Origin of the sequence: Streptomyces sp. NPDC014006, from assembly GCF_043088925.1 — a bacterium.
GTDB lineage: Bacteria > Actinomycetota > Actinomycetes > Streptomycetales > Streptomycetaceae > Streptomyces.
The window spans coordinates 229152-286822 of the sequence record NZ_JBICAJ010000011.1; the positions used below are offsets into that span (position 1 = coordinate 229152).

At 70.7% G+C, this 57671-nt stretch carries 45 protein-coding genes, 2 pseudogenes and 1 riboswitch (2 of these 48 cut by a window edge); of the genes and pseudogenes, 14 read left to right on the forward strand and 33 right to left on the reverse strand.

Annotation, left to right across the window (positions count from 1 at the left end; all coding sequences use genetic code 11):
* A protein-coding gene (locus tag ACF1GV_RS32295; protein ID WP_391688030.1) for a DUF5998 family protein crosses the window boundary here: on the reverse strand, positions 1-235 show its 5' portion. The gene continues 362 nt to the left of window position 1, outside the view; 235 of the gene's 597 nt are visible here — the first part of the coding sequence; the start codon lies at positions 233-235; its stop codon lies off the left edge, out of view.
* A 120-nt stretch (positions 236-355) separates the two neighbouring features.
* Positions 356-3292: a GNAT family N-acetyltransferase gene (locus ACF1GV_RS32300; RefSeq protein ID WP_391687825.1), complete on the reverse strand. Its 2937-nt coding sequence runs from the start codon at positions 3290-3292 to the stop codon at positions 356-358.
* 179 nt (positions 3293-3471) lie between these two features.
* On the opposite strand from ACF1GV_RS32300, the gene ACF1GV_RS32305 reads away from it, so the two are divergent.
* The gene (locus tag ACF1GV_RS32305; protein ID WP_030235221.1) at positions 3472-3753 is read left to right on the forward strand and encodes an HPr family phosphocarrier protein; all 282 of its coding nucleotides are present in this window, start codon (positions 3472-3474) and stop codon (positions 3751-3753) included.
* Between the two features lie 193 nt (positions 3754-3946).
* Here ACF1GV_RS32305 and ACF1GV_RS32310 read toward each other — a convergent pair whose 3' ends face one another.
* From ACF1GV_RS32310 to ACF1GV_RS32325, 4 genes are all read right to left on the reverse strand, one after another.
* On the reverse strand, positions 3947-4639 hold the full coding sequence (locus tag ACF1GV_RS32310; RefSeq protein ID WP_363266214.1) for a GntR family transcriptional regulator: 693 nt from the start codon (positions 4637-4639) through the stop codon (positions 3947-3949).
* A 241-nt stretch (positions 4640-4880) separates the two neighbouring features.
* Positions 4881-5624 (reverse strand): M23 family metallopeptidase, encoded by a 744-nt coding sequence (locus ACF1GV_RS32315; RefSeq protein WP_391687829.1) that lies wholly within the window; start codon positions 5622-5624, stop codon positions 4881-4883.
* 12 nt (positions 5625-5636) lie between these two features.
* Positions 5637-5790, reverse strand: a riboswitch (cyclic di-AMP (ydaO/yuaA leader).
* A gap of 233 nt (positions 5791-6023) precedes the next feature.
* A complete protein-coding gene (locus tag ACF1GV_RS32320; protein ID WP_391687832.1) occupies positions 6024-7412 on the reverse strand; it encodes a M16 family metallopeptidase in 1389 nt (462 codons plus the stop codon).
* The gene (locus ACF1GV_RS32325; protein ID WP_391687835.1) at positions 7409-8803 is read right to left on the reverse strand and encodes a M16 family metallopeptidase; all 1395 of its coding nucleotides are present in this window, start codon (positions 8801-8803) and stop codon (positions 7409-7411) included. Before ACF1GV_RS32325 ends, ACF1GV_RS32320 begins: the two co-directional genes overlap by 4 nt.
* A gap of 372 nt (positions 8804-9175) precedes the next feature.
* Here ACF1GV_RS32325 and ACF1GV_RS32330 point away from each other — a divergent pair, with 372 nt between their 5' ends.
* Positions 9176-11626 carry a DNA topoisomerase (ATP-hydrolyzing) subunit A gene (locus ACF1GV_RS32330; protein WP_391687838.1) on the forward strand — a complete coding sequence of 817 codons (2451 nt, stop codon included), beginning with the start codon at positions 9176-9178 and terminating at the stop codon, positions 11624-11626.
* Here the strand turns inward: ACF1GV_RS32330 and ACF1GV_RS32335 are convergent.
* A complete protein-coding gene (locus ACF1GV_RS32335) occupies positions 11623-12774 on the reverse strand; it encodes a CobW family GTP-binding protein (RefSeq protein ID WP_391687840.1) in 1152 nt (383 codons plus the stop codon). The two genes, ACF1GV_RS32330 and ACF1GV_RS32335, sit on opposite strands and share 4 nt — an antisense overlap.
* A 398-nt stretch (positions 12775-13172) precedes the next feature.
* Between ACF1GV_RS32335 and ACF1GV_RS32340 the strand changes: the two are divergent.
* A pseudogene (locus ACF1GV_RS32340) lies at positions 13173-13411 on the forward strand (DUF6082 family protein).
* Between the two features lie 349 nt (positions 13412-13760).
* On the opposite strand, the gene ACF1GV_RS32345 reads toward ACF1GV_RS32340, so the two are convergent.
* A complete protein-coding gene (locus ACF1GV_RS32345) occupies positions 13761-14939 on the reverse strand; it encodes a citrate synthase/methylcitrate synthase (protein ID WP_391687843.1) in 1179 nt (392 codons plus the stop codon).
* Positions 14940-15038: 99 nt separating this feature from the next.
* On the opposite strand from ACF1GV_RS32345, the gene ACF1GV_RS32350 reads away from it, so the two are divergent.
* The 4 genes from ACF1GV_RS32350 to ACF1GV_RS32365 all read left to right on the forward strand — a co-directional run bounded on the left by ACF1GV_RS32350 (position 15039) and on the right by ACF1GV_RS32365 (position 19822).
* Entirely contained in the window at positions 15039-16295 is a 1257-nt protein-coding gene (locus ACF1GV_RS32350) for a citrate synthase (protein WP_391687846.1), read from the forward strand.
* 79 nt (positions 16296-16374) lie between these two features.
* Positions 16375-17331: a sucrase ferredoxin gene (locus ACF1GV_RS32355; RefSeq protein WP_391687849.1), complete on the forward strand. Its 957-nt coding sequence runs from the start codon at positions 16375-16377 to the stop codon at positions 17329-17331.
* Positions 17332-17468: 137 nt separating this feature from the next.
* Entirely contained in the window at positions 17469-19145 is a 1677-nt protein-coding gene (locus tag ACF1GV_RS32360) for an ATP-binding protein (protein ID WP_391687851.1), read from the forward strand.
* A complete protein-coding gene (locus ACF1GV_RS32365) occupies positions 19142-19822 on the forward strand; it encodes a response regulator (protein ID WP_391687854.1) in 681 nt (226 codons plus the stop codon). The genes ACF1GV_RS32360 and ACF1GV_RS32365 overlap by 4 nt, the downstream gene beginning before the upstream one ends.
* A 98-nt stretch (positions 19823-19920) precedes the next feature.
* Here the strand turns inward: ACF1GV_RS32365 and ACF1GV_RS32370 are convergent, their stop codons facing one another.
* The 3 genes from ACF1GV_RS32370 to ACF1GV_RS32380 form a co-directional block, all read right to left on the reverse strand.
* Entirely contained in the window at positions 19921-20991 is a 1071-nt protein-coding gene (locus tag ACF1GV_RS32370; RefSeq protein ID WP_391687857.1) for an ABC transporter substrate-binding protein, read from the reverse strand.
* Positions 20992-21090: 99 nt separating this feature from the next.
* Positions 21091-21954 carry an ABC transporter permease gene (locus ACF1GV_RS32375; RefSeq protein WP_363266228.1) on the reverse strand — a complete coding sequence of 288 codons (864 nt, stop codon included), beginning with the start codon at positions 21952-21954 and terminating at the stop codon, positions 21091-21093.
* Positions 21944-22759 carry an ABC transporter ATP-binding protein gene (locus ACF1GV_RS32380; RefSeq protein ID WP_363266229.1) on the reverse strand — a complete coding sequence of 272 codons (816 nt, stop codon included), beginning with the start codon at positions 22757-22759 and terminating at the stop codon, positions 21944-21946. Before ACF1GV_RS32380 ends, ACF1GV_RS32375 begins: the two co-directional genes overlap by 11 nt.
* 160 nt (positions 22760-22919) lie before the next feature.
* Here ACF1GV_RS32380 and ACF1GV_RS32385 point away from each other — a divergent pair, with 160 nt between their 5' ends.
* Positions 22920-23612, forward strand: a complete 693-nt coding sequence (locus tag ACF1GV_RS32385; RefSeq protein WP_363266230.1) for a response regulator — start codon at positions 22920-22922, stop codon at positions 23610-23612.
* Positions 23613-23699: 87 nt separating this feature from the next.
* Here ACF1GV_RS32385 and ACF1GV_RS32390 read toward each other — a convergent pair whose 3' ends face one another.
* From ACF1GV_RS32390 to ACF1GV_RS32420, 7 genes are all read right to left on the reverse strand, one after another.
* Positions 23700-24242: a GNAT family N-acetyltransferase gene (locus ACF1GV_RS32390; protein WP_391687861.1), complete on the reverse strand. Its 543-nt coding sequence runs from the start codon at positions 24240-24242 to the stop codon at positions 23700-23702.
* 74 nt (positions 24243-24316) lie between these two features.
* Entirely contained in the window at positions 24317-25909 is a 1593-nt protein-coding gene (locus tag ACF1GV_RS32395; RefSeq protein ID WP_391687864.1) for a cation acetate symporter, read from the reverse strand.
* A complete protein-coding gene (locus ACF1GV_RS32400; protein WP_391687867.1) occupies positions 25906-26454 on the reverse strand; it encodes a DUF485 domain-containing protein in 549 nt (182 codons plus the stop codon). The genes ACF1GV_RS32395 and ACF1GV_RS32400 overlap by 4 nt, the downstream gene beginning before the upstream one ends.
* A 59-nt stretch (positions 26455-26513) precedes the next feature.
* Positions 26514-27209 (reverse strand): response regulator, encoded by a 696-nt coding sequence (locus ACF1GV_RS32405; RefSeq protein WP_391687870.1) that lies wholly within the window; start codon positions 27207-27209, stop codon positions 26514-26516.
* Positions 27206-28357: a sensor histidine kinase gene (locus ACF1GV_RS32410; protein ID WP_391687873.1), complete on the reverse strand. Its 1152-nt coding sequence runs from the start codon at positions 28355-28357 to the stop codon at positions 27206-27208. Before ACF1GV_RS32410 ends, ACF1GV_RS32405 begins: the two co-directional genes overlap by 4 nt.
* Positions 28354-28878, reverse strand: coding sequence for a DUF1453 domain-containing protein (locus ACF1GV_RS32415; RefSeq protein ID WP_391687876.1), 525 nt, complete (start codon positions 28876-28878; stop codon positions 28354-28356). The genes ACF1GV_RS32410 and ACF1GV_RS32415 overlap by 4 nt, the downstream gene beginning before the upstream one ends.
* 420 nt (positions 28879-29298) lie before the next feature.
* Complete coding sequence (locus ACF1GV_RS32420; RefSeq protein ID WP_391687879.1) at positions 29299-31422, reverse strand: type IIA DNA topoisomerase subunit B; 2124 nt, start codon at positions 31420-31422, stop codon at positions 29299-29301.
* A 444-nt stretch (positions 31423-31866) separates the two neighbouring features.
* On the opposite strand from ACF1GV_RS32420, the gene ACF1GV_RS32425 reads away from it, so the two are divergent.
* On the forward strand, positions 31867-32097 hold the full coding sequence (locus ACF1GV_RS32425; RefSeq protein WP_363266238.1) for a hypothetical protein: 231 nt from the start codon (positions 31867-31869) through the stop codon (positions 32095-32097).
* Between the two features lie 180 nt (positions 32098-32277).
* Here the strand turns inward: ACF1GV_RS32425 and ACF1GV_RS32430 are convergent, their stop codons facing one another.
* The 7 genes and pseudogenes from ACF1GV_RS32430 to ACF1GV_RS32460 form a co-directional block, all read right to left on the reverse strand.
* A complete protein-coding gene (locus ACF1GV_RS32430; protein WP_391687882.1) occupies positions 32278-33105 on the reverse strand; it encodes a S1 family peptidase in 828 nt (275 codons plus the stop codon).
* Between the two features lie 134 nt (positions 33106-33239).
* The gene (locus tag ACF1GV_RS32435) at positions 33240-34787 is read right to left on the reverse strand and encodes an RNA polymerase sigma factor (RefSeq protein WP_391687884.1); all 1548 of its coding nucleotides are present in this window, start codon (positions 34785-34787) and stop codon (positions 33240-33242) included.
* A gap of 605 nt (positions 34788-35392) precedes the next feature.
* Positions 35393-36277 carry a FadR/GntR family transcriptional regulator gene (locus ACF1GV_RS32440; protein WP_391687887.1) on the reverse strand — a complete coding sequence of 295 codons (885 nt, stop codon included), beginning with the start codon at positions 36275-36277 and terminating at the stop codon, positions 35393-35395.
* A gap of 164 nt (positions 36278-36441) precedes the next feature.
* Entirely contained in the window at positions 36442-38460 is a 2019-nt protein-coding gene (locus tag ACF1GV_RS32445; RefSeq protein WP_391688033.1) for an ATP-binding cassette domain-containing protein, read from the reverse strand.
* A 175-nt stretch (positions 38461-38635) separates the two neighbouring features.
* Positions 38636-39394 (reverse strand): NUDIX domain-containing protein, encoded by a 759-nt coding sequence (locus ACF1GV_RS32450; RefSeq protein WP_391687890.1) that lies wholly within the window; start codon positions 39392-39394, stop codon positions 38636-38638.
* A gap of 453 nt (positions 39395-39847) precedes the next feature.
* Positions 39848-40203: pseudogene (locus ACF1GV_RS32455) on the reverse strand (glycogen debranching protein); the annotation flags it as partial.
* The gene (locus tag ACF1GV_RS32460) at positions 40124-41611 is read right to left on the reverse strand and encodes a DUF4192 domain-containing protein (protein ID WP_391687892.1); all 1488 of its coding nucleotides are present in this window, start codon (positions 41609-41611) and stop codon (positions 40124-40126) included. The pseudogene ACF1GV_RS32455 and the gene ACF1GV_RS32460, both read right to left, overlap by 80 nt.
* A gap of 263 nt (positions 41612-41874) precedes the next feature.
* Between ACF1GV_RS32460 and ACF1GV_RS32465 the strand changes: the two genes are divergently transcribed.
* Entirely contained in the window at positions 41875-44040 is a 2166-nt protein-coding gene (locus tag ACF1GV_RS32465; RefSeq protein ID WP_391687895.1) for a RecQ family ATP-dependent DNA helicase, read from the forward strand.
* Positions 44041-44403: 363 nt separating this feature from the next.
* The gene (locus tag ACF1GV_RS32470; protein WP_391687898.1) at positions 44404-45024 is read left to right on the forward strand and encodes a hypothetical protein; all 621 of its coding nucleotides are present in this window, start codon (positions 44404-44406) and stop codon (positions 45022-45024) included.
* 434 nt (positions 45025-45458) lie between these two features.
* On the opposite strand, the gene ACF1GV_RS32475 is transcribed toward ACF1GV_RS32470, so the two are convergent.
* From ACF1GV_RS32475 to ACF1GV_RS32485, 3 genes are all read right to left on the reverse strand, one after another.
* On the reverse strand, positions 45459-46076 hold the full coding sequence (locus tag ACF1GV_RS32475; protein ID WP_391687901.1) for a hypothetical protein: 618 nt from the start codon (positions 46074-46076) through the stop codon (positions 45459-45461).
* Between the two features lie 68 nt (positions 46077-46144).
* Entirely contained in the window at positions 46145-46846 is a 702-nt protein-coding gene (locus ACF1GV_RS32480; protein ID WP_391687904.1) for a ribonuclease HII, read from the reverse strand.
* Positions 46847-46990: 144 nt separating this feature from the next.
* Complete coding sequence (locus ACF1GV_RS32485) at positions 46991-47614, reverse strand: TetR/AcrR family transcriptional regulator (RefSeq protein ID WP_391687907.1); 624 nt, start codon at positions 47612-47614, stop codon at positions 46991-46993.
* Positions 47615-47798: 184 nt separating this feature from the next.
* Here ACF1GV_RS32485 and ACF1GV_RS32490 point away from each other — a divergent pair, with 184 nt between their 5' ends.
* The gene (locus ACF1GV_RS32490) at positions 47799-49346 is read left to right on the forward strand and encodes an MFS transporter (RefSeq protein WP_391687910.1); all 1548 of its coding nucleotides are present in this window, start codon (positions 47799-47801) and stop codon (positions 49344-49346) included.
* 452 nt (positions 49347-49798) lie between these two features.
* Here the strand turns inward: ACF1GV_RS32490 and ACF1GV_RS32495 are convergent, their stop codons facing one another.
* The 3 genes from ACF1GV_RS32495 to ACF1GV_RS32505 form a co-directional block, all read right to left on the reverse strand.
* Positions 49799-50704: an ADP-ribosylglycohydrolase family protein gene (locus ACF1GV_RS32495; RefSeq protein ID WP_391687913.1), complete on the reverse strand. Its 906-nt coding sequence runs from the start codon at positions 50702-50704 to the stop codon at positions 49799-49801.
* 12 nt (positions 50705-50716) lie between these two features.
* On the reverse strand, positions 50717-51376 hold the full coding sequence (locus tag ACF1GV_RS32500) for a histidine phosphatase family protein (RefSeq protein WP_391687916.1): 660 nt from the start codon (positions 51374-51376) through the stop codon (positions 50717-50719).
* A gap of 84 nt (positions 51377-51460) precedes the next feature.
* Positions 51461-52066, reverse strand: coding sequence for a YdbC family protein (locus ACF1GV_RS32505; RefSeq protein WP_363266253.1), 606 nt, complete (start codon positions 52064-52066; stop codon positions 51461-51463).
* 154 nt (positions 52067-52220) lie between these two features.
* On the opposite strand from ACF1GV_RS32505, the gene ACF1GV_RS32510 reads away from it, so the two are divergent.
* Entirely contained in the window at positions 52221-52754 is a 534-nt protein-coding gene (locus ACF1GV_RS32510; RefSeq protein WP_391687919.1) for a TerD family protein, read from the forward strand.
* A 93-nt stretch (positions 52755-52847) separates the two neighbouring features.
* Here the strand turns inward: ACF1GV_RS32510 and ACF1GV_RS32515 are convergent, their stop codons facing one another.
* Together ACF1GV_RS32515 and nrdR are read right to left on the reverse strand one after the other, a co-directional pair.
* A complete protein-coding gene (locus ACF1GV_RS32515) occupies positions 52848-55742 on the reverse strand; it encodes a vitamin B12-dependent ribonucleotide reductase (protein WP_391687922.1) in 2895 nt (964 codons plus the stop codon).
* A 166-nt stretch (positions 55743-55908) separates the two neighbouring features.
* The gene (nrdR, locus tag ACF1GV_RS32520; protein ID WP_391687925.1) at positions 55909-56484 is read right to left on the reverse strand and encodes a transcriptional regulator NrdR; all 576 of its coding nucleotides are present in this window, start codon (positions 56482-56484) and stop codon (positions 55909-55911) included.
* Between the two features lie 590 nt (positions 56485-57074).
* Between nrdR and lexA the strand changes: the two genes are divergently transcribed.
* Positions 57075-57671, forward strand: partial view of a transcriptional repressor LexA gene (gene lexA / locus ACF1GV_RS32525; protein ID WP_363266257.1) — the 5' portion only. Its footprint extends 183 nt past the window's final position; only the first 597 of its 780 coding nucleotides appear in the window; its start codon is at positions 57075-57077; its stop codon lies off the right edge, out of view.

A 57671-nucleotide genomic window follows, 5' to 3' on the forward strand; every position in this document is an offset into this window, starting at 1 on the left:
GCTCGTCGGTGTGGCTGACGAGGAAGCGCGTGTCGGTGAGGACGAGCACGGTCACGTGCCGCCGCACCTCGTTCTGGTCGAAGGTGGTCTCCTGGTGGACCAGGTACGACCGGATGGGCTCGCCGCCCATGGCGGCCTCCACCGCCTCGGCCACGAGGGCCGGGTAGTAGCCGCTGCGCTCGATCGCCGCACGCAGCCCCTGGGTCGTCGTACTGGTCTTGGCCATGCGCCCCATCCTACGGGGGACCACTGACTGCGAGGGAACCGTCACGGGCTCCCGGCGGCCCCGGCAGGGACCCGCGGGGGCTGTGATGCGCCTGGGCGGGTGCGGCGGGCAGGGCCGGGGCCCGGGTCGTCAGTACGCCGGGAGCGTGCGGGGGCCGAGGTCGTCGCGGGCGGGGGGCGGTGCCAGCCGTACCGAGGCGCCGAGCACGCTCAGGCCGTGCGGGGCGACGACGACGGGTTCGAGGGTGACCGCGACGACCTCGGGGTGATCGTCGACCAGCCGGGAGACCCGCAGCAGCAGTTCCTCCAGGGCGGGCGTGTCCACCGGTGTCGAGCCGCGCCAGCCGAACAGCAGCGGGGCGGTGCGGATCGAGCGGACCAGCGAGGTCGCATCCCGGTCGGTGACCGGTATGAGCCGGTGCGCCATGTCGCCGAGCAGCTGGGAGGCCGCTCCGGCGAGGCCGAAGGAGAGCACGGCTCCGGCGGCCGGGTCGATGACCGCCCGTACGACGGTGTCGACACCGCGCGGCGCCATGCCCTGCACGACCGGGCGCAGCTCCTCCGGCTTGCCGAACAGGTCGGTCAACTCCCGGTAGGCGCGCCGCAGTTGCTCCTCGTCGGCCAGGTCGAGGCGTACGCCGCCGAGGTCGGCGCGGTGCCTGAGGTGCGGGGCGGTGGCCTTGAGGGCGACCGGGTAGCCGAGGGCGCGGGCGGCCTCGGCGGCGTCGTCCGGGGTGGGCGCGGGCAGGGCGCGGCGGACGTGGACGCCGTACCGGCCGAGCAGTTCGCAGGTGTCCTCGGTGGAGAGGGTGAGGCCCTGTCCGCGGGCGAGCAGGGCGTCGATCCGGCGGGCGGCGCCCTTGACGTCGATGTCGTCGTACTCGGGGACCTTGCCGGGGTCGGTGGCCTCGCGCCGCCACTGCGCGTACCGGACGGCCTCGGAGAGAGCCCGGACGGCCCGCTCGGCGGCGGGGTAGGCGGGGATGAGGTGGGTGTCTTCGGGGGTGCCGACGGGAGCTGGGAGTTCGGCAGGGGAAGCGTCCCGGGCGGGCGCGGCCGGCGTGGCGGGCGCGGTGGGCACGCGCGTCGCGCCGGGGCCGGTCGGGGTCTGCGGGTCTTCTGGTCCCGGCGCGCCCGGTGTGCCGCTCCGACTGGGAGCGCCGTTCCGGCCCGGCGTGGGCGGCACGCGGGTGTCCGTCTGCGGTGCCGTGCTCGCCGCGGCGGAGAGCGCCTCAGCGAGGCCGCCCAGCTCGACGTGCACCACCAGCACCGGCTTGCCCGGCACGGCCGCCGCGGCGGAGCGCAGTGCCTGCGCCAGCTCGGCGTCTCCCGGTGAGCCTTCGCCGATCGCCGGGATGGCGGTCACGACGACCGCGTCGCACGTGTCGTCGGCGAGAGTCCGCGCCAGTGCCGCGCGGAAGTCCTCCGCGGAGGCGGCGGTGGTGAGGTCCAGCGGGCGGTGCGGGCGCAGTCCGGCGGCCAGGCACTGGTCGTACGTCAGCACGCCGAGGGACTCGGAGTTGCCGAGGATCGCCACGCGCGGACCGGCGGGCAGCGGCTGGCGGGCGAGCAGCAGTCCGGCGTCGACCAGCTCGGTGATCGTGTCGACGCGGATCACGCCGGCCTGGCGCAGCAGCGCGGACACCGTGGCGGGCGGCAGGCGCGTCGCCCGTACGGCGTGTCCCTGGGGCGCGGATCCGGAGCCCTGGACGACGACCAGCGGCTTGGCGGCCGCGGTGCGCCGGGCGAGGCGGGTGAACTTGCGCGGGTTGCCGATGGACTCCAGGTACATCAGGACGACGTCGGTGTCCGGGTCGTCGTACCAGTACTGCAGGACGTCGTTGCCGGAGACGTCCGCGCGGTTGCCGGAGGAGACGAACGTCGACACGCCCGTGACGCCCGTGACGCCGCCGCCGCGCCGGTGCAGCCGGGACAGCAGGGCGATGCCGATGGCCCCGGACTGGGCGAACAGGCCGATGCGGCCGGGGCGCGGCATCTCGGGCGCCAGGGAGGCGTTCAGCCGGACGGCCGCCGAGGTGTTGATCACGCCGAAGGCGTTCGGGCCGATGATCCGCATGCCGTACGTGCGCGCCTGCCGGACGAGTTCGCGCTGGCGCTCGCGTCCCTCGGGGCCGCTCTCGGCGTATCCGGCGGAGATCACCACGAGTCCCTGCACGCCGTGCTCGCCGCACTCGGTGACGACCTGCGGCACATGGTCGGCGGGTACGGCGACGACGGCGAGGTCGACCGGACCCTCGATCTCCCGCACGGAGCGGTGGACGGGGACGCCGTCGAGTTCGGTGACGTCGGGCCCGAAGGCGCGGTTCACGGCGTGCAGACGGCCGGTGTAGCCGGCCTCGCGGAGGTTGGCGAGGATGCTGCGGCCGACGCCGCCGGGGGTACGACCGGCCCCGACCACGGCGACCGAGCCGGGCATCAGCAGCCGCTGCACGGAGCGGCCCTCGGCGCGCTGTTCGCGCGCGTACTGCACGGCGAGGGAGCGCTCGGTGGGCTCGAGATCGAACTCCAGGCGCACGACGCCGTCCTCGAAGCTGCGCTTCTGGGTGTACCCGGCGTCCGTGAACACCTTGATCATCTTGTTGTTGGCAGGCAACACCTCGGCCGCGAAGCGGCGGATGCCGCGCTCGCGGGCGACGGCGGCGATGTGTTCGAGCAGGGCGGAGGCGACGCCTCGGCCCTGATGGGCGTCCTGGACGAGGAAGGCGACCTCCGCCTCGTCGGCCGGTGCGGACGCGGGCATTCCGTTCACGCCGATCCGGTCGTAGCGTACGGTTGCGATGAACTCGCCGCCGATCGTGGCCGCGAGTCCCACCCTGTCCACAAAGTCGTGGTGTGTGAAGCGGTGGACGTCCTTCGCGGACAGACGCGGGTAGGGCGCGAAGAAGCGGTAGTACTTCGACTCGTCCGACACCTGCTCGTAGAAGCTGACCAAGCGGTCCGCGTCATCGACGGTGATGGGACGGATCCGCGCGGTGCCGCCGTCGCGCAGCACCACGTCGGCCTCCCAGTGGGCGGGGTACTCCTGCCTGTCCGACGCGCTCTGCATGGGGCCCAGAGTACGGCTCGCGTACGACAACGGCGCGGGGCACTCTGTGGAGGACGGATGCCGGGTCGAGGCCGCGGCCCGGTGATCGCGTCCGGAGGGGGTCGCAGACCTCTCCGGGCATGCTTCACCATATGGGAAACTGGTCTAGACAACCCTGAGAAACTGAAGGGCAGCAACACATGGCTGAGCGCCGCGTCAACGTCGGCTGGGCCGAGGGCCTCCATGCCCGCCCCGCCTCCATCTTCGTCCGAGCCGCCACGGCCGCAGGCGTCCCGGTGACGATCGCCAAGGCCGGCGGCACCCCGGTCAACGCGGCCTCCATGCTGGCCGTCCTCGGCCTGGGCGCCCAGGGCGGCGAGGAGATCGTCCTCGCCTCCGACGCCGAGGGCGCGGACGCCGCCCTGGACCGTCTGGCGAAGCTGGTCTCCGAGGGTCTCGAGGAGCTCCCCGAGACCGTCTGAGTCACGCCTGACCGTCCGAGTCACGCATAAAGAAGCCGCGTCGGCCTTTCAGGGCCGGCGCGGCTTCGCTTTTCCCGTCCACCATGAGGCGACGCGGACGGAAATTGACGGCACGAGGTAAAAGGCCAGCCCATGAAAAGGGCATCCCTTTCAGTGGGCGCGCATATCCCTCTCTTTGTATACGGCGCTCGTGTTAATGCCGTAGGCCCGACGTGTTTACGGGGTGTTGCGAACTTCTCACACGCTCGGGTCGGTCGCCGCCGAAGAAGCGCAGCCGATACGCGGCGGTGGAACGCTCGGTGTGCAGGGCGGCGACCGCACGCGCGCGTTCCCCGTCGCCACGCGCCACCGCGTCCGCGATCGCACCGTGCTCGGCCCAGGACCTGACGGGGTCGGCCGACGGCTCCACGGCGTACATCCAGGCGATCTTGTGGCGCAGCTGAGTGAGTGTGGCGGTCAGCGCCTGGCTGCCGCACGCCTGGACGAGCGTCTCGTGGAACCAGCCGCCCAGGGAGCGCAAGTCGTCGCCGGTGCCGTGCCTGGCCCGGTCCTGACCGAGCCGCACCAGGCCGCGCAGCACCTTCAGATGCGCCTCGGTGCGCCGCTGGGCGGCCCGCGCCACACCGAGCGGCTCCAGCAGCATCCGCATCTCCAGCAGGTCGGCCGCTTCCTGCTCGGTGGGCTCGGCCACGCACGCGCCCGCGTGCCGTCGCGTCACGACGAAGCCCTCGGCCTCCAGGGTGCGCAACGCCTCCCGCACGGGCACCCGGGAGACGCCGTACCGGCGCGCGAGGAGTTCCTCGGTGAGCCGGCTGCCGCGCTCATGGACACCGGCGACGATGTCGTCCCGGATCGCCGTGCACACCGAGTGCGCCGGAATACGCATGTCCGACCTCCGCCTTGAGCCCCGTGAAACGCCGACGATGGACGCGTGTTCCGTGACTCTATTCCAAGGGGGCCGAATTTCCGACGGCAGGCCGGATTCCATGGATATTTTTTGGTCACCTCGCCGGGGTTCTCCGGGACGAAGAGGCGGGTATGAAGAGGCGGGGACGAAGAGCCGGAAAACGGAGAAAGCCCCGGCGCGATGCGCCGGGGCTTCCCCGAGTGGGTGCCGTGCTCGGGTGTCAGACGTTCACGCCGTGCGCGCGCAGATAGGCGATCGGGTCCATGTCGGAGCCGTACTCGGGGCTGGTGCGCGCCTCGAAGTGCAGGTGCGGGCCGGTGACGTTGCCGGTCGCGCCGGACAGACCGATCTGCTGGCCGGCGACGACCTGCTGGCCGACCACGACATCGATCGACGACAGGTGCCCGTACTGGGTGTACGTGCCGTCGTGCATGCGGATGACGATCTGGTTGCCGTAGGCGCCGCCCCAGCCGGTCTCGACGACGGTGCCGTAGCCCACCGCGTGCACGGTGGTGCCGGTGGCGGCGTGGAAGTCGATGCCGGTGTGGTGGCCGGAGGACCACAGGGAGCTGCTGGCCTGGTAACCGGTGGAGACGTAGGAGTGCGCGATCGGGGCCACGAAGGTGGTCAGGCGCTTGCGCTCGGCCTCACGGGCGGCGCGCTCCTTGGCCTCGTGGGCGCGCTCGGCGGCGGCCTCGCGCGCGGCCTCCTCGATGGCCTTCTGCTCGGCGGCCTGCTTCTGGGCCTCCGCCTGGGCGTCGATCTGGGCGGCGAGCGAGTCGTCGACGCTGATCACGGGGAGCAGACCGGTCTGCTCGGCGGAGGTGTCGGCGGCGAGGGCGGGGGCCGCGAGGGTGCCGATGACGCCGGTGGTGGTGAGCGCGGCGATTCCGGCGGCCTGCGCGGTGGTGCGCTTCATCCGGCTGGGACGACGGTGCTTCCCGGTGGCGCTGACGAACGCCATGTGGTGGCTTGTCCTTTCCTTCCCTCTCGCCTACCGGGTTAGCTGACGGGTTCGGAGCAGGAAGGTCTCCTACGAGCACCCTCGCGGGCACCCGATTCACCCCAGGGACGTGTGGGTCCCCGGCTCCCCTGGCTCGCGCCGTACGGGGACTCGGCGATGACTGTCCGGTGCCGCGGGTGCGGCGCTATGCCTGACGGACAGCCCGGACGAAGCTACGGTGATCGGCCTTCAATCCTCAAACGAAACAGGAGTTTTGTAGCGCATCCCACAGGCCAGAAAGGCAACCTCCGCCCCAATTCGGGCATATGTGGGATGCGGCGCCTTCAATCACAAACAGACCCGGGGATACGGCAAGGGCCCTGGTGCTCCGTCAGACACCAGGGCCCCGCACGCGTGCGGCTACTCCGCGCTCACCACCGTGACGTCGCCGATCCCGAGGGCCTCGACGGGCTCCTTGATCTGCGCCGCGTCACCGACCAGTACGGTCACCAGACGGTTCACCGGGAAGGCGTTCACGACCGCCGCCGTGGCCTCCACGGTGCCGGTCGCGGCGAGCTGCCGGTACAGCGTCGCCTGGTAGTCGTCGGGCAGATGCTGCTCGACCTGGTCGGCGAGCGTGCCCGCGACGGCGGCCGCGGTCTCGTACTTCAGCGGTGCCACCCCGACGAGGTTCTGCACGGCGACGTCGCGCTCGGCGTCGGTCAGGCCGTCCGCCGCCAGGGTGCGCAGCACCGTGAAGAGGTCGTGCAGCGCCGGACCGGTGTTCGGCGTGTCCACGGAACCGCTGATGGCGAGCATCGCCGCGCCCGTGCCGTCGGGGGCGGAGCGCAGCACCTGGCTGAAGGCGCGCACACCGTAGGTGTAGCCCTTCTCCTCGCGCAGGACGCGGTCCAGGCGGGAGGTGAGGGTGCCGCCCAGGCAGTACGTGCCGAGCACCTGGGCGGGCCACACACGGTCGTGCCGGTCGGGGCCGATCCGGCCGATGAGCAGCTGCGTCTGGACGGCGCCGGGGCGGTCCACGATGACGACGCGGCCGGTGTCGTCAGCGGTCACCGCCGGCACGGGACGCGGCTCGGTGCGCGAACCCGTCCAGGCGCCCACGGTGTCACCGAGGAGGTCGTCGAGGTCGAGACCGGTCAGATCGCCGACGACCACCGCGGTCGCGGTGGCGGGGCGCACATGCCGCTCGTAGAAGGCGCGTACGGCGGCCGCGTCGACGGCTGCGACCGTCTCCTCGGTGCCCTGACGCGGGCGCGACATGCGGGAGTCCGCCGGGAAGAGCTCCTTGGACATCTCCTTGGCGGCGCGGCGGGCCGGGCTGGCCAGCTCGTGCGGGATCTCGTCGAGGCGGTTGCGCACCAGCCGTTCGATCTCGCTGTCGGCGAAGGCGGGCGCCCTGAGGGCGTCGGCGAGCAGGCCGAGGCCCTTGGCCAGCCGGGAGGCGGGCACCTCCAGGCTGAGGCGGACGCCCGGGTGGTCGGCGTGCGCGTCGAGGGTGGCGCCGGCGCGCTCCAGCTCGGCGGCGAACTCCTCGGCGGAATGCTTGTCCGTGCCCTCGGAGAAGGCGCGCGCCATGATCGTGGCGACGCCGTCCAGGCCGGCGGGCTCGGCGTCCAGGGGCGCGGCCAGGAGCACCTCGACGGCGACGACCTGCTGGCCGGGGCGGTGGCAGCGCAGCACCGTCAGGCCGTTGTCGAGCGTGCCGCGCTCGGGGGCCGGAAACGCCCACGGCCTGGCCTCGCCCGCCTGGGGCTGGGGGTGGAAGTCCATCGTGGCGAGCTCGGTCACTTGGCCGTCTCCTCGTTCTTGTCGCCGGCCTCTACGGTCGCTTCCTGCTCAGGGTCCTCGGGCACATCGGCGTCCGGTACGGCCTCCGGGGTCTTCGGCTCGTACACGAGCACCGCGCGGTTGTCGGGGCGCAGCCGGGCCTTGGCGACCTCCTGCACCTCCTCGGGCGTCACCTCGAGCACGCGCTGAACGGCGGTGAGGGCGAGCTGCGGGTCACCGAACAGGACGGCATAGCGGCACAGTTCGTCGGCGCGGCCGGCGACGGTACCGAGCCGGTCCAGCCACTCGCGCTCCAGCTGGGCCTGCGCGCGTTCCATCTCCTCGGCCGTGGGGCCCTCCGCGGCGAACCGGGCGAGCTCCTCGTCGATCGCGGCCTCGATGACCGGCACCTCGACGTCACCGGACGTCTTCACGTCCAGCCAGCCCAGGGAGGGCGCTCCGGCGAGGCGCAGCAGCCCGAAGCCGGCCGCGACAGCCGTACGGTCCCGGCGCACGAGCCGGTTGTACAGGCGGGAGGACTCACCGCCGCCGAGGATCGTCAGCGCGAGGTCCGCCGCGTCGCACGCGCGCGTGCCGTCGTGCGGCAGCCGGTAGGCGCCCATCAGGGCGCGCGCGGGGACCTCCTCGCGGACGACCTCGCGCAGCTGCCGGCCGATGACCTCGGGCAGCGTGCCGTCGCGCGGCTCGGGCTTGCCGTCGTGGGCGGGGATGGAGCCGAAGTACTTCTCGACCCAGGCGAGGGTCTGCTCCGGGTCGATGTCGCCGACGATCGACAGGACCGCGTTGTTCGGCGCGTAGTAGGTGCGGAAGAAGCGGCGGGCGTCCTCGAGGGTGGCCGCGTCCAGGTCCGCCATGGAGCCGATCGGGGTGTGGTGGTAGGGGTGGCCCTCGGGGTAGGCGAGGGCGGTCAGCCGCTCGAAGGCGGTGCCGTAGGGGACGTTGTCGTAGCGCTGGCGGCGCTCGTTCTTGACGACGTCTCGCTGGTTCTCCATGGACTCCTCGTCCAGGGCGGCCAGCAGGGAGCCCATGCGGTCGGCCTCCAGCCAGAGCGCGAGCTCCAGCTGGTGGGTGGGCATGGTCTCGAAGTAGTTGGTGCGCTCGAAGCTGGTGGTGCCGTTCAGCGACCCGCCGGCGCCCTGCACCAGCTCGAAGTGACCGTTGCCCTTGACCTGGGCGGAGCCCTGGAACATCAGGTGCTCGAAAAGGTGAGCCAGACCCGTACGCCCCTTGACCTCGTGGCGCGAGCCGACGTCGTACCAGAGGCACACCGCCGCGACCGGGGTCAGGTGGTCCTCGGAGAGCACCACGCGCAGGCCGTTGGCCAGGCGGTGCTCGGTTGCTGTCAGTCCGCCGGAGCCTGCCTCGGCTGTAGCCGTGTGACCCATGGGCATGTACGTCCCTTCCATCGCGGAAGCGGTCGTGAAACCGCGCGTTTCCTGCCGTCCTGCCACTGTATGCAAGTGTGCGGACCGGCGGCGAAGTTCCCGCACGAGGTACGCCGACAGCGAGATCGCGTAGCCTGCGGACGATCGTCGTGCGCGGGTCGGCACGGCCGGGGATCCGGCGCCCCGACTCGGGCGCTCCCCTACGGCCGCGCGATGCCGGAAGGCCGGGTGTTTGGGCGCCGCTTCACGCAGCCGGAGTCGGGTGCGCGGGCACTGCTTCGTACGCCGGGGCCGGGTCCGCGCCCGGCTTGTCAGTCCCACGGTCCACAATGGTCCGCGTCAGATACCGTTCACGCTTCAGCAAGGAGCCAGGCAGCGATGGCCCGCCGCAGCACGAAGACCCCGCCGCCCGACGACTACGAGGAGAAGATCCTCGACATCGACGTCGTCGACGAGATGCAGGGCTCCTTCCTCGAGTACGCGTACTCGGTCATCTACTCCCGCGCCCTGCCGGACGCCCGGGACGGCCTCAAGCCGGTGCACCGCCGCATCGTCTACCAGATGAACGAGATGGGACTGCGCCCCGAGCGCGGCTACGTCAAGTGCGCCCGCGTCGTCGGCGAGGTCATGGGCAAGCTGCATCCGCACGGCGACGCGTCGATCTACGACGCGCTGGTGCGTATGGCGCAGCCCTTCTCCATGCGCGTGCCGCTGGTCGACGGCCACGGCAACTTCGGCTCGCTCGGCAACGACGACCCGCCGGCCGCCATGCGGTACACCGAGTGCCGGATGGCCGAGGCCACGGGGCTGATGACGGAGTCGATCGACGAGGACACCGTCGACTTCCAGCCCAACTACGACGGCCAGGAGCGCGAGCCGGTCACCCTGCCGGCCGCCTTCCCGAACCTGCTGGTCAACGGCTCGTCCGGGATCGCGGTCGGCATGGCGACGAACATGCCGCCGCACAACCTGCGCGAGGTGATCGCGGCCGCCCGGCACCTGATCAGGCATCCGAACGCCGACCTCGACGCGCTGATGAAGCACGTCCCTGGCCCCGACCTGCCCACGGGCGGCCGGATCGTCGGCCTGTCCGGCATCCGCGACGCGTACGAGACGGGCCGCGGCACGTTCAAGATGCGCGCGACGGTGTCCGTGGAGGACGTCACCGCGCGCCGCAAGGGCCTGATCGTCACAGAGCTGCCTTTCGCGGTCGGTCCCGAGAAGGTCATCGCCAAGATCAAGGACCTGGTCGGCTCGAAGAAGCTCCAGGGCATCGCCGACGTCAAGGACCTCACCGACCGCGAGCACGGGCTGCGCCTGGTCATCGAGATCAAGAACGGCTTCGTGCCGGAGGCGGTCCTCGAGCAGCTGTACAAGCTCACGCCGATGGAGGAGTCCTTCGGCATCAACAACGTCGCCCTGGTCGACGGCCAGCCGCTGACGCTGGGCCTGAAGGAGCTGCTGGAGGTCTATCTCGACCACCGCTTCGAGGTCATCCGCCGCCGCTCGGAGTTCCGCCGGACCAAGAAGCGCGACCGGCTGCACCTGGTGGAGGGCCTGCTGACGGCGCTCGTCGACATCGACGAGGTCATCCGGCTGATCCGCTCCAGCGAGAACTCCGCGCAGGCCAAGCAGCGCCTGATGGAGCGCTTCTCGCTCAGCGAGATCCAGACCCAGTACATCCTCGACACGCCGCTGCGCCGGCTGACCAAGTACGACCGCATCGAGCTGGAGGCGGAGAAGGACCGGCTGAACGCGGAGATCGAGGAGCTGACCCGGATCCTGGATTCGGACGCCGAACTGCGCAAGCTGGTCTCCAACGAACTGGCCGCGGTGGCCAAGAAGTTCGGCACCGACCGGCGTACGGTCCTGCTGGAGTCCGCGGGCTCCCCGACGGCCACGGTGTCGCTGCAGGTCGCCGACGACCCGTGCCGGGTGCTGCTGTCCTCCACCGGACTGCTGGCCCGCACCGCGACCGCCGACCCGTTCGATGACGGCGACGGCCGGCGCAGCAAGCACGACGTGATCGTCTCGGCGGTGCCGGCGACGGCGCGCGGCGAGGTCGGTGTGGTCACGTCCGGGGGCCGGCTGCTGCGGCTCAACGTGGTCGACCTGCCGCAGCTGCCGGACACGGCATCCGCGCCGAACCTCTCGGGCGGGGCCCCGCTGCCGGAGTTCGTCTCGCTGGAGGACAACGAGCAGGTGATCTGCCTGACCACGCTCGACGAGTCCTCCCCCGGTCTGGCGCTCGGCACCGAGCAGGGCGTGGTGAAGCGGGTGGTGCCCGACTACCCGGCCAACAAGGACGAGCTGGAGGTCATCACCCTCAAGGAGGGCGACCGGATCGTCGGCGCGGTCGAGCTGCGTACGGGTGAGGAGGACCTGGTCTTCATCACGGACGACGCCCAGTTGCTGCGTTTCCAGGCGTCCGTGGTCCGTCCGCAGGGCCGGCCGGCGGGCGGCATGACCGGCATCAAGCTCACCGAAGGCGCCAAGGTCATCTCGTTCACGGCGGTGGACCCGGCTGCCGACGCGATCGTCTTCACGGTCGCGGGCTCGCGCGGCACGCTGGACGACTCCGTGCAGACGACGGGCAAGGTGACCCCGTTCGACCAGTATCCGCGCAAGGGCCGGGCCACCGGTGGGGTGCGCTGCCAGCGGTTCCTCAAGGGAGAGGACTGCCTGTCGCTGGCCTGGGCGGGCCCGGCGCCGGCCAGGGCGGCGCAGAAGAACGGCACCCCGGCCGAGTTGCCCGAGCCCGACCCGCGCCGCGACGGCTCGGGCGTGTCCCTGCCGAAGACGGTGGCGGCGGTGGCAGGTCCGGTCTAAACCGAGGGCTCGTCGGTCTCGACCGGGACCTCGCCGGTATGGGCCGGCGGCTCGTCGGTCTGGGCCGGCGGCTCGTCGACGGTGTCGGGTTCGCCACCGGGTTCGCCCTCGGGATCGCGGACGTAGCGAAGGACGCCCCACATGCCGTGCTCGTCGGCGTGTGGGGCGCCGTTCTTGCACGCGTCGAGCTGCCCCTCGAGTGCGTCCGCGTCGATGCCCGCGCCGATGAGGACGAGCTGCGTGAGCCGGGCGTCCGCCGCGGGCCAGGGCTCGGGGTAGAAGCGCAGGAACCGCCCGACGGCGTGCACGGCGTACCGGTTGTGCCGGTCGTACGGTCCGAAGTCGACGTAGCCCTTGATCCGGTACAGCCCCTCGGGGCGGCTGTCGAGGAACTCCATCAGCCGCCGGGGCTCCAGCGGCAGATCGGACGTGAAGGAGAGGCTGTCGTAGCCGGTGTGCAGATGCCCGGCGTGGCCGCCGGTCTCGTCGTCGTCATGCTGGTGCAGGTCGTCGAAGGACAGTTGCCCGATGCGCTCCTCGCTGGGGCGGCAGTCGAAGAGGAACTCCGGGTCGATCCGGCCGTAGGTGGCGGGTACGACAGCGGCCCGGTCGGTGAGGGAACGGACGAGCCCGAGGACGCGCTCACCGTCGGCGGTCCGGTCGAGCTTGTTCACGACGACGAGGTCGGCGAGAGCGAGGTGCCGGTCGATCTCGGGGTGCCGGGCGCGGGTGTCGTCGAACTCCGCCGCGTCCACCACCTCGACGAGGCCGCCGTAGACGACCCGGGGGTTCTCGCTGGCCAGCAGCATGCGGACGAGTTCCTGCGGCTCGGCGAGGCCGCTGGCCTCGATCACGACGACGTCGATACCCAGGGACGGCTGGACGAGCCGGTCAAGATATTGATCAAGTTCACTGGCGTCGACGGCGCAGCACAGACAGCCGTTGCCGAGCGAGACGGTGGAGTCGCCGAGCGCGCCGGCCACCGCCATGGCGTCGATCTCGATGGCACCGAAGTCGTTGACGATCGCGCCGATACGGCTGCCGCCGCTGCGGTGCAGCAGGTGGTTGAGCAGGGTGGTCTTGCCGGAGCCGAGGAATCCGGCGAGCACGACGACCGGGATCTGCCGCGGACTCGGGCTGTGCCCCACGTACGACCTCTCTCACGCCTGTGCGTACACCGGCTCACGGGACGGCGTACGTCTGTGGATTGAATGCCGCCCCAGGATACGAGCCGTAAGAATCACGGCGAAGTGAACGCTTGTCAGCAGCACTTGCGGGGCAGACGTGGAGAAGGTGCCGGATTGTGCGACCCTCGCTTCCCTCCGTGCGCCTCCTCTCCGCCTCCCCGCCGATCAGAGCCGCTCGGCACCCTGGATGCGGCAAGCGCCGCCCATCGCTCGCCGGTCCCCATCAGTCGCCCCACATCGACGACCGGCGGACGGTCGCCTGATTCGGGGGTTGACATGGCCACACGGAAATTCACGGCAAGGACATCCCGGCGGAGAAGCGCCGCGAGTTCCTGTACGCCAACGCCTGGTACGCCTACCTGTACCACAGCCACCGGGCGGGCTCCTGGACCGGGAGGAGCTGTACCGGCACATGGGGGAGCTGCTGCAGAGCCAGGTCTTCCGCGACTACTGGGAAGCCTCCCGGCACATGCGCGCCACTCTGAACGAGTCGTCGGAGGAGGCACAGCTCGGTCTCATGATCGACGGCTTGGTCCAGGAACTCGACGACGCGGAAACCGACGAGTGGTGGGTGGTCGGCAACCCGCCGACCGGTTGACACGGCGGAGTGACTTTTGACCGTCCGGCCACACAGAGCACAACAGCACCACTGGCGTGATCCCCAGCACCGTGCCTCCGCTGCCCGCGGACGCCTCCCGCGCCGACTACGAACGCATCGTCATCGTCAGCCGGGAGACGCTGATCCGCGCCAAGGCGGACATCCCCGACGCCTGACGTCACCCCGCGGCGGCACGTCCACCCTTGACCCGCCCCCTCGCGCCTCCGGCCGGATGCCGGCCGCACCCGAGCCGGACGAGACATCCGGCGAGCAGCCCGGTACCCCGCTCCTGCTCGACGCCCCATCGATGAGGCCTGGCGCCCGGAACGGCACCAGGCCTCACGCCTGCTCAGAAGGCTGAGGGAACGGCCACCGGCGCGGGCGGCCCGACATACCGCGCCACGGGGCGGATGATCTTCGGATCCTCCGCCTGTTCGAGGATGTTGGCGCTCCAGCCCACCACCCGTGCCGCGGCGAAGGTGGGGGTGAACATCTCGCGGGGCAGACCGCACAGTTCCATGACGACCCCCGCGTAGAACTCGACGTTCGTGTGCAGTTCGCGTCCGGGCTTCAGTTCAGCGAGGAGCGCCTCGACCTGGCGTTCCACCTGGACGGCGAAGTCCACGCGCGGGCCGCCGAAGCGCTGGGCGATCTCGCGGAGCATCCGGGAACGGGGGTCCTCGGTGCGGTAGACCGCGTGGCCGAAGCCCATGATCCGCTCACCGGCCAGGACCCGCTCACGGATCCAGTCGTCGATGCGGTCGGGGCTGCCGATCGCGTCCAGGGTGTCCAGCGCCCGGCTGGGCGCGCCACCATGCAGCGGTCCGGACAGCGCTCCCACGGCACCGACGAGACACGCGGCCACATCCGCGCCGGTCGACGCGATGACACGGCCGGTGAACGTTGACGCATTGAAGCCGTGATCAATGGTTGAGATCAAGTACTGCTCGATGGCCCGGGCCCGCTCCGCGTCGGGCTCGGAACCGGTCACCATGTACAGGTAGTTCGCGGCGTACGACAGGTCCTCCCGGGGCTCCACCGGCTCCAGCCCGCACCCCAGCCGGTACAGGGCGGCCAGCAGCGTCGGTACGGCCGCGACGGCCACGAGCGTGTCCTCCCGCCGCCGGGCGCTGTCGATGTCGTAGACCGGGCTGAATCCCTTGGCTGCGCCGAGCAGCGACAGCGCGGTGCGCATCCCGGCGAGCGGCCCGGAGGCGGAACCCGCCGCCGCGATGGCGGGCAGCACCGCGCGCACCTCGTCGGGGAGCCGGCGCAGCGAAGCCGTCCGCGCGGCGAAGGCGGCGCCCCGCTCGGCGTCCGGCAGGTCACCGAGGACGAGCAGGTGCCAGACGTCCTCGAAGGAGCGCGTCCCGGCGAGCTCGACTGCCGAGTACTGGCGGTAGTGGTAGAAGCCCTCGCGGCCGCGGACGTCACCGATGCCGGTATCGGTCACGACGACTCCGGCCAGCCCGCGGGGCGCCTCGATCAACGGGGAGACGGGGCTCATCGCGGATCCATTGACGGACATGTTTCCCTCCTTGGCATTGATTCGACTGTCTATGCTTGACTCGATTCCTGTCAATGTTGATTCGCTCAATGTATCGAGGAGGCGGCTACGGTGACCTCCATGCGTGACCATGAACCCCACCCCGGCCACCCGGGACGGCGGCTGACCACCAAGGAGGCCGCCGAACTGCTGGGCGTGAAGCCCGAGACCGTGTACGCGTACGTGAGTCGCGGTCAGCTCAGCAGCCGCCGCGTGTCCGGCGGGCGGGGCAGCAGCTTCGACGCCGCGGAGGTCGAGGCACTGGCCCGGCGCAACAGGCGTGAGAGCGCGGGCGGTCCGGGCCCCGGTGGCGAGCTGTCCGTCCGTACCCGCATCACCCTCATCGAGCAGGACCGCTACTACTTCCGCGGCGTGGACGCGACCGAACTGGCCGCCCGGTACTCCTACGAGGAGATCGCCGAGTGGCTGTGGACCGGCCGGCTGCGTCCCGGTGTCACGTTCACCGCCCCGGAGGCGTCCGTGGCGGCGGCCCGCCGCGCCGTGCGCTCCCTGCCCGAACACTCCGGTCCCGCCGACCGGTTGCGGGTCGCCGCGATCGCCGCCGCGGCCGAGGATCCGCTGCGCTTCGACCTCTCCGAGGAAGCCGTGCTCGGGACCGCCCGCACCCTCATCCCGACCCTCGTCGCCGCTCTCGCCCCCGCGCACCGCTCCGACCGCCGGACCGGCCCCCTGGCCCACCGCCTGTGGGCCGCGCTCACCGGCCGGGAACCCGACGAGGCCTCCCTGCGCGTGCTGGACGCCGCGCTCTGCCTCCTCGTGGACCACGATCTGGCCGCCTCCACACTCGCCGTCCGCGTCGCCGCCTCGGCCCGCGCGCACGCCTACGCGGCCGTCTCCGCGGGCCTCGGCGTCATCGAGGGGCCGCTGCACGGCGCGGCCAGCGGACTCGCCCACCGCCTGCTTCAGGAAGTGCTGGACGAGGGCAACGCCGGTCCGGTGATCGCGGAGGAACTGCGCGCGGGACGCCGTATCCCCGGGCTGGGCCACCGGCTCTACCCCGGTGAGGACCCACGCGCGCGTGCCCTGTTCGCCCTGCTGGCGCAGGTCCCGCAGGCCGAGCCCGCCCTGGCCGCCGCCCGCGACATCGTGGCCACCACCGCCCGCCACGCCCCCCTGCACGCCAACGTCGACCTGGCCCTGGCCGTGTTCACCGTCTCGCACGGAATGCCGCCCACGGCCGGTGAGACGATCTTCGCGGTGGCCCGTACCGCCGGCTGGATCGCGCACGCGCTGGAGGAGTACGCGGAGCGCCCGCTGCGAATGCGTCCGAGCGGGCAGTACGTGGGGCCGAAACCGCCACAGCCGTTGCCGGAGTGAGCCCGCGGGTACTCGTGCGGACCAGGACACGGACGCGGCCGGAAGTCACGCCATGCGAAGTCAGGTTAGGCTCACCTCTGTGAGTACGTGCGCGACCGCCTCGCGGGCCCTCGACGAGCCCGTTTCCGGAACCGCGGCCACCGCGACGACCTGGCTGCTGCTGGAACAGCCCGGCCCGTGGGGCGCCAAGGCGCTCGTTTCCAGCCACCTGGATCCGGCACTGGGCCGCGCCCTGGAAGCCGCCGCCGAGGGCACCGGCGTACGGATCGCGCTGATCCGGCGCCCCGGCCGCCACGCCGACTTCGGCACCCCGGACGTACGGCACGTGTACGCCGCCCACACCGTCCCCGGGAAGGTATGGCTGCACGGCGCCGCGCTCACCGATCCCCGCCGCCTCCTCGATCTCGACCTCGCCGCGCTCGGCCGGGGCGACCACACCGGCTTCGACACCGTTCTCGACGGCCGCCCGCACACGGACGGACCGCTGGCGCTGGTGTGCACCAACGGCAAGCGCGACCGGTGCTGCGCGATGCTCGGCCGGCCCCTCGCCGCCGAGCTCACGGCCTCGGGCGTGACGGGCGTGTGGGAGGTCACCCATCTGGGTGGACATCGCTTCTCGCCGACGGTGCTCGTGCTGCCGTACGGCTACGCCTACGGCCGGGCGCAGGCGCACGCCGTCAAGGAGGTGCTGCACGGCGCCCAGCAGGGCCGGATCGTGGTCGAGGGATGCCGGGGCGCGTCGGCCTGGGAGCGCCCGGGCCAGGCGGCCGAGCTGGCCGTGCGCGGCGTCGCGGGCGAGTACGCCGCGGAGGCGCTGCGCGTCATATGCACGGACGGCGCGGCTCCCCGCTGGGAAGTGCTCGTCGCCCACGTCGACGGCCGCCGCTGGCGGGTCACCGTCGATCAGGGCGAGGCGCTGCCGCCGCGCCCGGAGAGCTGCGGGGCCGCAGTGCTGGGCACGCCCGCACGGATGGACGTCGTGGCCGTCGAGGAAGTGACCGCGGCCCCCTCGACGAGTCCTGCACACAGCCGCTGACGGGTTGATCATGTCGAGGCGTCGTCCTTGACCCATCCAGGGACGGGCCTCCGATCAAGATCCGGTCAAGCACGGGTCAAGAGATCCGGGCCACACCCCCTACGGCTCAGCCGTCACCGGCACGTACCGTCATGGGTATGAGCCCCACTCCCCCCGCACGCCGTCTGCGCCTCGGTCTGCCGCGGCGGGTGTTCTCGCAGGTGCTGCTGATGCAGGTGGCGATCGCCGCAGGCGTCGCGGTCCTGGCGACCGGGCTGTTCCTCGCGCCGCTCAGCCACCAGCTGGACGACCAGGCGATGCGCCGCGCCCTCGCCATCGCGGAGACCACCGCGCAGCAGCCGCAGATCGCGAAGGACCTGCAGACCACCGCGCCCAGCGTCCACGGACCGGTGCAGCAGGAGGCGGAGCGCATCCGCAAGGCCACGCAGGCCGAGTACGTCGTGATCATGAACGAGGACGGCACCCGCTGGTCGCACACCGACCCGAAGCAGATCGGCCGCCACGTCTCCACCGACCCCCGCGACGCGCTCGAAGGCAACGAGGTCATGGAGATCGACAACGGCACGCTGGGCCGCTCCGCCCGCGGCAAGGTGCCGCTGCGCGACCCGAGCGGGCACATCGTCGGGGCGGTGTCCGTCGGTATCGCGTACGACAGCGTGCGGGCGCGGCTGATCAGCGCGATCCCCGGGTTGCTCGCGTACGCCGGCGGGGCCCTGGCCGTGGGCGCCCTGGCCGCCTGGCTCATCTCACGGCGGGTCCAGCGGCAGACCCGCGATCTGGCGTTCTCCGACATCTCCGGGCTGCTCGCCGAGCGTGAGGCGATGCTGCACGGTATCCGGGAGGGCGTCGTCGCCCTGGATCGCGGCGGTCGGGTCCGGCTGCTCAACGACGAGGCGCAGCGCCTGCTGGGCATCGGCGAGGAGGCGGTGGGGCGCTCCCCCGACGAGGCGCTCGGCGAGGGCCGTACGGCCGACGTGCTGGCCGGCCGGGTCACCGGCACCGATCTGCTCACCGTGCGCGGGCACCGGGTCCTGGTGGCCAACCGGATGCCCACGGACGACGGCGGCGCCGTGGCCACCCTGCGCGACCGGACCGAGCTGGAGCAGCTGGGCCGTGAACTGGACTCCACGCGCGGTCTGATCGACGCGCTGCGCGCCCAGGACCACGAGCACGCCAACCGCATGCACACCCTGCTCGGCCTGCTCGAGCTGGAGATGTACGACGACGCCGTCGAGTTCGTCGGGGAGGTCGTCGGCGACCACCGGGCGACCGCGGAGCAGGTCACGGAGAAGATCCAGGACCCGCTGCTCGCCGCGCTGCTGGTGGGGAAGGCGACCGTGGCGGCCGAGCGCGGCGTCGCCCTGTGGATCTCGGACCGCACCCGGCTGCCGGACCGGCTGGTGGACCCGCGCGGGCTGGTGACGATCGTGGGGAACCTGGTCGACAACGCGCTCGACGCCGTCGCGGGCACGCCGCACGCGCGCGTGGAGGTCGAACTGCGCGCCGAAGGCCGTACCGCGGTGCTCCGCGTACGGGACACCGGGCCCGGCGTTCCGGAGGAGCAGCGGGAGCTGGTGTTCACGGACGGCTGGTCCACCAAGAAGCCGCCGGCACACGGCAAGCGCGGGATCGGCCTGTCGCTGGTACGCCGGCTCGCCGAACGGCAGGGCGGCAGGGCGAGCGTGGCCGAGGCGGAGGGCGGGGGCGCGCAGTTCACGATCGTGCTGCCGGAGGCCCTGGCCGAGCCCGACCTGGAACTGCAGCCCGCCCTGGCCGGGCCGGCGGACACAGCCGTCGAGGAGGAGGCGCGATGATCGAGGTCCTGGTCGTGGACGACGACGCCCGGGTCGCCCAGGTCAACGCCGCCTACGTGGCGAAGGTGCCCGGCTTCCACGTCGCGGGTGAGGCGCACAGCGCGGCGGAGGCGCTGCGGCAGGTGGAGGAGCTGCCCCACCTGGACCTCGTCCTCATGGACCACTACCTGCCGGACGAGACGGGCCTGGAGGTCGTCTCAACGATGCGGCGGCGCGGCCACCAGACGGACGTGATCATGGTGACGGCGGCGCGGGACATCGCGACGGTGCAGGCGGCGATGCGGCAGGGCGCGCTGCAGTACCTGGTCAAGCCGTTCGCCTTCGCGGGCCTGCGCGCCAAGCTGGAGGCGTACGCGGCGCTGCGCCGCAGGCTGGACGGCGGCGGCGAGGCCGAGCAGGCGGACGTGGACCGGATCTTCGGCGCGCTGTCCGCTTCGTCGGAGCCGGGGCTGCCCAAGGGCCACTCCCCCACCACCGCGGAACTGGTCCGGCAGGCGCTGATGAACGCCGACGGGCCGCTGTCGGCCCAGGAGATCGCCGAGCGGACCGGACTGAGCCGGCAGACCGCGCAGCGCTATCTGAAGCTCCTGGAGCGCACCGGGCGCGCGCGGCTGACGCTGAAGTACGGCGACGCGGGCCGCCCGGAACACCGTTACGTGTGGGCGACCCGCGCCTGAGGCACGGCCGTGGGGCGGTGGAAGGGGCCGTGCCCGTCCAGGAGTACGGACCGCGGCCCCCGGACTTCTCGATCCCCGGGTGGTGCTCCTGCCGGTTGTCAGCCGGCCGCCTTCTCGACGAACTCGGTCGTGTAGGTCTTGCTGAGGTCGACCTTGGCGTTCTTGATGGTGGGGTTGAACGCCTTGAGAACCTTCTCGACGGTCTCGGGGCCGTTCGCCGGCATCAACCCGTCCTTGGTGAACATCGGCAGCGTGCTCTTGATGGCGGCGGCGTACAGGACCTTGTTGCCCTGCGAGTAGTCGGCGGGCATCTTGTCGGCGATCTCGGAGGCGCTGTGCGTGGACATCCACTTGAGCGTCTTGACGAATGCATTGGCCAACTTCTGGACGGTGTCCTTGTGGCTGTTCACCCAGTTCGTCTGCATGTACAGACTGGACGACGGGTACGGACCGCCGAGCGCCGACTGCGAGCCCTCGGGCGTGCGCATGTCCAGCAGCACCTTCCCGGCGTTCTTGTCGAGGATGGTCGCGACCGTGGGGTCGGTCGTCATGCCGCCGTCGATCGCGCCCTGCTGGAGGGCGGAGATGAACGTCGGTCCGGCGCCGACCGCGACCGGGGTGAACTCGCTGACCTTCACCCCGTTGGTGACCGCCAGGTACTTGGTGAGGAAGTCGGTCGAGGAGCCGAGCCCGGTGACGCCGAGCTTCTTGCCCTTGAAGTCCTTGGGCGAGGTGATGTCCTTCTCCGCCTTGGTGGAGACGACCTCCACCTCGCCGGGCGCGTGCGAGAACTGCACGACGGACTCGACGGCCTTGCCCTTCACCTGGAGGTCCAGCGTGTGGTCGTAGAAGCCGACGGCCCCCTGGACCTGACCGGAGACGAGCGCGGTCTCGGCCTGCACACCGGCCGGCTCGCTCAGCAGCTCCACGTCCAGGCCCTCGGCGTCGAAGTAGCCGAGGCGCTGGGTGAGCATCGCGGGCAGGTAGATGACCTTGTCCAGGCCGCCGACCATGATCTTGACCTTGACGCCCTTGCCGTCACCCTTGCTGCCCGCATCGGCGGAGGTGCCGGCCGCGTCGTTGGCGCAGGCGGTGAGCGAGGTGAGGGCGAGCAGGCCGGCGGTGGCCAGCGAGGCGTATCTGGCGGTCTGGCGAGGGGTCTTGCGCATGAGGGTTCACGTCCTTGGAAGAGGGCCGGGCGGGCGGCGGGGGTGAAAGAGGCGGCGGGAGGAGAGGGCGCGGGACAGGACGGGGCGAAGAGACCGGCGTCAGCTGTCGGAGCGGGACGGCTTCCAGCGGAAGATGCGTCGCTCGGCGAAGGTCAGCAGCCCCTCGGCCAGGAGGGCGACGACGGCCAGGATCACCATCGCCGCGTACACACCGGCGGCGTTGAAGGTGCCCTGCGACTGCGCGACGAGCAGGCCGATGCCCTTGGTCGCGCCGATGTACTCGCCGACGATGGCGCCGATGAGGGCGAAGCCGAAGCTGACATGGAGGCTGGTGAAGATCCAGGACGTCGCAGACGGGATGACCACCTGGAGGGTCACCCGCCGGTTGCTCGCGCCGAGGATCCGCGCGTTGGCCACGAGGTTGCGGTCGACCTCGCGGGCGCCCTGGAAGGCGTTGAAGAACACCGGGAAGAAGACCAGGACGACGGCGGACGCCACCTTCGAAACGGGGCCGAGGCCGAACCAGATCACGAAGATCGGGGCCAGGACGATCCTGGGTATCGAGTTGAGCACCTTGATGTATGGACCAAGGACATCGGCGAGGAAGGCGATCCGCCCGAGCGCGATACCGAGAACCACACCGGCGATGACACCGACGACCCATCCGACGAGCGCCTCGTAGAGCGTGGCCCAGATCTGCTCGCCGAGGGAGCCGAGCGCCGTCCCGTGCATGACCCAGGTGGAGATCTGGTCCCAGATCTGCGAGGGCATCGAGAAGTTGAACGGATCGATGACCTTGGCGCGCGAGAGCATCTCCCACAGACCGAGCACGGCGACCAGCAGCAGGACACGCACGGACGTGACGACGACCTTGCGTCTGCGGGCGGCACGCGCGCGTGAGTGCGCACGGTCCGGGATCTTGGCCGTGTCGACGACCGGCGTGCTGAGCACCTCAGGCGACATGAGCGGCACCCCTCTCGCGGGTGATGCGCACCTCTTCGCCGAGGCACTCCCAGATCTCCCGGTAGATCTCCAGGAAGCGCGGCTCCAGGCGCACCTGCTCGACCTTGCGGGGCCTCGGCAGGTCGATGTCGAAGACCTGCTTGACGGTGGCGGGACCGGCCGTCATCACGACGACCCGGTCGGCCAGGGCGATGGACTCCTCCAGGTCGTGGGTGACGAAGACGACGGAGGCACGCGTGCCCTCCCACAGCTCCAGCAGCTCGTCCGACATCAGCGCCCGGGTCTGCACGTCGAGCGCCGAGAAGGGCTCGTCCATGAGCAGGATCTCGGGGTCGTTGACGAACGTCGCGGCGAGGGCGACCCGCTTGCGCTGGCCTCCGGAGAGCTGGTGCGGATAGCGGTCCTCGAAGGCGGAGAGCCCGACCCGGGCCAGCCAGGCGCGTGCCTTCTCCTTCGCCTCGGCCTTCGGTACGCCGCGGAAGCGGGGGCCCGCCATGACGTTGGACAGCACCGTGCGCCACGGGAAGGTGGCGTCCTGCTGGAAGACGAAGCCGACCTTGTCGCCGACGCCGCGCACCGGCTCACCGGCGACCAGAACCTCGCCCTCGCTGGGCTCCTCCAGGCCGCTGACCAGCGTCAACGTCGTCGACTTGCCGCAACCTGTGGGGCCGACGACGGCCACGAACTCGCCTTGGTGCACGGTCAGGTCGAGGTCCCTGACGGCCGTGTGCAGACCACCGGACGGCGTCCGGAAGGTTTTGCCTGCGCCCCGCAGTTCGATGGCGGGGCTGGTGTCTGTGCTCATGGGCCGGACCGTAGATGTGGCCCGGGCCACAGCAGCAGTCTTGTGAGCACATGCGCTTCTTTTGCTTGCAACAGCCTGTTGTGCTCATTTTGCTCGCGCTACAACAACGGAACCGAAACACGGGCGTCACGCCCGCCTGGCCTTGACAGAAAGAGGCCCGATGATTGACGTCCTGGTGGTGGACGACGACTTCCGCGTCGCCGAGATCAACGCCAAGTACGTGGGAAAGGTTCCCGGCTTCCGGGTGGCCGCCCGCGCCCACAGCGCTGCCCAGGCTCTGGCCGCCGTCGAGCGCGGCGGGATCGACCTGGTGCTGCTCGACCACTACCTGCCCGACCAGACGGGCCTGCAACTCGTGCACCGGATGCGTCAGCAGGGCCATGGGACCGACGTCATCATGATCACGGCCGCCGGTGATGTCACGACCGTGCAGACCGCGATGCGTCTCGGCGCGCTGCACTACCTGGTGAAACCGTTCACCTTCGCCGCCCTGCGCACCCGCCTGGACTCCTACGCCGCGCTGCGCCGCACCGTGGACCGGGTCGGCGGCCGCGGCGTCGCCGGCCAGGAGCAGGTCGACCGCATCTTCGGCGCCCTGCGGACGGCCCCGGTGCCGTCGTCGCCGGGGTTGCCGAGCGGCCATTCGGAGCCCACCACGGACCTGATCTGCTCGGTGCTGCACCGCTCCGATCAGCCCCTGTCGGCCCACGAGGTCGCCACCCGCACCGGCCTGAGCCGCTCGACCGCCCAGCGCTACCTGCGCCACCTCGAACAGGCCGGCCGTCTGCGGCTGTCCCTGAAGTACGGCGACACGGGCCGTCCCGAGCACCGGTACGCGTGGGTCGCGCCCTGAGCCCTGAGGGTCCCTCTCGCGCCCAACCGACCTGCCCCACGGCGGCCTCACGGTCGTGGCGTAGGTCGGCTACGGGCGCATGGCCACCTATGCCTGCACGCTCGGCTTCCACTCGTGGACCAGGAGCCCGAGCAGCACCTCGTCCAGGAACTCGCCCATCACCCAGGCCGAGGAGCGCAGCACGCCCTCGCGGACGAAGCCGTTGTGCTCGGCGGAGCGCAGCATCGCGGCGTTGTCCGCCAGTGTTTCGATCTGCAGCCGATGCAGACCTCGTACGACGAAGCCGTAGTGGCACAGCACCGCGACCACGTCGGTGCCGTAGCCCTTTCCGCGGGCGGACGGCAGCAGTCCCAGCCCGATGTGCGCGGACCGGCTGTGGTTGTCGATGCCCCACAGATTCGCGGTACCGATCAGCGTGCCGCCCTCCAGCTCCACCACGGAGAACGGAACGTGCCCCTGCTCCTTGTCGTCCACCACGAGACGCGAGTCCTCCGAGCCGGGCGTCATCGGCCGCCACGGCCGGCCTTCGGCCCGCGCGGCGTTGGCCACGTCGTCGTAGAGCTCGGTCCGCAGGATCGGGATGTCTTCCGCGTGCCGGGCCCTGAGTCCGACCTTGCTGCCTGTAAGCATGCAAGCTTCCTATACGACCGGGTTGACCGGCGGCAAACCAATAAGGCACCCCGACGGCCGCCGAAGTAGCGAGCCTAGGCGGCTCCCGCGCCCGTGAGCGAACGCACCTCGGTCTCCGCGTACTTGGCCTCGTCCGTGGCCTCCGTGGAGGTGACGGTGCCCAGCCAGCCGGCGAGGAAGCCCAGCGGGATGGACACCAGGCCGGGGTTCTCCAACGGGAAGAACTGGAAGTCGACGCCCGGGAAGAGGGAGTTGGGCCCGCCGGAGACCACCGGGGACAGGATGACGAGCAGCAGGGCCGGGAGCAGGCCTCCGTAGACGGCCCACACCGCGCCGCGCGTGGTGAAGCCGCGCCAGAACAGCGAGTAGAGCAGCACCGGCAGGTTCGCGGACGCGGCGACGGCGAAGGCCAGCCCGACCAGGAAGGCCACGTTGAGGTCGCGGGCCAGTAGTCCCAGGGCGATCGCGACCACGCCGATGCCGACGGCCGCGGCCCGGGCGACGGCAACCTCACTGCGCTGCTTGCTCGTACGGCGGCGCAGCGAGGCGTACAGGTCGTGGGCGACGGAGGCGGACGAGGCCAGCGTGATACCGGCGACCACGGCGAGGATCGTCGCGAAGGCCACGGCGGTGACGACCGCGAACAGCACCGTGCCTCCCGTGGAGTCGAGGCCGCCACCGAGGTCGAGCGCCAGCAGCGGCACCGCCGTGTTCCCGGCCGCGTTGGACTGCCGTACCGCCTGCGGGCCGACGATCGCGGCGGCGCCGAAGCCGAGGACGATCGTCATCAGGTAGAAACCGCCGATGAGGCCGATCGACCAGACCACCGAGCGACGGGCGGCCCGGGCCGTGGGCACGGTGTAGAAGCGGGCCAGGATGTGCGGCAGCCCGGCTGTGCCCAGCACCAGCGCCAGGCCCAGGCTGATGAAGTCCAACCGGGCGGTCCAGTTCGCGCCGTAGCGCAGTCCGGGGGCCAGGAACGCGTCTCCGTGCCCGCTGCGGTCGGCCGCCGTGAGCAGCAGCCGGTCGAAGTCGCCGTGGAAGCGGACGAGGACGAGCACGGTCAGCGCGACCGTGCCGCCGAGCAGCATCACGGCCTTGACGATCTGGATCCATGTGGTGGCCCGCATCCCTCCCAAGGACACGTAGATCACCATCAGTGCGCCCACGCCGATGACGGCCCAGGACTGCGCCGCCCCGCTCGAACGCCCCAGGAGCAGGGCGACCAGGCTGCCCGCGCCCACCATCTGCGCCACCAGGTAGAGAACGGACACGGTGACCGAGGAAGTTCCCGCCGCGATCCGCACGGGCCGCTCCCGCATGCGGGCGGCGACCACGTCCGCGAGGGTGAACCGCCCGCAGTTGCGCACCAGTTCGGCGACCAGGAAGAGCACCACCAGCCATGCCACGAGAAACCCGACCGAGTACAAAAGGCCGTCGTAGCCGTACAGCGCGATGAGTCCGGAGATACCGAGGAAAGAAGCGGCCGACATGTAGTCGCCCGCGATGGCAAAACCATTTTCCATCGGCGAGAAGAGCCGTCCCCCGGCGTAGAACTCCTCGGCCGAACCGTGCCGGTGACGGCTCACCCAGGTCGTGATCGCCAGCGTGACGGCGACGAACACGCTGAACAGCGCCAGCGCGAGCGTGTGGTGGTTTCCGGTCATACGGCACCGCCTCGGGCACCGCGCGTCATCTCCTGGGTGTCCCAGCGCAGATCGAGTGCGGCCCGGTCCCGGCGCAGCCGGGCGTGGCGCGCGTAGGCCCAGGTGAGCAGGAACGTGGTGAGGAACTGACCGAGCCCGGCGAGCATCGCCACGTTCACCGCACCCGCCACCCGGCGCGCCATGAAACCGGGCGCGGCCGTCGCCGCCACGACGTACCCCACGTACCAGAGAAGGAAGCCGACGACCGCCGGAATCACGAACCTTCGGTACCGGCTGCGGACCTCCTGGAAGGCCGCGCTGCGCTGCACTTCGAGGTAGACGTCGGCCGCGGCCACCTGCGTCGGCTCCCGGCGCGCGGCCGGAACGGTGACGGCCGACGCCGCGCCGGCGACCGACTCGCCCCATCCCGAGGCGAGCGCGTCGTACCAGGGGTCGTCATGCCGGGCGCTCTCCGGAGCGCCGACACCGAAGGGGGCAGGGCGTTGCTCGTGCGCGGTGGAACCTTCTGAACCGCCCCCGCTTGGACGACGTTTGCTTGACTGCATGCCCAAGGATGGACAGAACGGGAAGATCCCCAACTCTTTTCCCCGCCCTCTTCACCCCATCAGGTGACCTCCCCGGCCGGCGGCCGTGCCAGCCCCTTCGCATACGCGTATCGCACGGCCTGCGCCCGGTCCTTGAGCCCGGTCTTGGCGAAGAGGTTGTTGATGTGGGTCTTCACGGTCGCGGTGGACACGTGCAGTCTCCGGGCGATCTCCTGGTTGCTGAGCCCCTCCGCGATGAGCAGCAGCACCTCCGTCTCCCGCACCGTGAGTCCGTCGGGTGCCGCCTCGGCGGGCATCTGCTGCCGGGATTCGGGCTCCGACAGCCTCTCCAGCAGGCGCCGTTGGATGCTCGGGGACAGCCCGGCATCACCGGACAGCACGCTGTGCACGGCCCGCACGATCTCGTCCCCGCCCGCGTCCTTGGTCAGATACCCGCGTGCTCCCGCGCGCAGCGCCGGGAACAGGGAGTCGTCGTCGGCGTACGTCGTCAGGACGACGACCTGGGTGCGCGGATGCTCCGCTCGAATCCGCCGGGTGGCCTCCACCCCGTCGCACCGAGGCATGCGCAGGTCCATCAACACAACGTCGGGGTCCAGTTCCGCGACGAGTCTCACCGCCTCGTCCCCGTCCCCGGCCGCGCCGACGACCTCGACTCCGGGCAACAGGCCCAGCAGCATCACGATGCCTTCGCGGACGACGGTCTGGTCGTCGGCGACCACGACACGGGCGGACACCGTCCCCTCCCCCTCGGTCATACCGGCACCTTCAACGTCACCACGAAGCCCTTCTCACCCGGCCCGGCGTCGAGCGACCCGCCCAGCAGCTCGGCTCGCTCGCGCATCCCCAGCAGACCGTACCCGGCGCCCGACCCGGTCAGCTCCCCCGGTCCGCCGCCCGAATCCCTCACCTGCAGCGCCACTTCATGCTCGGTGTAGTCCAGCCGCACCTCGACCTTGGCCCCGGGCGCGTGCTTGCGGACGTTCGTCAGGGCCTCCTGGGCGACCCTGCGCACGGCCTGCGAGGCCTCCGCCGGCAGCGGCCGGCTCTCACCCGAGACAGTGACCTCCGCGCCGTCGGTCTGCCCGACCAGCTCTCTCAGAAAGTCCTCCACCGGGGTCAGTTCTCCGCGCAGAGCGGAGAGCGCCTGCCGGGTCTCGGCGAGGCCTTCCCGGGCCATGCCCCGGGCCGCCACGACGCGTTCGAGGATCTGCTCGCGGTCCGCGCCGCGTTCGACGAGCAGCCGGGCCGCCTCAAGATGCACGAGCTGGGCGGAGAGGCTGTGGGCGAGGACGTCGTGGATCTCCCGGGCGATCCTGGCCCGCTCCGCCAGGGCCGCCGACTCCGCCTCGGCCGCCCGGGCGGCTCGTTCCTGGGCGAGCAGCCGCTGGGCGCTGCCGCGGGCCTCGGCGTCCAGCCGCAGGGCGCATCCGCCGAGAGCCAGACCGACCGTCGTCACGACCGTGGTCAGCCACGCATCGTCGTTGACGGTGGCGTACGCCTGGAAGGACAGCCAGGTGACGGGGAGCGCCGCCGCGAGTGGCAGCCGTTCCAGCGCGGCGACACCGCAGCCGCACCAGATGACCAGAGCCGGCACCTTGAACTCGGCGGCCTGCGCGCCGACCGCGAGAGCCACGAGCAGCAGGCACAGGACGATGGACGGGACGAGCCGGTGGGCGAGAGTGGTCCGGTAGAAGGCCCACCCGGCAGCGATGGCCGCGAAGACGACCCCTGCGGCGGCCGCGATGCCCCACCCGTGGACATGGCCGCCGGTGAAGGAACTCCACAGCAGCGCCCCGATCGCGACGAGCCGGACCGCCCAGGTGAGCAGGCGCCGGGCCCGTGAGATGCCCTCACTGCCGAGGGCCTCCCGGGAGGGCCAGCGCGTCCAGGCGTTCTCCGTCACACGCGTTCCTTCCGTGCCTGCCGGATCATGGCGTCACCGTACGCCGCAGCGGGGCCGGTCACCGGGAACAGGGACTGAGCCCGCACGACCAGGATCCCGGAGCGGACGAGCAGGGTGCACGCGAGGCCGAGCAGGAGAGCGGTGCTGTTCTGGTGTATCCCCAGCAGCAGACCGAGGCCGATGAGACCCAGACGCAGGGCGACGCCGGCGGCCCAGGCTGCCCCGCTGGCCTTGGTGCTCCTGCTCCAGACGGCGCCGTCGGTCTCCACCCACATACGGGTCGTCCAGGCCCAGCCGGCGCCGGTCGCGGCGGCTATGAGGAGTTCGGCGGCGAGCAGCATCACGGACCCGGCACGGTGATGGGCGTCCAGCAGACCCGGCGAGCGCAGCGCCATGGCCGCGAGGATGACGGGAACCAGCCACCAGCGGCGGTCGGCGCTGACGCGGCGGGCGCTGAACTGGCGCACGATCACCAGCGCGGCGACGGCGACCATCACCAGCACATTGACGAGCCCGGACATGCAAGCCTCCGTGAGCGGAACGGGGACCGGCAGCGGGTGCCGCCGACGCCTATGAAGCTACGGAAAAGCGCAGGTCGGGCGGATCGGAGCGGGGGTGGAAACCGGGTGGAATCACAGAGGGTGCTCCCTCCACCCACGGGTGGAGAGCGCCTGGTGGCGGAGAATTCCTGGTGGCGGTGAGCGCCTCGTTACGGTGAGCGCCTCGTTACGGTGAGCGCCTCGTGGCGCAGGGCGGCTCGGGCGGGTGCGGGGGCGGCGTCGTGTTGCCCGCGGTCGCTCCTCCACAGCGCGCCCCGTCAGCACGCGGGTTCTGCCAGGACGAAATCCCCTGCCAGGGCGGGGCACGCCCCGGGGCCCCTGGCCGGACGCATGAGCTGCGTCCGGCCAGGGGCCCCGGGCCAGCGCGGTCCAGCGCAGCGGCTACGCGTCGATGCGGGAGCGGTCCAGCGTCGCCGCCGAACTGGAGATGAACTCCTTGCGTGGCGCCACGTCGTTGCCCATCAGCAGGTCGAACACCTGCTCCGCCGCCTCCAGATCGGTGAGGTTGATCCGGCGCAGGGTGCGGCGGCGCGGGTCCATCGTCGTCTCGGCCAGCTGGTCGGCGTCCATCTCGCCCAGACCCTTGTAGCGCTGGATGGAGTCCTTGTAGCGGACGCCCTTGCTCTGGAACTCCATCAGCTTGTCCCGCAGCTCACGGTCCGAGTACGTGTACACGTACTTGTCCTGGCCCTTCTTCGGCTGGACCAGCTCGATGCGATGCAGCGGTGGCACCGCCGCGAAGACCCGGCCCGCCTCGACCATCGGCCGCATGTAACGGTGGAACAAGGTCAGCAGCAGCGTGCGGATGTGGGAGCCGTCGACGTCGGCGTCGGTCATCATGATGATCTTGCCGTAGCGGGCCGCGTCGAGATCGAAGGTGCGCCCGGAGCCTGCTCCTATGACCTGGATGATCGCGCCGCACTCGGCGTTCTTCAGCATGTCGGTCACGGAGGACTTCTGAACGTTGAGGATCTTGCCGCGGATCGGCAGCAGCGCCTGGAACTCGGAGTTACGGGCGAGCTTGGCCGTGCCGAGCGCGGAGTCGCCCTCGACGATGAACAGCTCGCTCCGCTCGACGTCGTCGCTGCGGCAGTCGGCCAGCTTGGCCGGCAGCGAGGAGGACTCCAGGGCCGTCTTGCGACGCTGGGCGTCCTTGTGCTGGCGCGCGGCGATACGCGTGCGTGCCGCGGCGACGGCCTTCTCCATGACCACCCGGGCCTGGGCGGCGGCGTCACGCTTCGTGGAGGTGAGGAACGCCTTGAGTTCCTTGGTGATCACGTTGTTCACGATGCGGCGGGCCGCCGAAGTGCCGAGGACCTCCTTGGTCTGGCCCTCGAACTGCGGTTCCGCGAGCCGGACGGTGACGACGGCGGTGAGGCCTTCCAGGGCGTCGTCCTTGACGATGTCGTCTTCGGCGACGCGCAGGAGCTTCTTGGCGCGCAGCACCTCGTTCATCGTCTTGGCGATCGCCTGCTCGAAGCCGGCGACGTGGGTGCCGCCCTTGGGGGTGGCGATGATGTTGACGAAGGACCTGAGCATCGTGTCGTAGCCGGTGCCCCAGCGCATCGCCACGTCCACGCCCAGCTCACGGGTGACCTCGGTGGGCGTCATCTGGCCGTGCTCGTCCAGGACCGGGACGGTCTCCTTGAACGTGCCCTGCCCGCTGAAGCGGAGCACGTCGCAGATCGGCTTGTCGCTGGCCAGGTACTCGCAGAACTCGCTGATGCCGCCGTCGAAGCGGAACGACTCCTCGCCCTTGCTGCCACCCTCACCGAGGCCGTATTCGTCACGGACGACGATGGTCAGGCCGGGTACGAGGAAGGCGGTCTGGCGGGCGCGCTGGTGCAGCGTCTCCAGGGAGAGCTTGGCGTCCTTGAGGAAGATCTGGCGGTCGGCCCAGTACCGCACGCGCGTGCCGGTGCGGGTCCTGGGGATCTTCTTGACCTTGCGCAGTCCGCTCTTGGCCTCGAACTTCGCGTCCGAGCCCTCGCCGGTGAAGGCGCCGGGGACGCCGCGGCGGAAGCTGATGGCGTGCGTGTGGCCGCTACGGTCCACCTCGACGTCCAGCCGGGCGGAAAGGGCGTTCACGACGGAGGCCCCGACGCCATGCAGACCGCCGGAGGCCGCGTAGGAGCCACCGCCGAACTTTCCTCCGGCGTGCAGCTTGGTCATGACGACTTCGACACCGGACAGGCCTGTCTTGGGCTCGACGTCGACCGGAATGCCGCGGCCGTTGTCCCGCACCTCGACGGAGGCGTCGTCGTGCAGGATCACCTCGATGTGGTCGCAGTAGCCACCGAGGGCCTCGTCGACGGAGTTGTCGATGATCTCCCACAGGCAATGCATCAGGCCACGGCTGTCGGTGGACCCGATGTACATACCTGGACGCTTGCGCACGGCCTCGAGCCCCTCGAGGACGAGCAGGTGCCGCGCGGTGTAGTTGGATCCGTCCCGCTCTGCTCCTGCCAGCAGCGCTGTGGACGACACGGACGTCTCGGCGGTCACGCGGTTCGCTCCTCGCTGAATTTCAGATGGGGCCCTGATGGGTAAGGGGCCGGCTTCGGTCACCGGTGAGAGGGTACCGAGGCCTGGTAGAGCCGTTGTAACGCCACCCTCGTGCTCGGTTCACCCTAGTGCAGGATCGTAAGCTTGTTCGATCCCTCGATGGGGTGAAGTGCACATCACGTTCCCTGGGAGGCATGAACCGTTTAGGCTCCGGGCACGTCCTCATGAACAAACCGGCAATCCCGCCGGGAGGGCGGAACCATGACCGACAGAGCGAAACCGTAGGACACGACAGATACGCAATACGGCACATTCGCCGCCAACCCGGCAGCAGCCAACCCTCTCGGAGATTTTTTTCGAGGAAAAGCCGCGAGCGGGAACGTTTTGGGGCTGGTTGGATGTTGACCCTGGTACGACAGCTCGTCGAGCTAGAGAAGAGGCGACGTGACTACTGTTCTGACTTCCGCGAGCCCGCTGACGGCCGCTGATCGCTGCGACCGCTGCGGCGCCCAGGCATACCTGCGCGTCGTCCTGCTGAGTGGCGGAGAACTGCTCTTCTGCGCCCACCACGGTCGCAAGTTCGAGCCGGAACTCAAGAAGATCGCCGCTGAGATACAGGACGAGACCGAGCGACTGACCGCCGTTCCGGCATCCGCCTCCGAAGAAGAGCACTGACTCTGCGCGACCACGACGAGCCAGCACCGGCACAGGCCGGCGCACGGGCGGTCGTCCCCCAAGGGGGCGGCCGCCTGTGCTCGTCGAGGTACAGGAGAGGGACAGGGGTCGGCAGGCCCCCTCAAGCCGGCCAGGGGCCGTGAGGCGCCACCCAGGGACCCTCAGGCTCCCCCGGGCCCATCACCCACGGCTGAGCGTCCGTACGACGCCGGACACGCGCGTGTAGACGCCCGGGCTCCCGGCCCGTCCGCAGCCACTCCCCCATGACACCAGCCCGATCAGCCGCCCCTCGGCGACCAATGGGCCTCCGCTGTCCCCCTGGCAGGCGTCTCTGCCACCGGACCGCTCACCGGCACACACCATGCTTTCGGCGTCGTACCTTCCGTCACCGCTTCCTGGATAGGCCTGCTCACACAGCGCGTCCGACAGGACACGCACGGGAGCGGCCCGCAGACTCGCGGCGTAGTCTCCCGCCCCTGTGACATCGCCCCAGCCGTAGACCAGCGCGCGCGTGCCGGGCGCGTACGCCGGGTCGCCGTCGGCGGCCATGCCGATGACGGCACTGCTGGGCAGCGACCGGGACAGGGTGAGCACCGCGAAGTCACCGGTGTTGCTGCCGGCGTCGTAGCCCGGGTTGACCCAGGTCTCGCGGACCGGGATCTCACTGCCCTGGTCCGACAACAGATTTGTGCGCCCGGCGATGACCTTGAAGTCCCGCAGCCGCTCAGGCGGCCCGCCCAGGACGTCCTCGCCGAGGCAATGAGCGGCGGTGAGCACGGCGGTGCGGCCGATCGCCACTCCCCCGCAGAACTGCCCTGCCCGCGTACCCCCGAACCGGTCACGACTGGACAACGCCACCGTCCAGGGACTCTGCGCGACATCGACAGGGAAGCCCCCGACCACCACGCTGTCGGCGGACGCGGGGGCGGTGGACATCAGCGGTATGGCCCCTGCGGCGGCCGCCAGGACCAGCGGCCGGATCAGCGCGCGGGCAATGGAACCACGCATGCACACTCCTCACTCCGGGTTCGTCATGGAACACCCAGAGTGATCCAGCTCCGGGCGCCCCGCACCCGCTGGACCATGGAGAAGGCCCGGCCCCCTCGCGGGAGACCGGGCCTTCTGCGTCGTACGACCGCGACCTAGTCGAGGTAGTCGCGCAGCACCTGGGAACGGGACGGGTGGCGCAGCTTCGACATGGTCTTGGACTCGATCTGGCGGATGCGCTCACGCGTCACGCCGTAGACCTTGCCGATCTCGTCGAGGGTCTTCGGCTGACCGTCGGTGAGACCGAACCGCATGGAGACGACGCCGGCCTCGCGCTCGGACAGGGTGTCCAGGACGGAGTGCAGCTGCTCCTGCAGGAGCGTGAAGCTGACGGCGTCGGCGGGGACCACGGCCTCGGAGTCCTCGATGAGGTCGCCGAACTCGCTGTCGCCGTCCTCACCCAGCGGGGTGTGCAGGGAGATGGGCTCGCGGCCGTACTTCTGGACCTCGATGACCTTCTCCGGGGTCATGTCGAGTTCCTTGGCCAGCTCCTCCGGGGTGGGCTCGCGGCCCAGGTCCTGGAGCATCTGGCGCTGCACGCGCGCGAGCTTGTTGATGACCTCGACCATGTGCACCGGGATACGAATGGTGCGGGCCTGGTCGGCCATCGCGCGGGTGATCGCCTGACGGATCCACCAGGTGGCGTACGTGGAGAACTTGTAGCCCTTGGTGTAGTCGAACTTCTCGACCGCGCGGATCAGACCGAGGTTGCCCTCCTGGATGAGGTCCAGGAAGAGCATGCCGCGGCCGGTGTAGCGCTTGGCCAGGGAGACCACCAGGCGGAGGTTGGCCTCCAGCAGGTGGTTCTTGGCGCGGCGGCCGTCCTCGGCGATGATCTCCAGCTCGCGCTTGAGCTTCGGGGCCAGTTTGTCGGAGTTCGCCAGCTTGTCCTCGGCGAACAGACCCGCCTCGATGCGCTTGGCGAGTTCTACCTCCTGCTCGGCGTTGAGCAGGGGGACCTTGCCGATCTGCTTGAGGTAGTCCTTGACCGGGTCGGCGGTGGCACCGGCCGCGGCGACCTGCTGCGCGGGGGCGTCGTCCTCGTCCTCGTCGGAGAGGACGAAGCCGGCACTCTCGGTGCCCTCGGGCTCGTCGCCGACCTTGGCTTCCTCGAGGACCTCTTCCTCGACCAGCTCGGCGTCGTCCTTCTTGGCAGCCGTCTTCTTGGCCGCCGTCTTCTTGGCGGGGACGGCCTTCTTGGCCGCCGCCTTCTTGGCGGGGGCGGCCTTCTTCGCCGCGGCCTTCTTCTCGGTCGAGGCTTCCTCGACCGGATCAGCCGCGGGGTCGACCGGCGCCTCCGGGGCAGCCGCGGTCGTCGCGGTGGCCTTGCGGGTGGTCACCGTCTTCGCCGCGACCGTCCTGCTGGCGGTGCGCTTGGCCGGGGTCTTCGCTGCGACGCTCTTTCGGGTGCGCTTTGGCTCTGCGGCACTGACCATCAGCGTCACACCCTCTTCCTCGAGGATCTGGTTGAGGCTGCGCAGTACGTTCTTCCACTGAGTGGCCGGGATCTGGTCAGCTTCGAAGGCCCGACGCACATCGTCGCCGGCGATCTGCCCCTCAGCCTTTCCCCGCTCGATGAGCGCCATGACAGAGACGGATTCGGCAATCTCCGGCGGGAGCGTACGGGATGTGCTGGCCGACACGAACAACCTCTCGGAACGTTGGAAAACGGCTTCCGGCCCCGTCCACTGCGGACAGGAGCCGACCACCGGCTTGGGGATGGGCCGACGGCGCGGGCGGGCGCCGGGAAGATGCACAGCGCCATGAACGGCGTCCGTATTCCCTCCGCGGCTGTCACCTCTTAGGTCATCGCGTTGTTTCCACGAGCGTTACGCCCAATCTTCGTGGCCCGAGTCACACCCCGTAAGCACTCAAAAGCGGTCAGACACGGGCACACATGGTCACTTGTACCCGTGGACGGGGCGCCGAATCCCCGTTCGACTCGGGTTCACGGTCCCGTCACCGACACCGCCGGGCTCCGTCACCGACCACAGGCACCGCCCGGCAGCCACAGGCACCACCGAGATCGACCGGTGACTACGGGCCCCGCCAGAGGGTGGAAACGGCGGCCACAGAGGATGGAATCAGCGGCCACGTCACCTTCGTCCCGCCGCCGGACCAAGCGCGCCCGGCCACCGGTCCCCGCGGCATGGTGCGCAGCCCACGGGGACCGGTGTGGCGGCGGACGGCCGGTGGATACCGCAGGAGGGGGGCGGCATCCCCCGGCCGGGCCGTCCGCGGAACGGGGTCAGTGTTCGCGCGGCGCGGGAACCACGCGCTCCACCTCGGGGTGGACGGTGAGCAGTTGCCGCATGGCCATCTCGGCCGCGGAGCCGTCCGCGGCGGCGAGGGCGTCGACGATCCTGCCGTGCAGCGCCAGGGACGCGTCGTTCGGCCGGTCACAGCCGGCGATCGGGCCGCCGGAAACCTGAAGGGCCGCGGAGACGATCCCGGAGAGGTGCTCGAGCATGCGGTTGCCCGCGAGCTGGATGAGCAGGGTGTGGTACTCGGCATCGGCACGGGCGAAGGTCAGCGCGTCGCCCTGCGCCAGGGCGTGCCCCATGATCTCGACCATGTCGGCCAGCCGCTGCTGGATGTCCTCACGCCCGTGCCCCGCGGCCAGGCGTGCGGCCAGCGGCTCGATCGTCCACCGCAGCTCGTGCAGCTCACGACGCTGGTCGTCACGCTGCGGCCCGAACGCACGCCACTCGATGATGTCCGGATCGAGAAGGTTCCAGTCGCTGACGGGGCGCACGCGCGTGCCCACGTTCGGGCGGGCGCTGACCAGTCCCTTGGCCTCCAGCACGCGGAGCGACTCGCGCACGACGGTGCGGGAGACCTCGAAGCGCTGGCCGATCTCCTCGGGTACCAGCGGGCGGTCGGCACCCAGGTCACCGGAGACGATCATCTGTCCCAGCTGCTGGACGAGTTGGCCGTGCAGCCCGCGGCCGCGGTTGCCCGCGGGCCGCCGGCCCACCCGGCCGAGCTCGGGCTCCGCTCCTTCCCAGACGGGTGCGCCGACGCGGTCGGCGGGGGCCTCGGCGTAGGGGTAGCGGTCGAGTTCGCCCGGGCCGGCGAGGCCGGAGTCTGCGGAACGGGCGGCGGTCATCATGGTGTGCGCAAGGGTACTCACGGATTCCTTTCTCGGCGCTGCCCCCAACTCCCTTGAGGGCTTTGGTGAAAAGCACACGAAAGGGTGATCGCTCACCGCATCGCAATTGACGCCTTATCGGAAAGAAATGGGCTTCCCTCGGGAGAGTTGCACACAACCCGTGCAGGGGCAGGCACGGACGGTCGTCAGCGGACCCGGCTGCGCAGGTTGGTGAGCACATATGCGCAGAGCAGAGCCGTGAGGGACAACATCAGCGCGCCCCCGACAGGTTGCGCGATCAAGCGAACAGCGGCGAGCAGATAGCGCTCTCCGCCGAAGGGCCACTGCAGCAGAAGCACCTCACGCATACGTGCGGACAGCCCGGCGGCCTCTCGCACGGACGCTCCCGCGACGGCCTGGTGTACGAGGGGTACGACAGCGACCGGCACGGCGACCACGGCGGCCAGCCCTGCCGTCGTGGACCGGAAGACACCGGCGGCCAGGACACCGGCCCACGCGCATCCGACGACCAGACCGGCCCAACTCGCGGACATCACAAGCCAGTCCCCGGGAACTTCCGTGAGCTCCCGCCCGTAGAACAGGTACAGCGCTTCCGCATCGCAGCCCACGGAGAGAAAGGCCAGCATCAGCGCCGTGGCCGCGGAGACCAGGAGCTTGGCCGTGAGCAGCCCCAGCCGGCGTGGCACGGTGCCGCGGTCCGCCGCCAGAGCGGGGTGGCGGAACTCGTCACCGAACGCGAGCGCGCCCAGCAACCCGGCACCGAGCGCCGCGGGCGGCCAGGGCAGCTCCCGCGGCCAGGCGGCGAGCAGCCGGTGCTGCGGAGTGTGCCCGATGCGAGCCAGGACCACGGCGGTGAGAGCGGAGACGATCAGCACAGCGGCGCAGGTGACGAAACCCGTGCTGATCCCCGTGGCGCGCCGCACCTCGTAGCGGAGGGGGCGCAGGGGGCTGGGCGCGGGGCGGACGGAGATGGGCGGTGGGAGGGGAGGGAGGGGGGCACGAACCGCAGAGACGTCCTGACCGCCGCGGTCACCACTGCCGCGCCCGCCGTCAGCGTCCGGCTCCTCTTCGGCGTGCGGCGGCTCTTCTGCTGCCGCGGGAAGGCCTGTCGCCCCGTCATTCGATGCGACTGCGGCCGGTGAGACGTCGATTGCCTCGTGGGTCGCCTGGGGTCCGATGACCGGCCCGTCGCCGTTTCCACCCGGCGCCTCGCCCTCCGCGGCGGGCAGAGCATCCCGATCCCCATCTCCCTCGCTGCCGTACGCCCGCTCAAGCTCCCCGAGATCAGCGCCGTTCGCGGCCTCACCCCGCAGTTCGGCGGCCGCGCCGGCGCCCATGTCGCCGACCTCGTCGGCGAGTTGGTGGACGAGGATGCCGTACCGGTAGGCGATCTCTCCGACCTCGGCGCAGGTGCTGCCGTACACGGAGAGGCGGTTTCCGGCCTCGGGCACTACCTCCACGGAGCGCCGGGCGGTACGGGCCTCCTTGGCGAGCAGGGCTGCCAGGCGGGGCGCGTGTGGGCTGCGCACGGCCACCCGGGGCCGCAGCCGGGTCCGGGAGAAGTCCGCGGCCTCCTGGTCGGCGACGACCTTGCCCTCCTCCAGGGTGACGACCCGGTCGGCGGTGCGGGCGGCCTCCTTGGGGTCGGTCGTGGTGAGCAGAACCGTGCCGCCCTGGGCGGTGTGCGCACGCAGCATCCCATGCAGCCAGCGGCTCTCACGGGCGGAGAGCCCGTCGGTGGGATCGTCGAGGACGAGGGTGTGCGGGTCGGCGAGGAGGGCACAGGCCAGTCCGAGCCGGCGGTCCATGCCGCGCGAGAGAGTACCGAGGCGCTCCTCACGCAGGCTGACGAGCCCGACGGCTTCGAGGACTTCGTCGGCCCGACGCGCCGGGACTCCGGCCGCCGCGCACAGCATGCGCAGATGACCACGGACCGTGCGGGCGGGATGTCCGGGGACATCACCCAGCACCACTCCCACCTCGCGGGACGGATGGGCGATGCGGTGCAGCGGGCGACCTCTGAAGTGGGTGATGCCACGGCCCTGTTCGAGTTCGAGCATCAGTCTCAGCACCGTGGACTTGCCGGCACCGGCTGCGCCCAGCAGCGTGGTGACGCGGCCCGCGTGGGCCTCGAAGGAGACGTCGTCGACGGCGGGGGGAAGGTCCTTGCGCGGATTGCTGGTCAGTCCGAAGGCCTGGATCACCGCAGCAAGATAGCGCGCCATTTCGGGTTTTTCGGGCATCCCGGGCACGTTCGGCGCTGGTCCCCGCCGTACGGCACCCCGTAGGTCCTGGAGCACCCGTGTGGCCCTGCAGCCGGAACGGCCCGGGGAGCAGCGCGGGATTCCGGGAGCAGCACATTGCCCCTGACGGGGACTGTCAGACTTCGGGGCGCAGCATCGGCGGGTTGAGCAGGGTGGCGCCGCCCGCGCGGAAGAGCTGAGCGGGACGGCCGCCCTGCCGGGTGGTGGTGCCGCCCGTGGGGACCAGGAATCCCGGGGTGCCGGTCACCTTGCGGTGGAAGTTGCGCGGGTCGAGAGCGACGCCCCACACCGCCTCATACACGCGGCGCAGCTCGCCGACCGTGAACTCGGGCGGGCAGAACGCCGTGGCCAGCGAGGAGTACTCGATCTTGGAGCGGGCGCGCTCGACGCCGTCCGCGAGGATCTGCGCATGGTCGAAGGCGAGGGGGGCGACCGCTTCCCCGTCACGCCCGTAACCGTCCTGCTGCAGCAACTCCTCCACGGGGGCCCACCGCGCGTTGCTGGCGTCACCGCCCGCCCGCGGCGCGGGCAGATCGGGGGCCAGCGCCAGGTGCGCGACGCTGACGACGCGCATGCGCGGGTCGCGCTTGGGGTCGCCGTAGGTCGCCAGCTGCTCCAGGTGCGCGCCGTTGTCCTGGACGGGTACCGAGGGGTCGTGGACGCGCAGTCCCGTCTCCTCGGCCAGCTCGCGCGCTGCGGCCTGCGCCAGATCCTCATCGGCCCGTACGAAACCGCCGGGCAGTGCCCAGCGTCCCTTGAACGGCGCCTCGCCCCTGCGCACCGCCAGCGCGCACAGGGCATGGCGGCGCACGGTCAGCACGACCAGGTCCACGGTGACGGCGAAGGGCGGAAAGGCTGACGGGTCGTAGGGCATGCGGCGATCATAGTCGTCTGCCTGACGATAAACACGTTCTTCGTCGGCCGCTTCGCCCGCTGATCCACTTCCTCTCGCCGTGCGGTGCACCGTGCGTCCGGTTCCTTTCGCCGTGCGGTGCACCGTGCGTCCGGTTCCTTTCGCCGTGCGGTGCACAGTGCGTCCGCCGCCTTCCGTTCCGGGTCCGTCTGTGCCCGGATTCCGGCTACCGATCTGCGGGCGCAAAGCGAACCCGGGATCAGGTCGGAGCGGCCGGTCACACCCGGACTGACCGGCTCAAGTCCGAGGCAGACCGGATCACGATCGAAACAGCGCGGGTCATGGTGGACAGCGGATCACGGTCGAAGCGACGTGGATCACGGCCGACAGCCGATCATGTCGAAACATCACGGATCACGGATCACGGTCGACAGCGGATCGCGACCGAGACGGACAGGGCGAGCGCCGGGATGGTCAGGAGCCCAGCTGAAGTCTGTCGGCAGACTCCTCGACCATGGCCAGGCCCAGTCTGCTGACCCGTACGGAAAACGGGGCGTCGGCGACTCTCAGGCCGTCAGAACAAGCTCGCCCACCGGCGCGCTCGGCATGGGGCGAAGGGTCACTGTGCCGGCGGCGTCGGGGCGGATTCCGGCGAGCGTGGTCAGCAGCAACACCCCTGCGGCGGCCGCGGTCGCGGCGGGGCGGCAGGCGGCTGGATGCGGGAGCGGGAGCCTGCCCTCGGCGCGCCGCTCACCGCCGTACATCTCGGGCAGCCGGTACCCGAAGGCCGCCGACGCCGCGCGGAGTCCGCGCAGCAGGGAGGACGCCTGCGGCACGCGGGCGTCCGGTTCCGGGGCGTCGTCGCCGCTCGCCGGTGCCGGACCTCGGCGGCACCTTCACCCCGGTACCGGTGACAGGCTGGACGGCGTCCACATCGGCGGGATCGCCAGCGCAAAGGCTGGGTGCCGCGGAGGGCTCGTCGGCGCACGGTCGGTCCGTGCCGTCTCGGCTCTCTGCCACGCCGCCGGGACGCTCTGCTGACGTCGCGGCACCTGTGCGTTCGTCCCGCGCCGCGCGCAGGCAGCGCCGCACCGACTCGGGGTCCAGCCCTTCGTTGACGGCCTGGTGGAGGAGGCGCGCGAAGACGTACGCGGGGTCCGCGGCGAGCGCCATGGCGAGGGCTTCGCGGGCTTCGATCTCGTCACCTGTCGACCAGGCGACCCATCCGGCGAGCGTGAGGGGCGCCGCGGCGTGCTCGCCGTAGGGGCCGACGCATCGACGGGCGAGTGCGCGCCACAGGCGGAGTGCGGGACCTGCTTCGTCGCCCTCCATCCACTCGGCCAGCCGGTCGCGGGTGGTGCGGTCCTGCAGGCCGAGAATCAGGGCCGCGGCTTCGTCGTGGTCCAGCAGTTCGTCGTCACGACGGTCCGCTGCGGCGGCGTCGGACAGCGGTGGCGCTTCAGCCAAGCGCCGCATGACCGGTTCGGCCGAGGTGACCGTCTCCTCGGCGACCTCGCGGCCCGCGCCGTCGAGGATCCGGGGGACCAGCGCCATGCTGGCGGTGTCCAGGGCCACCTCCTGTTCGAGGGCGGCGGACGTCTCCCAGGGCAACAGGCGTGCCCGTAGCTCGCGCAGTGTGCCGCGCACCCGCACGCCCGCGTAGGCGGCCGCGGCTGCCAGTACGGAGGTGCCGGGCAGTCCCATCGGGGTGCCTTCGGAGGGGCAGCAGGCCTCGCGCTCGCAGATGTACGACCAGTAGCGGCCGTCCGAGATGCACAACGCCTCGATGACCGGTACGTCGAGCGATCCGCACTCGGTGCGGAGTTTGTGGGCGAGCGGCTGCAACCGCTCCATGACCTGCCGGCCCGTCTCGCCGGGCGCAGGCTCCTGGCAGAGGTAGGCGACGATCTGCTCCGGCGGAGCGCCCCGCCGACGGCTTCCGGTGATGAGTCCTCGGGTCAGCTCACGGGCGACCGCAGGCCAGTCCTCGGTGTTGCGGGGGATGCCGAGCCGGACCCGGCCGCCGAACCGGCCGCGTCCGCCGTGGTCGTGCAGGGCGACCAGGACGATGCTGTCCTCGGGGCGGTAGCCGAGCAGGTAGGGCAGGGCGTCGGCCAGCTCGGCAGGGGTGCGCAGGGTCACCTGGTGTGCGGGGAGGTCGTCGGGTCCGAAGGGGCCGACAAGGTGGCGGAACGCGTCGTTTTCGAAGGATCCTGTGGTTTCGCTGTGGTTCGTCATGCGGAGACGATCTCGCGGATTTCAATGTTCCGGATGGGGCTGTGGATAAGTCCGGTCAGGGACGCGTCAACGCGGCGTCCGACCACCGTGGCCGGGCCCTCGCCGAAGGACCGGCCGAGGGCCTCCCGAGGGCCTGCGGAGCGAGCCGTCGGCCGTCACGCAAGGCTCACTTGCGCGAGCCGTCACTCGCCACCGGAGCCCCAGCCGAGCGAGCCGGCGGACGCCGTACCCGGATTGTCAGTGGCGTCCTGTTGTATGGACACATGGAGCACACGAGCAACGCGGATCTCCGGGCGGCCGCCGACGCGGTCCTCGCCCGTCTCGTCGGGGACCCGACCGGCGCGGCGCGACTGCGCGAGGACCAGTGGCGGGCGATCGAGGCGCTCGTCGCGGACAGACGCCGTGCCCTGGTCGTGCAGCGCACGGGCTGGGGAAAGTCCGCGGTCTACTTCGTGGCGACCTCGCTCTTGCGGGCCCGGGGCAGCGGGCCCACGGTCATCGTCTCCCCCCTGCTCGCGTTGATGCGCAACCAGGTGGACGCGGCGGCCCGGGCCGGCATCCACGCCCGCACGATCAATTCGGCCAACACCGAGGAGTGGGCGACCGTACAGGACGAGATCGCCGCCGGTGAGGTGGACGTGCTGCTGGTCAGCCCCGAGCGGCTGAACAACCCCGACTTCCGCGACCAGGTTCTGCCCGCGCTCGCGGCCGCCACCGGCCTTCTCGTGGTGGACGAGGCCCACTGCATCTCCGACTGGGGGCACGACTTCCGGCCGGACTACCGGCGGCTGCGGACCATGCTCGCGGACCTGCCCGCGGGAGTGCCGGTGCTCGCGACCACGGCCACCGCCAACGCCCGGGTGACCGCCGATGTCGCCGAACAGCTCGGCACCGGCGACACCTCCGACGCCCTGGTGCTGCGCGGCCCACTGGACCGGGACAGCCTGACGCTGGGCGTGCTGCGGCTGCCGGACGCCGCGCACCGGATCGCGTGGCTCGCCGACCATCTCGACGAGCTGCCGGGTTCCGGCATCATCTACACGCTCACGGTGGCCGCCGCCGAGGAGGTCACCGCCTTCCTGCGACAGCGCGGTCACACCGTCGCGTCGTACACCGGGCGGACCGAGAACGCGGAGCGGCAGCAGGCCGAGGACGACCTGCTCGGCAACAAGGTGAAGGCTCTGGTCGCCACCTCCGCGCTCGGCATGGGGTTCGACAAGCCCGACCTCGGCTTCGTCGTCCACCTCGGTTCGCCCTCCTCGCCGATCGCCTACTACCAGCAGGTCGGCCGCGCCGGCCGCGGTGTGGAGCACGCCGAGGTGCTGCTCCTGCCGGGCAGGGAGGACGAGGCCATCTGGGAGTACTTCGCCTCGCTCGCCTTCCCCTCGGAGGACCTGGTGCGACGCACGCTCGACGTCCTCGGGCGAGCCGCGGGGCCCCTGTCCCTGCCGGCGCTGGAGCCTTTGGTGGAGCTGCGCCGGTCCCGGTTGGAGACGATGCTCAAGGTCCTCGACGTGGACGGGGCGGTGAAGCGGGTCAAGGGCGGCTGGATCGCGACCGGGCAGCCGTGGACGTACGACGCGGAGCGCTATGCCTGGGTCGCGCGGCAGCGCAAGGCGGAACAGCAGGCGATGCGGGAGTACGCGTCAACGACGGGCTGCCGCATGGAGTTCCTGCAGCGGCAACTGGACGACGAGGGAGCCAAGCCGTGCGGCCGCTGCGACAACTGCGCGGGATCCCGTTTCACGGCCGACACCTCGGCGTCCGCGGTGGACGCGGCGCGCGTCGACCTGGGCCGGGCCGGTGTCGAGGTCGAGCCGCGGCGCATGTGGCCGACGGGCCTGCCGGCCATCGGCATCGAACTCAAGGGCCGCATTCCGGCCGGGGAACAGGCGGGTGCAGGGCGGGCGTTGGGGCGTCTGTCGGACATCGGCTGGGGCAACCGGCTGCGGCCGTTGCTGGCACCGCAGACGCCCGACGGGCCGGTTCCGGACGATGTGGCGAAGGCCGTGATCGGCGTGCTGGCCGACTGGGCCAAGGGGCCCGGCGGCTGGGCCTCGGGAGCGGAGGAGAACCCTCCCCGCCCGGTCGGTGTCGTCACGCTCTCCTCGCGCAGCCGACCGCAGTTGATCGCTTCCCTCGGCACGCGGATCGCGGAGGTCGGGCGCCTGCCTTTCCTGGGATCGGTCGAGTACGCACCCGATGCCTCTCCGGTCGCGCGCAGTAACAGCGCCCAGCGCGTCAAGGCGCTCACGGGCACCCTCACGGTGGGGCCGGAACTGGCCGCCGCCCTGAAAGAGGCCCAGGGCCCGGTCCTCCTCGTCGACGACTTCACCGAAACGGGCTGGACATTGGCGGTCGCCGCACGGCTGCTCCGACGGGCCGGGGCGCCCGGGGTGCTGCCGCTCGTCCTGGCGGTGCAGGGCTGAGCCACCGGCTCGGCGCGGAGACGCGAGCCGGCGCGCAGCAGCGGCCCGCCCACCGCGCCGAGCCGCCGGTTGCTCGGCCCTGCCGCGGTCGTCTCTCACTCTCCGTGGTGCCTTCCGCCCGCGCCGTGGCGGTGCATCAGCGGCCGGGAACGGGGGAAGAAATACAACGCCGAGATATAAGCCTCACACCAGCTCATACCGGTCTGTGGCCCCAATTGCTCGTTGCCGCATCCAAGTTCGACAGGAAGAATTGAAGTCCGCTCCCCGCGCGGCCCGCCCGTGGTCCGGCAGAGCTCTGCTGCGGTGTGGGCTCCCCCGAATCCGACTCGCCCGCAGTATGGGCGCGTAGCCGAAGGGAGGAACGTGACCTTCGGATTCGCTCCGTCCTCGGCGGCGTCCTTGTCGACGTCCGCGTCCGCCGCGTCCGCCAGCCGCTTGCTCGAACCCGCCGAGTGGGCCGCCGCGGGAATCCCTCTGCTGCGCAACCCCAGGGAAGTCGTCAGCGGACTGCACGCCCGGCACCAGCCTGGGCCGTCGACCGCGATCGTGGCCGTTCTCGACCCCGACGAGCGGCTGCGGGCGAGCGCGTCGTTCACCCGCCGCCCGGCGCCGGCCGACGGTTGGCTGTTCCGCAACGTACTCCTGTCCCAGCTGCGCCGGGTGATCCCGCACGACCTGCGGCGCCGTACTCCGGTGCGCACCGCGGTGCTGCTGTACTGCCGTGAGGGCGACGCACGTTGGACGGAGGAGGACGGCGCGTGGATGTGGGGCCTGCGTGACGCCTGCACCTTGCACGGGCTGCGCTGCGGGGCCTACATCACCCTGACGCGCGACGGCTGGCAGGTCCTCGGCGAAGGCCGCGGCGGCCGCCGCCCCCACGCCTCCTCCGCACCGGAACCCTTTGCAACGGCCGAGGCGCCGCCTCAGCTGCCCCGCACGGGCGGCGTCGCGTCGGAGATCCTGCGCCGGGCAGCGGCCCGCTGACGCGACGGGCTCACCGGGACCGTGCGGGCTCACCGACTCACGGCACTGGCCGCGCTGAGGGAAGCCACCGAAAACTCACCGAAGCCGTCGGCCGCGGCAGGCCCATGACCCACCCTCGCGCCCGGCTTTACGGGCCATGCCTCACACGGGCCGAGCCCGCACCTACTGCCCCGCCGGGCTCCTGCGCCGAGCCCAGCGGGAGCGGATGCAAACCGGCTCTGTGCCGTACAACAGCCCGGACGCGGAAACAGTCCGGCCACTCGAGCGGCCGCAGCCGCTGTCACCCAGCGGGTACGGCGCATCTCCAGGGCGGCGCGGCCCACACGGGGCCTGGCAACCGTGGCCCGCAATGACCCGGTAACCGTCGATCACCGGCCCGTCCGGTCGGCCCGTGACGGGCCGCGGACGGTGCGGCCGAGGCCGTCGGCGGGCCGTCAGACTCCCGCGCCCAGCACAGCGTTGATCTTCTGCGGGTCGCCGCAGACGATCAGCAGGGCGCCGGCCTTGCCGTGAGCGAGGGACAGTGCGGTCGCGGCAGCGGCGTCGGTTCCACCGTTGAGCGCGACGACGACCACGGGCCGGGAGGCAGCACGGCCGACCACGGCGGCGTCGGCATAGAAGACGTCGTCGCGCGCATCGTGCTGCGCCCAGTAGGACGTCTCGCCGAACGACAGCTCGTGGGTGGCCCACGGGTGCTGCTCGCCGGTGGTGATCACCAGCACGTCACCAGGGGCGCGGCCGGAGTCGAGGAGCAGGTCCAGTGCCTCCTCGGCGGCGTCGAGGGCACCCTCGACCGAAGCCGGGATCAGCTGGATCTGCGCAGCCGCCGGGGCGGCGGCTGCCGGTGTCGGCTGGGCCGGAACCGCTTCGCGGGGCGTGCGCTGCACCGGAGGCGTGGGCCGGAGGGGGCCGGGACGGCCGGGGCGGGCCGGAGCCGCGGGGCGGGGACCGGGTACGGGACGAGGGGTCGGCGCGGTGCGGCCACTGGCCGGAGTGGCGCGGGGACCCTGGGCACTCTCGTGAATCTGAGGCTCCTCGGGAATGAGAGGCATGGGCTGATATTTATCAAACGTTGGTGCGACTCATGTGAACGGGTGGCACATGAGTGCGAGCGAAACGGTCAGAAATCGAAGCCGAGCTGGCCCTCGATCTCCGGAACGCTTCCGTCCGCCCAGCTGCGGGCCTTCTTGAGATGCCGCCACTGGGGCAGCGCATCAAGATACGCCCACGACAACCGGTGGTGGGGGGTGGGTCCCCACTCGGCCAGTGCGGCCTTGTGCACGGGCGAGGGGTACCCGGCGTTGTCCGCAAAACCGAAGTGTGCATGCTCGACGCCCAGTTCGGCCATCATTTTGTCGCGCTGGACCTTGGCGATGACCGAGGCCGCCGCGACCGCCACGCACGAACGGTCCCCCTTGATCACCGTCCGGACCTGCCACGGTGTGCCGAGGTAGTCGTGCTTCCCGTCGAGGATCACCGCGTCGGGACGGACGGGCAGGGCCTCCAGGGCCCGTCCCGCGGCAAGCCGCAGCGCGGCTGTCATCCCCAGGTCGTCGATCTCCTCGGGGGTGGCGTGCCCGAGGGCGTACGCCGTCACCCACTTCAGCAGCGCCTGCGAGAGCTCGTTGCGTCGCTTGAGGGTGAGCAGTTTGGAGTCGGTGAGCCCCTCGGGGGGCCGGCGCAGCCCGGTGACCGCAGCGCAGACGGTGACGGGACCGGCCCAGGCGCCGCGCCCCACCTCGTCGACACCGGCGATGACCTTTGCTCCGGTCGTGGCGCGCAGGGAGCGCTCGACGGTGTGAGTAGGTGCTTCGTACGGCATGGCGTCCTTAGCGTACGCCGCCGTGATCCTTGAGCGACACCCCGGTCCCCCTCCCGACGACAAGCCTTTCCTCACCCGGCAACAAGCCCCTCCCCCTCCCGACGGCAAGCCCCTGTGACCTGACGACGCACCCGCGGCCCGCCCTCAGTCGCCGCCCGGTCGCAGCAGCGGAAGCATCAACTGGTCGACCATCTCTTCGATGTCCTGGTCGCCCCATTCGCTGGCGCACATCTTGGCGCGGTACATCATCATGGCCGGAATGGCGTCCAGGACATAGCCGTTCGCGGCGCCGGCCCGTACCTCGCCCCGTTCGATGCCCCGCTCGATGATCTCGCGCAGCAGCTCCAGCATCGGCTGGACCACTCCGTCGACGATGACCGTGTGGAAGCGCTCGGCCTGCATCGGATCGCATTCGTGAATCACGGACCGCAGGGCGAGTCCGGGGAGCGAGAACATGGCGTCGCGGGAGCGCCGGCACAGCGCCAGCAGATCCTCCCGCACGCTGCCGAGGTCCGGGGCGCCGTCCAGCGCCGGCAGTCCGGCCTGCAGTGCGTCGGCGACCAGGTCCTCCTTGGACGGCCAGCGGCGGTAGACCGCCGCCTTGCCGGTCTGGGCGCCGGCGGCGACGCCCTCCATGGTGAGGCCTTTCCAGCCGACCGTGCTGAGCTGCTCCAGCGCGGCGTCGAGGATCGCGCGTTCGAGCACGGCGCCGCGCCGGCGGGGAGCGGCCGCCCGTGCGGGGGTGGCCGTCCAGCGCGAGGTAACCATCCGAGTGTCTCCAGCGGGCAGAGAGGGCGGGGTGTCGTGGGGCAACGGGGCTTGCGGCACGGCAGGGGCGGGGGACACGCCGAGCAGCCGACCACAAAGTGAACGCTTGCGTTCTCTATGGGGGCTCACTACCGTGGACGCGACAGTGAACGCCATCGTTCACTAAGGCTCTTGTGGGGGACCCATGGCCACTACCTCTCAACTCGTCCAGGACCAGAAACCAGGTGCGGCTCGCCGGGAGGGGCATCCCGGCATCGCACTCGCCGTCATCGCGGCCTGCCAACTCATGGTGGTACTCGACGCGACGATTGTGAATATCGCCCTTCCGCACATTCAAGACGCGCTCAAGTTCAGCACTACCGACCTCACCTGGGTGGTCAGCGCGTACACGCTCACCTTCGGCGGTCTTCTGCTGCTCGGGGCGCGGGCCGGAGACATCCTCGGCCGGCGCCGCGTCTTCATGACCGGCATCCTGCTGTTCACCTTCGCCTCCCTGCTGGGCGGACTGGCCCAGGAGCCCTGGCAGCTGCTGGCCGCCCGGGCATTGCAGGGCATGGGCGGCGCGATCGCATCGCCGACGGCGCTGGCGCTGATCACCACGACGTTCCCCGAGGGCCCGGAGCGCAACCGGGCCTTCGGTGTCTTCGCCGCTGTCTCCGCGGGCGGCGGTGCGATCGGACTGCTGGCCGGCGGCATGCTCACCGAATGGCTGGACTGGCGGTGGGTGCTGTTCGTCAATGTGCCGATCGGGCTGCTGATCGCCGCGCTCGCACCGTTGTACATCACCGAGTCCGAGCGACACCCGGGGCGCTTCGACATCGCCGGGGCACTGACCTCGACGGCCGGTATGGCATCCCTGGTGTACGGCTTCATCCGCGCCGCGGAGGAGGGCTGGCGGGACAGCCTGACCCTCGGCTCCTTCGCCGCCGCGATCGTACTCCTGGTCACCTTCGTGTTCACCGAGAGGCGGGCCAAGGAGCCGATCACCCCGCTGCGGATGTTCGCCGACCGCAATCGCTCCGGCACCTACGTGATCATGCTCAGCCTGGCCGCGGCGATGTTCGGGATGTTCTTCTACATCGTGCTGTTCGTGCAGAACGTGCTCGGCTACAGCCCGATCAAGGCAGGTCTCGCCTTCTTGCCCGTGACGGTCGCGATCGCCATCGGCGCGGGTCTGTCCCAGCGGTTCCTGCCCGTGCTCGGCCCGAAGCCGTTCCTGCTCACCGGCTCGGCGCTGGTGGCGGTCGGGCTGGCCTGGCAGGCCATGATCGACCCGGACAGTACCTACGTCGGTGGCGTGCTCGGCCCGATGCTGATCTTCGGCTTCGGCATGGGCCTGAACTTCGTGACGGTGACGGTCACGGCCGTCTCCGGTGTCGCCCAGCACGAGGCGGGCGCGGCGTCCGGCTTGCTGAACGCGACGCAGCAGGTGGGCGGTTCGCTCGGGCTGTCCATCCTGACCACCGTGTTCGGCTCGGCGAGCAGGGACGAGGCGCGGAAGCAGGTGCCCGATTTCCTCGCCGACGCAACGGCACAGCAGAAGGCGGAGTTCGCCAGGACGCACCAGCTGCCGGCCCCCTGGGGGCACGAGGTGCTTGCCCACGGCATTTCCTCGGCGTTCGTCCCCGCCGCGGCCATGGCGGCCCTCGCCCTGGTCACCGCGTGGGTGGTGATCCGGGTCCGCAAGAGCGATCTGGAGGCGCTGGCGGGCACGGCCGGACCGATGGCCTGATCCGGAGGGGCCCACACAGGACGGCGGATGGTCGCAGCGCGCCCGGGAGACCGACGACGGCAACGCCGGTCCGGCCATCCGCACCCCTTCGGCCGGCCACCGTCCTTGCCGTCCGGGCGGCCACCACTGCCGGAGCGACGGCAACCGCAGGACAGCCAACCGCAAGGCGGCCACCACGGCCCACCCCAGAATCAAGACCAGCATCCGCATGACCACCCCCGATCCGTCGGTGCCGCCCACTCGAGCGGCACATATCGCCGCGCCGCAAAGGCAGCGTCGCAATACCAGCGACTGACGGGACAACGCGCGGCGATTACGCAGAGTTCCCGTCCGGCACGGAGAGTTTCCCTGCGTACGTGAGCGGCGGCCCGGCAACGGGAGCACCCAGGCGCACGCCGGCCGGACAACCCTGGCGGGACAGCGCCCGACCTCTCAGGCCGACAACCAACCGTTCAACCGGACACCGGTACCCAGCCCGGCAGCGCCTCCGTCCGCTCCACCCAGGCCGCCGGCGGTCCGCCCGCCTTCCCGGCGGCCAGCACGCCACCCACGATGGCGCAGGTGGTGTCCACGTCGCCGCCCACCTGAGCGGTGGTCCAGAAGGCCTCCTCGAAGTCGCCGAGGGACCGCGCGGCCGACCAGAGCGCGAAGGGAACCGTGTCGTGGGCGCTCGTGCGCCGACCACAGCCGAGCACCGCGGCGACGGTCGCGGCGTCGCCGTAGTCGAGCATGTCCCGTGCGCGCCGCAGGCCCTGTCCGACAGCGCTCTTGGGTACGAGCGCGACAACTGCGTCCAGCAGTGCCTCGGGGCCGGGCGGACCGCCCGGAGCGGCGGCCAGTGCGGCAGCCGCGGCCACGGCCATGGCGCCGACCACGGCCTCGCGGTGCTGGTGCGTCGGGTACGCGGAGATCTCCGCCTGGTGGGTGGCCTGCTCGGGATCGTCGGCGTACCAGGCGCCCAGCGGCGCGATCCGCATCGCGGCGCCGTTGCCCCAGGAGCCCTGTCCCTTGAAGAGCGCAGCGGACAGCTCACGCCAGTCGCCGCCCTCGCGGATCAGCCGCAGCAGACGATTGACGGCTGGGCCGTATCCGCGGTCGAAGTCGTGGTGCTCGGCGAAGGAACGGGCCAGGGCGTCCTGGTCGATGCGCTGCTGGGAGGCGAGGACGGCGACCACGGAGCAGGCCATCTCCGTGTCGTCGGTCCACTGCCACGGGCCCGGCGGCAGTTCGCGGCTCTTGAGCAGCGGATAGTTCGCGGGAACGAAGAACTGGGAACCCAGCGCGTCCCCCACCGCCAGTCCGCGCAGGCTGTTCAGGGCACGGACGAGGCGCCCGTCGAAAGAGGAATCAGCGGTCATCGCCCTGCCACTCTATCCGGTGATCCCGTACGGTTCCGGATCTCGCCAGCGGTCGAACGGCCGATCGAGCGCGTACTTGCCGTCGTCCCCGAGGACGAGCATCCGCGTCTCGCCGTTCCCCGGGTTGGAAAGCGACTCGAACTCCGCGACGGTCCAGTGGAACCAGCGCATACAGAACAGGCGCATGGCCAGGCCGTGGGTCACGATCAGCACGTTCGGCGGGTGGTCCGGGGCTTCGAAGCTGCGGAACAGGCTCTCCAGGAAGCCGCCGACCCGGTCGTACACGTCGGCGCCGCTCTCCCCTTGGGCGAAGCGGTAGAAGAAGTGGCCGTAGGCGTCCCGGTAGGCCTTCTGGAGGCGGACGTCGTCGCAGTCCTGCCAGTTCCCCCAGTCCTGCTCGCGCAGGCGGGGCTCCTCCCGTACCCGTATGAGCTCCGGATCGAGGTGGAAGGCGCGCAGCGTCTCGTGCGTACGGCGGTAGGGGGACACGTAGACGCTGACCTGCTCCTGGCCGAAGAGTTCGCGCAGTCGCTTGCCGGTCTTCCCGGCCTGCTGCCAGCCCCGCTCGGTGAGAGCGAGGGCGTGGTCGGGCTCGCGTTCATACACGGTGTCATCAACGTTGCCGGTTGACTCACCGTGCCGGACAAGGACGATGCGCCGTGGTCGTGCCATGCCGAAACCCTAGATCGGGTGTCGGCCGACCGGGTAATCGGACCGGGCTCATACGGCGTAGGTCACATCCGAGCGGGCGCCGGGTCACACGGTCCAGGTGGGTTCCAGGTCCACGATCTCACCCGACAGAGAGGCGATGTCCGCTTCGGTCTGGGCGCGCAGGGCCAGGCGTTCCACCCTCTCGGTGCGGTACTTGCCGTGCTCGGCGGCCGAGCGCCACATCGACAGCACCAGGAACTCGTGCCCCGGAGCCTCTGCGAACAGCCCGCGGATCATGCCGGGTGAGCCGGCCATCGCCGGGTTCCAGACCTTCTCCTGCATCAGCGTGAAGTGCTCGACGCGTTCCTCGTTGACCCGGCACAGAGCGGCCCGGATCAGGTCGGCGTCGGTGAAGCGCGGCTCGAATCCGGTCTTCACGTCGAAGCGGTAGTCGAACAGCCGGACCTGCGCGTCCTTGAAGGTGCCGGCCTGCGCGGCCGCCAGCCGGTCATGGGAGCGGGCCATGAAGGAGTCGTAGAAGGCGCGGCTCTCCCAGAAGGCGAAGAGGTTCGCGACCTCGGGGCGTTTCCGGCTCCAGCCACCCCCCTGCCCTCTGAAGCCCGGCTCCCCCAGAAGCCCCGCCCATTTCCGCTGCCCCCGCTCGAAACCGCGGCGGTCCACCACGGTGCAGCGAATCCACTTGACCAGCACCGCGCCATCGTAAGGCCAGGAAACGTGGCAGGGGTCACTGTCCGGCCGACTCTGCCCGTACGAGGAGGCACGCGTGCGTGGCAGGATGGACAACCGTCCCTGCCCAGTGGGCAGTTCGGGGCGAGGGTGGTCGGGCAGTCGGGAAGGGGAGTCCGTGAACGGCCTCAGCAAGGGAATCCGCAAGGTCGAGGTCGCACTCAAGTGGGATCCGAGTCCGGCGGGGCAGCCACCGGCCGACCTGGACCTGGTCGCCGCGACGTACACGGCGGACGAGCCGTACGGCGATCCGGACTATGTCGTCCACTTCGACAGCCGCTCTCCGGACGGCACGATCTATCTCAACCGCGACAGCAGGGACGGCAGGGGCTTCGGCTGGGACGAGGTCATGACGCTCGAGCTGGACCGGCTCGACGGCCGGTACACGCGCGTGGTCGTCGGTGCGGTCATCCAACAGCGGTCGGCGCACCGGACGTTCATCGGGGTGCTCAATCCGGGTCTGCGGATCCGCGAGGGATACACGGATCTGTTCGAGGGCGACTTCGGCGAGGTGCTCGGGGCCACGGCGGCGACGGTCGCGGAGTTCGTCCGCGACACCTCCGGCGAGTGGGGGTTCCGTCCGGGCGTCCACGGCTTCGAGGAGGACCCGGCGGACTTCGCGAGGGTGATGGGGCGGATCCGGCCGTCCTGAAAGCGAGGCCGCGAAGCACCGCGGGGCGGTGGAACCGTCTCTCCGGTTCCACCGCCCCGCGCTCAGTCGATGCGCGCCGTGCCGGCGCTCACCTCAGCTGCAGCCGCTGGTCGAGCCGCAGCCCTCGCAGATGTAGCAGGAACCGGCCCGCTGCATCTTCGTACCGCAGGAGAAGCACAGCGGAGCGTCGGCCTGGATGCCCAGCTGCATCTCCACCAGTTCCGCGTTGGTGTGAGCCTGCTGCGGGGCGGCCTTGGTCGCACCGGCGTCCGACTGCGGCGTGGCCACGGCCTTCAGCTCCTGGGCGCGCGGCGCCGACTGGGCCAGGCCCTCGACGTCGACCTCGTCGTCGGACGGCTCGTAGGAGCCGGTCTCCAGGTGGCGCTGACGCTCTTCGGCGGAGTGGATGCCGAGGGCGGAGCGGGTCTCGAAGGGCAGGAAGTCCAGCGCCAGGCGGCGGAAGATGTAGTCGACGATCGACTGCGCCATCCGCACGTCCGGGTCGTCGGTCATACCGGCCGGCTCGAAGCGCATGTTGGTGAACTTCGAGACGTACGTCTCGAGCGGCACGCCGTACTGCAGACCGACGGAGACGGCGATGGAGAAGGCGTCCATCATGCCCGCGAGGGTCGAGCCCTGCTTGGACATCTTCAGGAAGACCTCACCGAGACCGTCGTCCGGGTAGGAGTTGGCGGTCATGTAACCCTCGGCGCCGCCGACCGTGAAGGACGTGGTGATCCCGGGGCGGCCCTTGGGCAGGCGCTTGCGGACGGGGCGGTACTCGATGACCTTCTCGACCGTCTCGCGGATGGTCGCCTCGGCCTTCTCCGTGACCTCTGCCTTCTCCTTGTCCTTGGTCTTGGCGGAGAGCGGCTGGCCGACCTTGCAGTTGTCGCGGTAGATCGCGAGCGCCTTGACGCCGAGCTTCCAGGCCTCGAAGTAGATCTCCTCGACCTCCTCGACGCTCGCCGTCTCCGGCATGTTGACCGTCTTGGAGATGGCGCCGGAGATCCACGGCTGGATCGCGGCCATCATGCGGACGTGGCCCATCGGGGAGATGGCGCGCTCGCCCATGGCGCAGTCGAACACCTCGTAGTGCTCCGGCTTGAGGCCGGGGGCGTCGATCACATTGCCGTTCTCGGCGATGTGGGCGACGATCGCCTCGATCTGCTCCTCCTGGTAGCCCAGGCGGCGCAGGGCCTGCGGGACGGTGCCGTTGACGATCTGCATCGAGCCGCCGCCGACCAGCTTCTTGAACTTCACAAGCGCCAGGTCGGGCTCGACACCGGTGGTGTCGCAGGACATCGCCAGACCGATGGTGCCGGTCGGGGCGAGGACAGACGCCTGGGCGTTACGGAAACCGTTCTTCTCGCCGAGGCGGACGACGTCCTGCCAGGCCTCCGTGGCGGCGGCCCACACCGGGGTGTCCAGGTCGTCCATGCGGACGGCCTTGCCGTTGGCGTCGGCGTGCTGCTTCATGACGCGCTTGTGGGCGTCGGCGTTGCGGGCGTAGCCGTCGTACGGGCCGACTACCGCGGCCAGCTCGGCGGAGCGCCGGTAGGCCGTACCGGTCATCAGGGAGGTGATGGAGCCGGCGAGGGCGCGGCCGCCGTCGGAGTCGTAGGCGTGGCCGGTGGCCATCAGCAGGGCGCCGAGGTTGGCGTAGCCGATGCCGAGCTGGCGGAACGCGCGCGTGTTCTCGCCGATCTTCTGGGTCGGGAAGTCCGCGAAGCAGATCGAGATGTCCATCGCGGTGATGACCAGCTCGACGACCTTCTGGAAGCGCTCGGTCTCGAAGGACTGGTTGCCCTTGCCGTCGTCCTTCAGGAACTTCATCAGGTTCAGCGAGGCCAGGTTGCAGGACGTGTTGTCCAGATGCATGTACTCGCTGCACGGGTTCGACGCGGTGATCCGGCCGGACTCGGGGCAGGTGTGCCAGGTGTTGATGGTGTCGTCGTACTGGATACCGGGGTCGGCACAGGCCCAGGCGGCCTCGGCGATCTTGCGGAAGAGCGCCTTGGCGTCGACCTCCTCGATGACCTCGCCGGTCATCCGGGCGCGCAGGCCGAACTTGCCGCCCTTCTCGACGGCCGTCATGAACTCGTCGTTCACGCGGACGGAGTTGTTGGCGTTCTGGTACTGGACGGACGTGATGTCGTCGCCGCCCAGGTCCATGTCGAAGCCCGCGTCGCGCAGGACGCGGATCTTCTCCTCTTCCTTGACCTTGGTCTCGATGAAGTCCTCGATGTCGGGGTGATCGACGTCGAGCACGACCATCTTGGCGGCGCGGCGGGTGGCACCACCGGACTTGATGGTGCCGGCGGAGGCGTCGGCGCCGCGCATGAAGGAGACGGGACCGGAGGCGTTGCCGCCGGAGGACAGCAGCTCCTTGGAGGAGCGGATGCGGGAGAGGTTCAGGCCGGCGCCCGAGCCGCCCTTGAAGATCATGCCCTCTTCCTTGTACCAGTCGAGGATCGACTCCATGGAGTCGTCGACGGACAGGATGAAGCAGGCGGAGACCTGCTGGGGCTGCTTGGTGCCGACGTTGAACCAGACGGGGCTGTTGAAGCTGAAGATCTGGTGCAGCAGGGCGTAGGCCAGCTCGTGCTCGAAGATCTCGGCGTCGGCGGGCGAGGCGAAGTACTGGTGGTCCTCGCCGGCCTTGCGGTAGGTCTTCACGATACGGTCGATCAGCTGCTTGAGGCTGGTCTCGCGCTGCGGAGTGCCGACGGCACCGCGGAAGTACTTGCTGGTGACGATGTTGACCGCGTTCACCGACCAGAAGTCGGGGAACTCGACGCCACGCTGCTCGAAGTTGACCGAGCCGTCGCGCCAGTTGGTCATGACGACGTCACGGCGCTCCCAGGTCACCTCGTCGTACGGGTGCAGCCCGGGGGTGGTGTGGATGCGCTCGATACGCAGCCCCTTGGTGCCCTTGGCGCCCTTTGCTCGGGAACCTCGTGCCGGACCGCTCGCCGTCTCTGTCATGCCGCCTCCCTGTACGGGCGAAAACGCCCTGAAGTGCCCCGATGTTCCCGTGGCACGGTGTTCTGTCTGGTGTCGCGGGCACCCTCTCGCTGCCGCCCGCAACAGGTCTTCGTGTCGCCGCCGCCGACCGGATCCGGAAGGTTTGCTCCCGTGTCCGGCCCGTCGCTCAGTCGGCGGCGCTCGCGGGTTCGGGGACCTGGACCGCCCCCGATGACCCTCGTTCGTTTTCCTGGCTCCCCGCGCCGGCGCCTGCGCCTGCGTCGCCTTCGCGGTCCTCGTCGACCGCGGCGGGGCGTCCGGTCTGTTCCCTGAGCTCCGCGATGGCGGCCTCGAAGTCCTCGAGCGATTCGAACGCACGGTAGACCGAGGCGAACCGCAAATAGGCGACGAGGTCGAGCTCCTGCAACGGGCCGAGTATGGCCAGCCCCACGTCGTGGGTGGTCAGCTCGGCACTCCCGGTGGCCCGCACGGCCTCCTCGACCCGCTGGCCGAGCTGGGCGAGCGCGTCCTCGGTGACAGGCCGTCCCTGGCATGCCTTGCGCACACCGTTGATGACCTTGGTGCGGCTGAAGGGCTCGGTGACTCCGGACCGCTTGACCACCATCAGTGAGCACGTCTCCACCGTCGTGAAACGACGGGAGCAGTCAGGGCACTGACGGCGCCTGCGGATCGACGTGCCGTCGTCGGTCGTACGGCTGTCGACCACGCGGCTGTCGGGGTGCCTGCAGAAGGGGCAGTGCATGAACTCCCAACCCTCCTCACAGCAGACTCAATAGCCTCGCTGGGCCTCATGAGCCCCGCGAAGCAGCCCCAAGCATAGGCGATCGCCGAGCGCTCGGAGACCAGGGGGACCACAACTTGTGGGCTGCGGTAGCCATCCAACCACTAGATGTGGGGCTTGGCGCATACATCCACACCACGCGTGCGTGTCGCGCCTGTAAGGCACTCTTGCCGCGCCGGAACGCGGCCGAGCGCGACACGCGGGGCCGACAGAGGTACGGCACTGCGCGTCCGGCCGTATCGTTCCGGCAGATCACGGAGATACCGTGGGCGCCGCACGGAGATCGGGTGGGACTCCCGCACAGGGCGGGGCCGGTTCGTGGTGCCCGGGAAGCCGGGTGGCAGACTGGAGCGACGCATCACAGGGTCGGCACCCGGCGGTGAAGAGTACAGCAATGGGCGCTTTTGCCCGCCAAGGACCACGTCAGCCATACACCCGGACACACGATCGCGTCACGCGAATCACGGTTTTTCACTCGAACGTGTGTTTGGCGCAACCTTTCGAAAGCAACTACCGTTGTGCTGGCAGGGAGACCACCGAGAGGGGCCGACGTGACCACCACCGCAGACAGCGCCACCATCACCGCCCAGGACCGCTCCCAGGGCCGACTCGAGCCGGTGCATGTGATGAACGAAGCCGTGAACCCCGAGGGGCCCAAGCGCTCCCTGCCGGGGCGACCTCCAGGCATCCGGGCCGACAGCTCGGGGCTCACCGATCGCCAGCGCCGGGTGATCGAGGTCATCCGGGATTCCGTGCAGCGCCGGGGCTATCCGCCATCGATGCGGGAGATCGGCCAGGCGGTCGGCCTGTCCAGTACGTCCTCCGTCGCCCACCAGCTGATGGCGTTGGAGCGCAAGGGCTTCCTGCGCCGCGACCCGCACCGCCCGCGCGCCTACGAGGTACGGGGCTCCGACCAGGCGGCCCCGATCCAGCCGACGGACACCGCGGGCAAGCCGGCCGCGTCGTACGTCCCGCTGGTGGGCCGGATCGCCGCCGGTGGCCCGATCCTCGCCGAGGAGTCCGTCGAGGACGTCTTCCCCCTGCCGCGGCAGCTCGTCGGTGACGGTGAGCTGTTCGTGCTCAAGGTCGTCGGTGACTCGATGATCGAGGCGGCGATCTGCGACGGCGACTGGGTCACCGTGCGCCGC

Bases quoted from the DNA above. Each gene is read 5' to 3' on its own strand.
- ACF1GV_RS32300 (WP_391687825.1), bottom strand. From the start codon at position 3,292: ATGCAGAGCGCGTCGGACAGGCAGGAGTACCCCGCCCACTGGGAGGCC.
- ACF1GV_RS32305 (WP_030235221.1), top strand. From the start codon at position 3,472: ATGGCTGAGCGCCGCGTCAACGTCGGCTGGGCCGAGGGCCTCCATGCC.
- ACF1GV_RS32310 (WP_363266214.1), bottom strand. From the start codon at position 4,639: ATGCGTATTCCGGCGCACTCGGTGTGCACGGCGATCCGGGACGACATC.
- ACF1GV_RS32315 (WP_391687829.1), bottom strand. From the start codon at position 5,624: ATGGCGTTCGTCAGCGCCACCGGGAAGCACCGTCGTCCCAGCCGGATG.
- ACF1GV_RS32325 (WP_391687835.1), bottom strand. From the start codon at position 8,803: ATGCCCATGGGTCACACGGCTACAGCCGAGGCAGGCTCCGGCGGACTG.
- ACF1GV_RS32330 (WP_391687838.1), top strand. From the start codon at position 9,176: ATGGCCCGCCGCAGCACGAAGACCCCGCCGCCCGACGACTACGAGGAG.
- ACF1GV_RS32345 (WP_391687843.1), bottom strand. From the start codon at position 14,939: ATGTCCGTCAATGGATCCGCGATGAGCCCCGTCTCCCCGTTGATCGAG.
- ACF1GV_RS32350 (WP_391687846.1), top strand. From the start codon at position 15,039: ATGCGTGACCATGAACCCCACCCCGGCCACCCGGGACGGCGGCTGACC.
- ACF1GV_RS32360 (WP_391687851.1), top strand. From the start codon at position 17,469: ATGAGCCCCACTCCCCCCGCACGCCGTCTGCGCCTCGGTCTGCCGCGG.
- ACF1GV_RS32365 (WP_391687854.1), top strand. From the start codon at position 19,142: ATGATCGAGGTCCTGGTCGTGGACGACGACGCCCGGGTCGCCCAGGTC.
- ACF1GV_RS32370 (WP_391687857.1), bottom strand. From the start codon at position 20,991: ATGCGCAAGACCCCTCGCCAGACCGCCAGATACGCCTCGCTGGCCACC.
- ACF1GV_RS32375 (WP_363266228.1), bottom strand. From the start codon at position 21,954: ATGTCGCCTGAGGTGCTCAGCACGCCGGTCGTCGACACGGCCAAGATC.
- ACF1GV_RS32380 (WP_363266229.1), bottom strand. From the start codon at position 22,759: ATGAGCACAGACACCAGCCCCGCCATCGAACTGCGGGGCGCAGGCAAA.
- ACF1GV_RS32385 (WP_363266230.1), top strand. From the start codon at position 22,920: ATGATTGACGTCCTGGTGGTGGACGACGACTTCCGCGTCGCCGAGATC.
- ACF1GV_RS32390 (WP_391687861.1), bottom strand. From the start codon at position 24,242: ATGCTTACAGGCAGCAAGGTCGGACTCAGGGCCCGGCACGCGGAAGAC.
- ACF1GV_RS32395 (WP_391687864.1), bottom strand. From the start codon at position 25,909: ATGACCGGAAACCACCACACGCTCGCGCTGGCGCTGTTCAGCGTGTTC.
- ACF1GV_RS32400 (WP_391687867.1), bottom strand. From the start codon at position 26,454: ATGCAGTCAAGCAAACGTCGTCCAAGCGGGGGCGGTTCAGAAGGTTCC.
- ACF1GV_RS32405 (WP_391687870.1), bottom strand. From the start codon at position 27,209: ATGACCGAGGGGGAGGGGACGGTGTCCGCCCGTGTCGTGGTCGCCGAC.
- ACF1GV_RS32415 (WP_391687876.1), bottom strand. From the start codon at position 28,878: ATGTCCGGGCTCGTCAATGTGCTGGTGATGGTCGCCGTCGCCGCGCTG.
- ACF1GV_RS32430 (WP_391687882.1), bottom strand. From the start codon at position 33,105: ATGCGTGGTTCCATTGCCCGCGCGCTGATCCGGCCGCTGGTCCTGGCG.
- ACF1GV_RS32450 (WP_391687890.1), bottom strand. From the start codon at position 39,394: ATGCCCTACGACCCGTCAGCCTTTCCGCCCTTCGCCGTCACCGTGGAC.
- ACF1GV_RS32460 (WP_391687892.1), bottom strand. From the start codon at position 41,611: ATGACGAACCACAGCGAAACCACAGGATCCTTCGAAAACGACGCGTTC.
- ACF1GV_RS32465 (WP_391687895.1), top strand. From the start codon at position 41,875: ATGGAGCACACGAGCAACGCGGATCTCCGGGCGGCCGCCGACGCGGTC.
- ACF1GV_RS32475 (WP_391687901.1), bottom strand. From the start codon at position 46,076: ATGCCTCTCATTCCCGAGGAGCCTCAGATTCACGAGAGTGCCCAGGGT.
- ACF1GV_RS32480 (WP_391687904.1), bottom strand. From the start codon at position 46,846: ATGCCGTACGAAGCACCTACTCACACCGTCGAGCGCTCCCTGCGCGCC.
- ACF1GV_RS32485 (WP_391687907.1), bottom strand. From the start codon at position 47,614: ATGGTTACCTCGCGCTGGACGGCCACCCCCGCACGGGCGGCCGCTCCC.
- ACF1GV_RS32490 (WP_391687910.1), top strand. From the start codon at position 47,799: ATGGCCACTACCTCTCAACTCGTCCAGGACCAGAAACCAGGTGCGGCT.
- ACF1GV_RS32495 (WP_391687913.1), bottom strand. From the start codon at position 50,704: ATGACCGCTGATTCCTCTTTCGACGGGCGCCTCGTCCGTGCCCTGAAC.
- ACF1GV_RS32500 (WP_391687916.1), bottom strand. From the start codon at position 51,376: ATGGCACGACCACGGCGCATCGTCCTTGTCCGGCACGGTGAGTCAACC.
- ACF1GV_RS32515 (WP_391687922.1), bottom strand. From the start codon at position 55,742: ATGACAGAGACGGCGAGCGGTCCGGCACGAGGTTCCCGAGCAAAGGGC.
- nrdR (WP_391687925.1), bottom strand. From the start codon at position 56,484: ATGCACTGCCCCTTCTGCAGGCACCCCGACAGCCGCGTGGTCGACAGC.